At 48.8% G+C, this 57671-nt stretch carries 51 protein-coding genes, 1 pseudogene and 2 other annotated features (1 of these 54 running past the window's edge); of the genes and pseudogenes, 17 read left to right on the top strand and 35 right to left on the bottom strand.

Annotated features, from left to right (window positions below):
- A protein-coding gene (locus tag RQP52_RS21635; RefSeq protein WP_315953780.1) for a hypothetical protein crosses the window boundary here: on the bottom strand, nt 1-346 show its start. It extends 917 nt beyond the left edge of the window; the window shows 346 of its 1263 coding nt (coding positions 1-346); its start codon is at nt 344-346; its stop codon lies off the left edge, out of view.
- A gap of 111 nt (nt 347-457) precedes the next feature.
- On the bottom strand, nt 458-646 hold the full coding sequence (locus RQP52_RS21630; RefSeq protein WP_157317857.1) for a hypothetical protein: 189 nt from the start codon (nt 644-646) through the stop codon (nt 458-460).
- 424 nt (nt 647-1070) lie between these two features.
- Here RQP52_RS21630 and RQP52_RS21625 point away from each other — a divergent pair, with 424 nt between their 5' ends.
- Together RQP52_RS21625 and RQP52_RS21620 are read left to right on the top strand one after the other, a co-directional pair.
- Nucleotides 1071-5228 carry a GGDEF domain-containing protein gene (locus RQP52_RS21625; protein WP_315953779.1) on the top strand — a complete coding sequence of 1386 codons (4158 nt, stop codon included), beginning with the start codon at nt 1071-1073 and terminating at the stop codon, nt 5226-5228.
- Nucleotides 5229-5232: 4 nt separating this feature from the next.
- Nucleotides 5233-5427: a hypothetical protein gene (locus tag RQP52_RS21620; protein ID WP_315953778.1), complete on the top strand. Its 195-nt coding sequence runs from the start codon at nt 5233-5235 to the stop codon at nt 5425-5427.
- A gap of 282 nt (nt 5428-5709) precedes the next feature.
- Here RQP52_RS21620 and groL read toward each other — a convergent pair whose 3' ends face one another.
- The 9 genes from groL to RQP52_RS21575 all read right to left on the bottom strand — a co-directional run bounded on the left by groL (nt 5710) and on the right by RQP52_RS21575 (nt 13170).
- Nucleotides 5710-7338, bottom strand: coding sequence for a chaperonin GroEL (groL, locus tag RQP52_RS21615; RefSeq protein WP_127457281.1), 1629 nt, complete (start codon nt 7336-7338; stop codon nt 5710-5712).
- A gap of 93 nt (nt 7339-7431) precedes the next feature.
- On the bottom strand, nt 7432-7713 hold the full coding sequence (groES, locus tag RQP52_RS21610; protein WP_028553854.1) for a co-chaperone GroES: 282 nt from the start codon (nt 7711-7713) through the stop codon (nt 7432-7434).
- Nucleotides 7714-7944: 231 nt separating this feature from the next.
- A complete protein-coding gene (gene tatC / locus RQP52_RS21605; protein ID WP_315953777.1) occupies nt 7945-8703 on the bottom strand; it encodes a twin-arginine translocase subunit TatC in 759 nt (252 codons plus the stop codon).
- A 72-nt stretch (nt 8704-8775) separates the two neighbouring features.
- Nucleotides 8776-9255, bottom strand: a complete 480-nt coding sequence (locus RQP52_RS21600; RefSeq protein ID WP_315953776.1) for a twin-arginine translocase TatA/TatE family subunit — start codon at nt 9253-9255, stop codon at nt 8776-8778.
- 277 nt (nt 9256-9532) lie between these two features.
- The gene (locus tag RQP52_RS21595) at nt 9533-10546 is read right to left on the bottom strand and encodes a molybdopterin-binding protein (RefSeq protein ID WP_315953775.1); all 1014 of its coding nucleotides are present in this window, start codon (nt 10544-10546) and stop codon (nt 9533-9535) included.
- The gene (locus tag RQP52_RS21590) at nt 10543-11034 is read right to left on the bottom strand and encodes a MogA/MoaB family molybdenum cofactor biosynthesis protein (protein WP_029197035.1); all 492 of its coding nucleotides are present in this window, start codon (nt 11032-11034) and stop codon (nt 10543-10545) included. Before RQP52_RS21590 ends, RQP52_RS21595 begins: the two co-directional genes overlap by 4 nt.
- 104 nt (nt 11035-11138) lie before the next feature.
- Nucleotides 11139-11627, bottom strand: coding sequence for a cyclic pyranopterin monophosphate synthase MoaC (gene moaC, locus RQP52_RS21585; protein WP_258567637.1), 489 nt, complete (start codon nt 11625-11627; stop codon nt 11139-11141).
- 16 nt (nt 11628-11643) lie between these two features.
- A complete protein-coding gene (locus tag RQP52_RS21580) occupies nt 11644-12273 on the bottom strand; it encodes a 5-formyltetrahydrofolate cyclo-ligase (RefSeq protein WP_315953774.1) in 630 nt (209 codons plus the stop codon).
- Between the two features lie 63 nt (nt 12274-12336).
- Entirely contained in the window at nt 12337-13170 is an 834-nt protein-coding gene (locus RQP52_RS21575; protein ID WP_315953773.1) for an endonuclease/exonuclease/phosphatase family protein, read from the bottom strand.
- A 145-nt stretch (nt 13171-13315) separates the two neighbouring features.
- On the opposite strand from RQP52_RS21575, the gene RQP52_RS21570 reads away from it, so the two are divergent.
- Nucleotides 13316-15259, top strand: coding sequence for an ABC-F family ATP-binding cassette domain-containing protein (locus tag RQP52_RS21570; protein WP_315953772.1), 1944 nt, complete (start codon nt 13316-13318; stop codon nt 15257-15259).
- A gap of 27 nt (nt 15260-15286) precedes the next feature.
- Here RQP52_RS21570 and RQP52_RS21565 read toward each other — a convergent pair whose 3' ends face one another.
- The 9 genes from RQP52_RS21565 to RQP52_RS21525 form a co-directional block, all read right to left on the bottom strand.
- Nucleotides 15287-17659 (bottom strand): hypothetical protein, encoded by a 2373-nt coding sequence (locus tag RQP52_RS21565; protein ID WP_315953771.1) that lies wholly within the window; start codon nt 17657-17659, stop codon nt 15287-15289.
- On the bottom strand, nt 17620-17862 hold the full coding sequence (locus RQP52_RS21560) for a hypothetical protein (protein WP_315953770.1): 243 nt from the start codon (nt 17860-17862) through the stop codon (nt 17620-17622). The genes RQP52_RS21565 and RQP52_RS21560 overlap by 40 nt, the downstream gene beginning before the upstream one ends.
- Nucleotides 17863-18024: 162 nt before the next feature.
- Nucleotides 18025-19593, bottom strand: coding sequence for a 2-isopropylmalate synthase (locus RQP52_RS21555; RefSeq protein WP_315953769.1), 1569 nt, complete (start codon nt 19591-19593; stop codon nt 18025-18027).
- 372 nt (nt 19594-19965) lie between these two features.
- Nucleotides 19966-20220, bottom strand: a binding site (T-box leader).
- 38 nt (nt 20221-20258) lie between these two features.
- Nucleotides 20259-20509 (bottom strand) — a binding site (T-box leader).
- 74 nt (nt 20510-20583) lie between these two features.
- Nucleotides 20584-21645 carry a tRNA (adenosine(37)-N6)-threonylcarbamoyltransferase complex transferase subunit TsaD gene (gene tsaD / locus RQP52_RS21550; protein ID WP_315954018.1) on the bottom strand — a complete coding sequence of 354 codons (1062 nt, stop codon included), beginning with the start codon at nt 21643-21645 and terminating at the stop codon, nt 20584-20586.
- 30 nt (nt 21646-21675) lie between these two features.
- Nucleotides 21676-22128 carry a ribosomal protein S18-alanine N-acetyltransferase gene (gene rimI, locus RQP52_RS21545; RefSeq protein ID WP_315954017.1) on the bottom strand — a complete coding sequence of 151 codons (453 nt, stop codon included), beginning with the start codon at nt 22126-22128 and terminating at the stop codon, nt 21676-21678.
- A gap of 53 nt (nt 22129-22181) precedes the next feature.
- A complete protein-coding gene (tsaB, locus tag RQP52_RS21540) occupies nt 22182-23006 on the bottom strand; it encodes a tRNA (adenosine(37)-N6)-threonylcarbamoyltransferase complex dimerization subunit type 1 TsaB (RefSeq protein WP_315953768.1) in 825 nt (274 codons plus the stop codon).
- Entirely contained in the window at nt 23003-23494 is a 492-nt protein-coding gene (gene tsaE, locus RQP52_RS21535; protein ID WP_315953767.1) for a tRNA (adenosine(37)-N6)-threonylcarbamoyltransferase complex ATPase subunit type 1 TsaE, read from the bottom strand. Before tsaE ends, tsaB begins: the two co-directional genes overlap by 4 nt.
- 115 nt (nt 23495-23609) lie before the next feature.
- Nucleotides 23610-23792: an H-type small acid-soluble spore protein gene (locus RQP52_RS21530; protein ID WP_315953766.1), complete on the bottom strand. Its 183-nt coding sequence runs from the start codon at nt 23790-23792 to the stop codon at nt 23610-23612.
- On the bottom strand, nt 23789-23974 hold the full coding sequence (locus RQP52_RS21525; protein ID WP_315953765.1) for a hypothetical protein: 186 nt from the start codon (nt 23972-23974) through the stop codon (nt 23789-23791). The genes RQP52_RS21530 and RQP52_RS21525 overlap by 4 nt, the downstream gene beginning before the upstream one ends.
- Before the next feature lie 174 nt (nt 23975-24148).
- Here RQP52_RS21525 and ku point away from each other — a divergent pair, with 174 nt between their 5' ends.
- On the top strand, nt 24149-25021 hold the full coding sequence (gene ku, locus RQP52_RS21520; protein ID WP_315953764.1) for a non-homologous end joining protein Ku: 873 nt from the start codon (nt 24149-24151) through the stop codon (nt 25019-25021).
- A 59-nt stretch (nt 25022-25080) separates the two neighbouring features.
- Here ku and RQP52_RS21515 read toward each other — a convergent pair whose 3' ends face one another.
- The 3 genes from RQP52_RS21515 to modA form a co-directional block, all read right to left on the bottom strand.
- Entirely contained in the window at nt 25081-26025 is a 945-nt protein-coding gene (locus RQP52_RS21515) for an ATP-dependent DNA ligase (protein WP_315953763.1), read from the bottom strand.
- Nucleotides 26026-26159: 134 nt separating this feature from the next.
- The gene (gene modB / locus RQP52_RS21510; RefSeq protein ID WP_315953762.1) at nt 26160-26831 is read right to left on the bottom strand and encodes a molybdate ABC transporter permease subunit; all 672 of its coding nucleotides are present in this window, start codon (nt 26829-26831) and stop codon (nt 26160-26162) included.
- Nucleotides 26831-27703, bottom strand: a complete 873-nt coding sequence (modA, locus tag RQP52_RS21505; RefSeq protein ID WP_394358171.1) for a molybdate ABC transporter substrate-binding protein — start codon at nt 27701-27703, stop codon at nt 26831-26833. Before modA ends, modB begins: the two co-directional genes overlap by 1 nt.
- A gap of 170 nt (nt 27704-27873) precedes the next feature.
- On the opposite strand from modA, the gene RQP52_RS21500 reads away from it, so the two are divergent.
- Nucleotides 27874-28845 carry a helix-turn-helix transcriptional regulator gene (locus tag RQP52_RS21500; RefSeq protein WP_315953761.1) on the top strand — a complete coding sequence of 324 codons (972 nt, stop codon included), beginning with the start codon at nt 27874-27876 and terminating at the stop codon, nt 28843-28845.
- Here the strand turns inward: RQP52_RS21500 and RQP52_RS21495 are convergent.
- Nucleotides 28842-32918, bottom strand: a complete 4077-nt coding sequence (locus RQP52_RS21495) for a sulfite reductase subunit alpha (protein WP_315953760.1) — start codon at nt 32916-32918, stop codon at nt 28842-28844. The genes RQP52_RS21500 and RQP52_RS21495 overlap by 4 nt on opposite strands.
- 219 nt (nt 32919-33137) lie before the next feature.
- Nucleotides 33138-33539: a MarR family winged helix-turn-helix transcriptional regulator gene (locus RQP52_RS21490; RefSeq protein WP_315953759.1), complete on the bottom strand. Its 402-nt coding sequence runs from the start codon at nt 33537-33539 to the stop codon at nt 33138-33140.
- A gap of 152 nt (nt 33540-33691) precedes the next feature.
- On the opposite strand from RQP52_RS21490, the gene RQP52_RS21485 reads away from it, so the two are divergent.
- Both RQP52_RS21485 and RQP52_RS21480 read left to right on the top strand, forming a co-directional pair.
- On the top strand, nt 33692-34984 hold the full coding sequence (locus RQP52_RS21485; protein ID WP_315953758.1) for an arsenic transporter: 1293 nt from the start codon (nt 33692-33694) through the stop codon (nt 34982-34984).
- A 93-nt stretch (nt 34985-35077) separates the two neighbouring features.
- The gene (locus RQP52_RS21480) at nt 35078-35689 is read left to right on the top strand and encodes a DUF2238 domain-containing protein (protein ID WP_315953757.1); all 612 of its coding nucleotides are present in this window, start codon (nt 35078-35080) and stop codon (nt 35687-35689) included.
- A gap of 13 nt (nt 35690-35702) precedes the next feature.
- Here the strand turns inward: RQP52_RS21480 and RQP52_RS21475 are convergent, their stop codons facing one another.
- The 5 genes from RQP52_RS21475 to RQP52_RS21455 all read right to left on the bottom strand — a co-directional run bounded on the left by RQP52_RS21475 (nt 35703) and on the right by RQP52_RS21455 (nt 40416).
- Nucleotides 35703-36029, bottom strand: a complete 327-nt coding sequence (locus tag RQP52_RS21475; protein WP_315953756.1) for a YnfA family protein — start codon at nt 36027-36029, stop codon at nt 35703-35705.
- Between the two features lie 508 nt (nt 36030-36537).
- Entirely contained in the window at nt 36538-37266 is a 729-nt protein-coding gene (locus tag RQP52_RS21470; protein WP_315953755.1) for an anti-sigma factor, read from the bottom strand.
- A gap of 4 nt (nt 37267-37270) precedes the next feature.
- The gene (locus RQP52_RS21465) at nt 37271-37837 is read right to left on the bottom strand and encodes a sigma-70 family RNA polymerase sigma factor (protein ID WP_127453570.1); all 567 of its coding nucleotides are present in this window, start codon (nt 37835-37837) and stop codon (nt 37271-37273) included.
- A gap of 143 nt (nt 37838-37980) precedes the next feature.
- Nucleotides 37981-39663, bottom strand: a complete 1683-nt coding sequence (locus tag RQP52_RS21460; protein WP_315953754.1) for a hypothetical protein — start codon at nt 39661-39663, stop codon at nt 37981-37983.
- Nucleotides 39664-39798: 135 nt separating this feature from the next.
- Complete coding sequence (locus RQP52_RS21455; protein WP_315953753.1) at nt 39799-40416, bottom strand: nitroreductase family protein; 618 nt, start codon at nt 40414-40416, stop codon at nt 39799-39801.
- Nucleotides 40417-40650: 234 nt separating this feature from the next.
- On the opposite strand from RQP52_RS21455, the gene ligD reads away from it, so the two are divergent.
- Nucleotides 40651-41535 (top strand): non-homologous end-joining DNA ligase, encoded by an 885-nt coding sequence (gene ligD, locus RQP52_RS21450; RefSeq protein WP_315953752.1) that lies wholly within the window; start codon nt 40651-40653, stop codon nt 41533-41535.
- A 23-nt stretch (nt 41536-41558) separates the two neighbouring features.
- Here the strand turns inward: ligD and cls are convergent, their stop codons facing one another.
- Nucleotides 41559-42989: a cardiolipin synthase gene (gene cls / locus RQP52_RS21445; protein ID WP_315954015.1), complete on the bottom strand. Its 1431-nt coding sequence runs from the start codon at nt 42987-42989 to the stop codon at nt 41559-41561.
- Nucleotides 42990-43216: 227 nt separating this feature from the next.
- On the opposite strand from cls, the gene RQP52_RS21440 reads away from it, so the two are divergent.
- The 3 genes from RQP52_RS21440 (at nt 43217) to RQP52_RS21430 (ending at nt 47684) form a co-directional block, all read left to right on the top strand.
- Nucleotides 43217-44872, top strand: a complete 1656-nt coding sequence (locus RQP52_RS21440) for a spore germination protein (protein WP_315954014.1) — start codon at nt 43217-43219, stop codon at nt 44870-44872.
- Nucleotides 44859-46034: a Ger(x)C family spore germination protein gene (locus RQP52_RS21435; protein WP_315953751.1), complete on the top strand. Its 1176-nt coding sequence runs from the start codon at nt 44859-44861 to the stop codon at nt 46032-46034. Before RQP52_RS21440 ends, RQP52_RS21435 begins: the two co-directional genes overlap by 14 nt.
- 270 nt (nt 46035-46304) lie before the next feature.
- Nucleotides 46305-47684: a GerAB/ArcD/ProY family transporter gene (locus RQP52_RS21430; protein ID WP_315953750.1), complete on the top strand. Its 1380-nt coding sequence runs from the start codon at nt 46305-46307 to the stop codon at nt 47682-47684.
- A 46-nt stretch (nt 47685-47730) separates the two neighbouring features.
- Here RQP52_RS21430 and RQP52_RS21425 read toward each other — a convergent pair whose 3' ends face one another.
- Nucleotides 47731-48822, bottom strand: coding sequence for a ParM/StbA family protein (locus RQP52_RS21425; protein ID WP_315953749.1), 1092 nt, complete (start codon nt 48820-48822; stop codon nt 47731-47733).
- A 201-nt stretch (nt 48823-49023) separates the two neighbouring features.
- On the opposite strand from RQP52_RS21425, the gene RQP52_RS21420 reads away from it, so the two are divergent.
- The 3 genes from RQP52_RS21420 to RQP52_RS21410 all read left to right on the top strand — a co-directional run bounded on the left by RQP52_RS21420 (nt 49024) and on the right by RQP52_RS21410 (nt 51346).
- Nucleotides 49024-50052, top strand: a complete 1029-nt coding sequence (locus tag RQP52_RS21420) for a peptidoglycan DD-metalloendopeptidase family protein (protein ID WP_315953748.1) — start codon at nt 49024-49026, stop codon at nt 50050-50052.
- 5 nt (nt 50053-50057) lie between these two features.
- Nucleotides 50058-50519, top strand: a complete 462-nt coding sequence (locus RQP52_RS21415) for a bactofilin family protein (protein ID WP_315953747.1) — start codon at nt 50058-50060, stop codon at nt 50517-50519.
- A 92-nt stretch (nt 50520-50611) separates the two neighbouring features.
- Nucleotides 50612-51346, top strand: a complete 735-nt coding sequence (locus RQP52_RS21410) for an HAD family hydrolase (RefSeq protein WP_315953746.1) — start codon at nt 50612-50614, stop codon at nt 51344-51346.
- Nucleotides 51347-51430: 84 nt separating this feature from the next.
- On the opposite strand, the gene RQP52_RS21405 is transcribed toward RQP52_RS21410, so the two are convergent.
- A complete protein-coding gene (locus RQP52_RS21405) occupies nt 51431-52375 on the bottom strand; it encodes an ABC transporter permease (RefSeq protein WP_315953745.1) in 945 nt (314 codons plus the stop codon).
- Entirely contained in the window at nt 52368-53303 is a 936-nt protein-coding gene (locus RQP52_RS21400) for an ABC transporter ATP-binding protein (protein WP_315953744.1), read from the bottom strand. The genes RQP52_RS21405 and RQP52_RS21400 overlap by 8 nt, the downstream gene beginning before the upstream one ends.
- Before the next feature lie 137 nt (nt 53304-53440).
- Here RQP52_RS21400 and RQP52_RS21395 point away from each other — a divergent pair, with 137 nt between their 5' ends.
- Together RQP52_RS21395 and RQP52_RS21390 are read left to right on the top strand one after the other, a co-directional pair.
- The gene (locus RQP52_RS21395) at nt 53441-54649 is read left to right on the top strand and encodes a sensor histidine kinase (protein ID WP_315953743.1); all 1209 of its coding nucleotides are present in this window, start codon (nt 53441-53443) and stop codon (nt 54647-54649) included.
- Nucleotides 54650-54731: 82 nt separating this feature from the next.
- Nucleotides 54732-55424, top strand: coding sequence for a response regulator transcription factor (locus RQP52_RS21390; RefSeq protein ID WP_315953742.1), 693 nt, complete (start codon nt 54732-54734; stop codon nt 55422-55424).
- Between the two features lie 162 nt (nt 55425-55586).
- On the opposite strand, the gene RQP52_RS21385 is transcribed toward RQP52_RS21390, so the two are convergent.
- Nucleotides 55587-56057 carry a hypothetical protein gene (locus tag RQP52_RS21385; protein ID WP_315953741.1) on the bottom strand — a complete coding sequence of 157 codons (471 nt, stop codon included), beginning with the start codon at nt 56055-56057 and terminating at the stop codon, nt 55587-55589.
- A gap of 153 nt (nt 56058-56210) precedes the next feature.
- Between RQP52_RS21385 and RQP52_RS21380 the strand changes: the two are divergent.
- Nucleotides 56211-57488 (top strand): annotated as a pseudogene (locus RQP52_RS21380) (MFS transporter).
- Nucleotides 57489-57671 lie beyond the last annotated feature (183 nt).

Here is a 57671-nt window from a genome sequence, read left to right as displayed (position 1 = left end):
GACTGTGCTTCGTAATTTTAGAAAAAAAGTAACCTGCATTATAAAAGAAATCATACATGCCTGACTTCGCATCCGCCAAAGCATCACAGAGCTGAGTTAAGTACAGTACAACTTGAATATCATAGATACCCCTGATCGTTAACTCCCAATCGTCCGCAAACTGATTGAGCTGACCCCACGCTCGCATATATAATTCCTCGACGCTAAAAGCGTTATATACTTTGGCATTCGCATATTGCTTATCGAAGTAAAGGATCCATTCCGCGCACGTTCCTGTCTCCTTCGGAGTGCTTACCGGACCCCGGGCCGTTAAATCAAATTGTGGTTTAGCATCTAATTCTTGCATGCCCGACCCTCCCTCGCTCAAAAAAGCTATCTATTCATTATACAGGAAAAGGGGCCATCGATAAAAAAACCCTAGCTGGAATCTTCTCAGATTCCTACTAGGGAGTCACCACTATTTGTCGCGCAACATGCCTTGGTGCGGATGCGGGTGAGTACCGCAATACTCATCTGTCTCTTCATACGTACACACATGCTCATAAACAGGTACACAATGATGTCTATTTACGATTTGAATCGGGTGAATAACTTGAACTTTTTGCGGGTGATAGAAATCTCTAACGATTCTTTCTGGACTTGTCATTATAGGGTCAGCTGGGGGACACTGAAATTGTTTTCCTTGGCTAGTTTGATTCGGTTGATACGCCATTGATTAAGTCAACTCCTCTTTAGGTTTGAGATAGTATACGTCCATGCCTAGTCCAAAGAATGTACCAATGCCTAGTTTTTCAATAATTAGGCTCATTTTCTGCAGGCCAAGCAGGTAGATGTCCAATCAGAACGAAAAATGACAGGCTCTCTGCCGTTTTCACCATTTCCTTCTCCCATTTGGCGCTTATTTTTGTTACAATTAAGAAATCAGTCCTATTCGATGGAAACATCCCCATCCCGTGCATACAGGAATCCTATACTTTAGAAGGAGAGGGAGTAAGATGAATACTACAACTTTTAGAAATTTCTCGGAAACTCGACATCTAACTTACTCTCACACCTTTGACTATTCAGAAATGAATTTTAATCATAAGCTATGGTCTTACTTCCCTTATAAACAAATTGAGAGCCGCCTACTCTCCTGGGCGGAAGCAGCTCAAGGAGAATATTTCCGTCAACCCACAAGTTGGAAGCTCACGGGCGGAGATCTGATTGTACAGTTGCCTTCTTTACCGGATGGCTTTGTGCCTTTTTCGCAATTGGAGCATGAGCAGCTAAGCGATGAATCCAAAGCGAAACTTCTTATCCCCCTTTGTAGAGCGCTTTCAATTTTACACAATAAACAGTTTTATATGGGCTTTCTCTCGCAGGACATGCTATTTTTTCACCCAAAAACACTAACCATTCTAGTTGATGTCCAACCATTCCCCTCCGCCATTGAGTTTATCAATCACTTGCTGACGGACTATCCTTACAGATTGTTTCCACGTTATGCGAGAAGGTTTCTTTTATCACGCGTTGCTGATTTTGAATCTATCCATCTGCTGCTGGAGTCGATGTACAACGGCCTTGTACCTGCAGCTTTGCAACCTCTTTCTGAACGGCTTCATACTAAGCCTGAATCCTTTCTATTCGCTGATGAGATTGCTGCAGCCTTGCTTGATTATTTACAGCTTCCAGCAGAGCCGCAACCTGATACAACTATCCAAATCAGCTCAAAATTGCTGCATCCAGCCGCTTCTCCCATCACACTTGACCAGCAGGAGCGTTTTCGTGATTTTTTGAAATCAAATGAGGATCGACTGCTAGGTCTCATCTGCGAAGATGAGGCTATTCGTTTCGATTTGTACGCCCATCACATTAATGAAGTCATTGAAAAGGGATATTATTTCAAAATCGTTTCGCAAGAGCTTCCCTATTCCACCTTGCGTGAAGTGGTTTCCAGAACGCTGCACAGAGCTTACGATATTCTGCCGGAGTCCATTACGATGCTGCGAAACTTGGCGCGGAAATTTGACCAACTGCTCAAAAAACACTATGAAGGCGACGACATCCTTTATCTGCTGACAGAGTGGCTGCATCAATTTTTCATGTCGGTTATTCCGCTATTTCCCATTCAAAACTTTGTGTTCACCTTTGAAAACTGCGAGCACTTTGATGAAGATTCCCAGCTTATTCTTCTGAACTTCTGGAGAGAGCATGGCCATGAGATGAATTGCCTGAACTTCATTTTCAGCGGTAGCCGTGTTCCTGCCCAGTTTACAGAAGTGCCTTTCCAAGTCCTTAACATCCATCTTTCGGACCCTGCCATCTATGAGCAGTTGCTCGCTTCGCAGTTTGGACGTGCAGATGAAACTTTAGTCAACCAGCTAAAAAACTGGCTATACGAATATAGAATAAACGCAAGCCACTGCCGCATTATTTTGGAAGAGCTTGCGCAGTCTCACAGCATTCAGATCACTCGAAACGGTTGGAAACCAACGACCCGATTTCATTTGGATTATGAGCAATTGAATCCTCTCCGCCTTATTGCGAAGCGTATCGCTGTTCTGGATCAGAAGGACTTAGAGCTTATGAGGCTGCTATGCTGTCTGCCTATGCCGGTCCATGCTGCTTCCCTCTTTACCGCAAATCGACTGGATGCAGGCAATATTCTACTTTCGGTGACCAGGCTTGCAGAGCTCGGACTTATGCATGTTAGCCGCAATGACAGTCTTTTTATTTCGAATGATATTATCGGGCTGGTCCTGCAACAGCTACCTGAGGACAAGCTTGCGTCCTATTACCAAACAGCACTGAAATATCTATACAGGTACCGGCCATTCGCATTGCCTCAGTTGATCACGCTGTCATGTCAAGCAGGAGAATACAAGGTCGAATATTATTTGCTTTTAAAATATTACAGACAGATTCGCACCTTGCTCTCTTACAGCCAAAAGGTCGAAATCTTAGAGCGTATCAAATATTTATATGAAAAACTGGAAAGGCCTTACCTTGTTTTCCTGGATCGATTGCTCAGCCGCATGTATCATCTGCTCAACCAGTTCGCGCTATCCGAACAGTTGGCTTTAACCGTCTATGAACGAACAGGAACTATATCCGATCGCTTTGGTTGGTTGTCTATTCGCATCATTCAAAATAATGTGGACGTTTATCAGCTGCGCGAGGAGCTCTTCCCTTTCATTTTCGATGAGAAACAGCCGCTTACGGATCGGGTACGGGCAGCATTTTTGCTCAATACGAGTAATCTTTGCTTTCCGCTGCAGGATGAAGAAATGCATACCTTGCATAAATTCTATACTGAAGTTGTTTATCCACAACGTCATCTGCTTGCCCTGAGGCATTTTGCGGAGATTACGAATTACTATACGATTAATATGTTGATCCATTTTCCAGAAACGGAAGAATGGGCCTTATCGATTGCAGCCAAGCTTGAACCGTTACTGGATTCCTCACCGCATACGGATTTGATGCTGCGTCTTTATGATCTTTATTCGTATCAAAGCAACAATAAGATTATCAATACGTATGTCTATCGCGGAATTGAAGGCGCCAAGCGCTCAGGATACACGATTAAGGAGCAAGTTGGCCATCTGAATGCGATGGAGCTTTCTTTGAATCAAGGCGATATCGCCAGTTATTTGTACCATAAGGAACGTGTTCTGCAGGTCGACAAGCTGCGTCGCAAGGATTTGGCCGAAAATTATTTGACCAATCAACTTTTATTCGCTCTGGAGTGGGAAGAATGGGCGTTATTCCATCAGTTGGAGACAAGCCTCATTGAGCAGCAAATTACCGATTGGGGCCAGTCCCTGCTGGCCGTTTATCAGGGCTACGCCGCCTTTCGTCAGCATCTACCGGTTCACGTTCCCGACTCTCTTGAGAATGAGAATCACTCCGTTTTCCTTGAAGCACTGCATCAAACAGGATTGGGTAACACCTTGAGTGCTTGCCAGCTTTTTGAGCAGTTTATCTCTAAAAACAACGCTGGCCTTTACGCCGGCTGGGCTTATCGGGAAATGATTACGCTTCTGCTCAAACTGCATTCGGAAAGAGTGGACCACTGGTTTGACCAATTTGAAACCTACTTGAAACGATACGCCTATGATGTCTTTTGGCCTGATTATTACAGGCTTTCAGCGGAGAGGTCTATGGCCGAGGGCGACATTCAACCCGCCATGCTGTATTTGCGGCGCGCATTAAACGGCTATCAGATGATTCAAAAGGAAACGTGGCGCCCGTATCTGACAGCCTGCATGGAGCAAGCGATTGCCCCTTCATATGCACCAGCATCTCCGGCTATTTTGCAGGATGATTATGTGCAGAAAATGATGGCCGACCGCGAACAATGGCTGCTTCTTTCATTGGATTTGCAAATTATTATTGAACTGAGCGAGCAAGTAACGGAAACGCTGGATCTGTCCACAACCATGCAGAGACTGACAAAGGCCTTATTCGACTATTTCCCGGTCATTCAACTTTCAATTACGTACAAGCTGCTGCATTATAAGCAAAAGGTTTTCGTCACTGCCTCGGGATTGCGTGATCACGACGAATTGATCGCCTACCAAACGCGAAGCGAAGATCACTGCGTGCTCGTCTTCACCCTGTTTCAGCGTGGCGATCAGGCTATCACCTTGCAAGTTCATGTCGATGGCATGACCAAAACCAAACAGCAGCACATGGAACACTTCCTGTCCTTCATCAAACCGCACATCATTAACGTGCTTCTGCATCGCGAAATGGTCATTGATAACTTGACCGGCTTTTACTTGCGAGGTTATTTCATGGAGAAGCTGCGAGAAGAGTTTGAGCTTGCCAGCCGTTATCAGCTGGATCTCTCCGTGATCATGATCGATGTCGATAATTTCCGGAGAGTCAACGAATTCGGTCATCCGGAAGGGGACCGAGTGCTGCGGGAGATCGCTGATATTTTCCGGTTCAATTTAAGGAAAAGCGACATTGCCGGCCGATATGGCGGCGAGGAGCTTATTCTTATTTTACCGAAAACGGACGGCAAAGAAGCCCTCAAAATTGCCCATCAGCTGCGTGGCGAAATTGAGAAAGAGTTCGCCTACGGGCGTCCGTACACGATCACCGTCAGTGTCGGTGTCTCTTCCTTGGAGCTGTGCCAACCTAGCTCTATCGAGCAGCTTATTGAGCAGGCGGATACCGCTGAGATTACGGCGAAGCGGACGGGGAAGAACAAGGTGATTGCGGCTTGGGAGTTGTGAGCGGGTGGTGAGCTGTGGTGCGGTGATTGTAAGGCAGGGATTGCGGTACCACGCGGGTCGGTGCAGGAAGAAGTGGAGCGGTGTGGGGATTGCAGTGCGAGAGCACAATGCAGGGACTGCGGTACCGCGCGGAACGATGCAGGACGGAGCGGTGCGATGTTGTGCAGCACGGCTTGATACGGTGAGGCTAACGGACTGAGATGCCGCTATTCGCCACTTTTTGGCTCAATTTAGCATTTAACGGACTCAGCTGCCGCTATCGGGCATGTGATGCCCGTTTTCGCTCCAATCATCAGCGAATAACGTCTCTCCTGTCCGTTAACTCCTGAAAAACAGCCCAAAATGCACAAATTGCGGCCACTGTGTCCGTTAAAAAATGATCGACACTGCAAATGAGTGCCGATCATAAAAAAAGAGGCTCCTCAGATTCATCTGAGGAGCCTCTTCGAGCTAGCTTTGATGCAGAAGGGCTTCGCCCTTCTTACATCATGCCGCCCATTCCACCCATGCCGCCCATATCAGGCATGCCTGGTTTGTCTTTTTCTGGTTTATCAGCGATAACCGCTTCAGTTGTCAAGAACATAGCTGCTACGGAAGCTGCGTTTTGAAGTGCGGAACGCGTTACTTTCGCAGGGTCAACGATACCAGCTTCGAACATGTTTACCCATTGTCCGGATGCTGCGTTGTAGCCGATGCCTACTTTTTCGTTTTTCAAGCGCTCAACGATAACGGAGCCTTCTTGACCAGCGTTAGCTGCGATTGTGCGAACTGGTTCTTCCAGGGAGCGCAGGATGATGTTAACACCTGTTTGCTCGTCGCCGGAAGCTACTACTTTCGCTACTGCGTTGTATACGTTCACGAGAGCTGTACCACCACCGGAAACGATACCTTCTTCAACAGCTGCGCGAGTCGCGTTCAGAGCATCTTCAATGCGAAGTTTGCGCTCTTTCAGTTCTGTTTCAGTCGCTGCGCCAACTTTGATTACTGCTACACCGCCGGAAAGCTTAGCCAAACGCTCTTGCAGTTTTTCTTTATCGAAATCGGAAGTTGTTTCTTCCAGTTGGGAACGAATTTGCGTTACGCGTGCTGCGATGTCTTTTGCGTCGCCGGCACCGTCAACGATGATTGTGTTTTCTTTGGTTACGCGGATTTGACGCGCGCTACCCAATTGCTCAGGACGTGTGGATTTCAGATCCAAACCAAGCTCTTCTGTAATCACTTGTCCACCAGTCAAAGCAGCGATATCGCCAAGCATAGCTTTACGACGGTCACCGAAGCCAGGAGCTTTAACAGCTACGCAAGTGAATGTTCCACGAAGTCTGTTCACAACAAGCGTTGCTTGTGCTTCACCTTCAACATCTTCAGCGATGATCAGAAGTTGTTTACCGGATTGAACCACTTTTTCAAGAACAGGCAAGATCTCTTGGATGTTCGAGATTTTTTTGTCCGTGATCAGGATATATGGGTTGTCAAGGACAGCTTCCATTTTATCCGTATCAGTGATCATGTAAGGGGAAGTGTAGCCACGGTCGAATTGCATACCTTCTACAACTTCAAGCTCCGTCAAGAAACCTTTGGATTCTTCAACGGTGATAACGCCATCTTTACCTACTTTTTCCATAGCTTCAGCGATCAGCTCGCCTACTTCTTCGTCAGCAGCAGAGATTGCCGCAACTTGTGCGATGGATTGTTTGCCTTCGATAGGCTTAGCGATGGATTGAAGCTCTTCCACAGCCGCTTTAACAGCTTTCTCGATACCTTTGCGGATAACCATTGGGTTAGCGCCTGCAGTAACGTTTTTCAGACCTTCACGGATCATAGCTTGAGCAAGAACCGTTGCTGTTGTTGTACCGTCACCGGCAACATCGTTTGTTTTGGTAGCAACTTCTTTAACAAGTTGAGCTCCCATGTTTTCGAAAGCATCTTCAAGCTCGATTTCTTTCGCGATCGTTACACCGTCATTCGTGATCAACGGGCTACCGAATTTTTTCTCAAGTACAACGTTACGGCCTTTTGGACCTAGGGTTACTTTTACAGCGTTAGCCAAAGCATCTACCCCGCGAAGCATCGCGCGGCGTGCGTCTTCACTGAACTTAATATCTTTTGCCATGAATAGGAAACCTCCTCTTATTTAAACGATACATAGTAAGTAATAAAACGGAAAACCTAAGTAAAACGTAATGCCGATCTATATCCTGCTAAATTAGGCTAATACAGCGAGAATGTCGCTTTCGCGCAAGATCAACAGTTCGCGGCCTTCGTATTTCACTTCAGTTCCTGCGTATTTGGAGAAAATGATACGGTCGCCTTCGCTTACTTCAAGCGGAACACGAACGCCATCTTTCAACGCGCCTGCGCCTACGGCTACAACTTTACCTTCTTGTGGTTTTTCTTTCGCTGTATCTGGCAGCACGATACCACTTGCTGTAGTCTCCTCTTTCGCAACGGCTTCAATGATAACTCGATCACCTAACGGTCTGATCATGGAAAAATAGCCTCCTTTAGAAAATTGGTAATGGTGTGTTTCAAGGTTATTAGCACTCGAATGTGTTTAGTGCTAACAACAACTCTTATGATACTCATTCTGGGAGTAATTTGCAAGTCCTTTTACACATTTTTCGTACTTTCGAACACCCCCCTCATTCTACCCAAATGAAAAACAAATATTCCCTATCGAAAAGAAAAACAGCCTGCACAAAAGTGACAGACTGTTTTCTTATTTAGGACCGAATTCCCGTTCCCATTCTGCATCTTTCACAAGCTGTTTGCGGTAAATAAAACCTGACATAAATACGCTGAACTCATATAAAACAATAAGCGGCAATGCCACCAGAATAGCCGAAATAGCATCAGGAGGCGTAATGACTGTAGCTAAAATAACGAGCAGCATATAGGCATACCGTCTGAATTTATGCAACCGTTTCGGGTTAAGAAGCCTGATTTTCGTCAAAAACATGACGACTATCGGCATCTCAAACACAAGCGCCAATGGCAGAATGATATTGAACATAAATGTAAAATATTCGGCCGCACCATACATCTCGGTAATATCGAGACTTTTGCTAATGGAAGAAGTAAAGTAAAAAGCCATCGGAAAAACAACCCAATAACCGAACGAAAGACCTGCTAAAAAAAGCACAAATGCATAAGGAATATAAATGATCGAAGCTTTCTGCTCCGTCTCGCGCAGCCCCGGCTTAACAAAGGCCCATATATGATAAAGCGTAACCGGCAAGGTAATAAGGATACCCACGGCTAAGCCAAAATTCATATATAATCGCAAAGCATCCCATGGAGAAAAAACATTCCAGCTAATCGAATCGGCCGGTGGAATATTTTTGAGGTATCGAATGATGGGCTTGGCGGAAATTAAACCGGCCACCATCCCAATGACCAACACAAGCAATATCCACATGATCCGTTTACGCAGCTCACCAAGGTGCTCCACGAGTGACATTTCTTCGTTCGTTGACATATTTCACCAACCTGATCTAGTGAATCGAGCCTGAAAGACTGAACCACTTGTTATGCTAAAAAGAAAAATGGACTAGTCCGGTAAGCGGCGCGGATGACTTGGTTGAACAGCCGCCGGTGTTGCAGGTGCTGCTGGCGTAGATGTGGCACGCGGTGCGTCGGAATCCTCCACCAAGTCAGTCAACTCAGATCCGGGCGCGCTCGAGATAAACGCCACAGCCGCTTTCTCAGCAGGCTGTACGGCTGAAGGCGCCGCCTGGACTGAAGGCAGTGCGACAGCCTTATCTAAGGCTGGAGCGCTTGTCGCGAAAGCGACCGCAGCTGGCGCTTGCTCCTCGGCAGTAGCGCTAGCCTCCGGAGCCGGCTGAACCGCCGCAGGTGCAGGTGGAGCCGCTTTCGGCTCATCGTTCATGAGCTCGTAGGCACCCTTCTTGAAATCCCTGAGCGTACGTCCCAGCACACGGCCAATCTCGGGCAGTTTGTTAGGTCCGAACAACACTAACGCAACGACCGCTATCAATAATAACTCGGTAAAACCGATGTTTTGAAACATGTCTTTCATCTCCATCATGTATTGCTTTACGAACAAAAGTGCTCAGCTGAAAACGACACGACATTTAAACGGAAAATATCCCGTTATTTTGTTCTCAAATACCAGATTAACGCTATTAACTGCAATTTTCTCCAGTTATTTTCGGACAATTATGCGAAAGTAGTCCATATCATATAAATTAACTGTAGCTTTTCCCTCTAACTCGCATTAATCGTGACTAGAGGCTTCAATTAGCAGGAATAATTCCAGTTAATTGACCGTCAACCAGCAAACACATCTAACACTGATAAAACCCGCCATATCCCATCTCCGTAATGTCGCTGCGCACAATCGTCTCGCCCGCGCAAATACGCGGCAGCAGCACATCAAAGGACGTATACGGGTCATGCATGACGCAACCCGGCAAGCCCATGATCGGCACATCGCCCAAATAGGCGATCATCAGCATCGAGCCCGGCAGCATCGGCGTGCCGTAGCTGACCACGCGGGCGCCGGCTTGCTTGATCGCGCCCGGCGTGCGGTCGTCCGGGTCCACGGACATGCCGCCCGTGACCAAAACCAGATCCACGTTCTGCGCAAGCAGCGCGTGGATCTCACCAACAATCGCTTCGCTATCGTCGAGCGCGAAGCGTTGGTCTACCACCTCGGAGCCAAGCTGCGCGACTTTCTCTTTCACCACCGGGCCGAATTTATCCTGGATTCGGCCCTTGAACACCTCGCTGCCCGTCGTCACGACGCCAACGCGCAGCTTACGAAACGGCTTCACCTCAAGCAAGGTGAAGCCCTCCGCACGGCGAGCGGCGGCAATCCGCTCGACCTCCACGACCTTCGCTTCGTCCACAATCAGCGGGATCACCCGCGTGCCGACCAACGAAGCGCCTGCCTCCACGACCACGCCGCTGCGGATGGTCGACATCACAACCTCGTCAATCGCGTTCACGCTGTCGACGAAAGCTTTATCGATTCGGACCAAGCCGCGAATCGGCGATTTCACATTCACTTTGCCCTCATGCGGCTCCGTGAGAATGAGCTCGTCGCCGGCTATCGCTCTCGCCATCCGCTGCGCGGCTTCATCCTCATGCAGATAGCCCGGCTGCAGCTCCATCACGTAAATATGCTCTTTGCCAATGCTGAGCAGTGCAGGAATGTCGGACTCCGTCACTTGGTGGCCTTTGCGGAACAGGCGACCTTTGAACTCGCCCGGCAAAATCTGCGTTAGATCATGGGGCAGGATCATCCCAACGGCATCCTCCACCTTCACTTCGCGCAGCATGGACTCCTGTCTGCTCATCCGTGATCACCTTCTTTGCCTGTCAGAATCCCCAACGCATGCGGCAGTTGATCGATGATCGCCATCAGATTCTCCTGCACGCCTTTGGGACTGCCTGGCAAATTAATAATCAACGTGCGGCCGCGAATACCCGATACCGCTCTGGAAAGCATCGCTTTCCTCGTTTTCTGCATGGAAATCATCCGCATAGCTTCAGCAAAGCCCGGAGCAACCCGGTCAATGACATTCAGCGTTGCTTCCGGCGTCACATCGCGAGGCGCCAGCCCCGTTCCGCCTGTCGTTAAAATCAGATCAGCCTGATAATAGTCCGTCATTTCTATTAATGAAGCCATAATTTCGTCCATCTCGTCCGGTACAACACGGTACTCGATGATCTCACCTTGAATTTCCTCTTCAATGAGCTCGCGGATTACCTGAGCGCTGGTGTCTTCTCGTTCTCCTCGGTAACCGCGGTCACTGGCTGTCAAAATCGCAACTTTCCAGTGCATCCTTCGTCACCTCTCCCTTGTTAACTGAATGAGATAACCCCTACTACGGAATGATCGTCGACTTCATCTATGCGCAAACCCTAGTGGTCTAAGTCGCGTCTCAATCAACTATCTTGTCTGTGAAAATCCCCATTTTTACCGCCCGTTTTCGTGACTAGCATCGTGGAGCTAATAATCATATCTTTCTCTGCGGCTTTGCACATGTCATAGACGGTTAACGCGGCGGCGGATACGGCTGTTAAAGCCTCCATCTCCACGCCTGTCGGTCCCGTCGTCCGAACAGTTGCTTCTATGTAGAGTTCGTTGCTGCCATTATCGGCAAATTGAATATCTATGCCGGATAAAGCAATCGGGTGGCACATAGGAATCCAATCTGACGTTTTTTTCGCGGCCATGATGCCAGCCACCTGTGCGACAGCGAGGACGTCGCCTTTTTTCATTTTACCCTGTTTAATTAAGGAAAGTGTCTCGCTTTTCATAAGCAAAGTCGAACGGGCTGTCGCGGTTCGCTTCGTCTCCGGTTTGTCCGAAATATCAACCATGCGAGCTCGTCCCTGTTCGTTAAAATGGGTTAATGGAGAGGAATCGGGCAAATTACTTACCTCCCTTTTAGGTTTCTGTTTTAAAGACCATTTTGCTTTCGGTGACAATGCCATCTACCCGGAAATCATGCCAGGAGGAGGGCACTGCAGGAATCAACTGCTTATCAAAAGCAGCAGCAACCGCAAAAGGTCTCTTCAGACCTCGCGCAGCAAATAGCTGCATGAATCTGTCATAAAAACCTCCGCCATACCCCAGCCTTCCGAAATCCATGTCAAAGGCAAGCCCTGGCACCAGGATCATCGAAATGGTGGATAAATCTTGCTCGATCGGCACATTGCTATGAGGCTCTCTAATGCCCCAGGCGCCGCTCTCCAGATCGTCGTAGGCGTGTATGATATGCAAATTCATTGTTTTCGTATCTGCTACAACTTTCGGCACCAGCACACGAATTCCCTGCTGCCAACACCATTCCATTAGTGGAGCAACATCCAGCTCCGACCGGAATGGCATATAAGTCATTATCGTAGGGGGAACGGACGCCTCCTGCTGCCCAGCACCAAGAAGTCTATCTGAACAAAGCTTCGTCATTCGCTCATGAATGCGCTGCTGCTTCTCTTCTCGTTCTTCCGCTGTAATGGATGAGCGTAGTTCTTCCATATCCTTACGTAGTTCAATTTTCCGTTCACGAATGTTCATACTGGCTCAGCCCTTCCTAACAAGGAGTGGTTTCCCCCATTTTAACATAAACAAAGAAAAAAACTATACTCGTGCTGCAGAGCCCACTCTAAACCGTGCTATAACAGGTAAATGGTCCGAAAATATCGTCGGAACCGTCCATGCTGAACCGGTATTTTTCACATTCGCGAAAACATAATCGATCCTTTGGCCACCTGCAAAAGTGCTCTGAGAGTTTTTGCTTAATGGGACGTCCAAGAGCGACATCCTGTTCATTTTGACTGGAAATGCATCCTCTTCCATATTAAAATCGCCGGCAACGACAAGCTGTTCTTGTTTATCTGCCAAAAGCTCCGATATACGTGTAAGCTGAAGCCTTCGGTCCTCCCCGGAAAGTCCCAAATGGGTCGTGGCAACATGGACGGGCTCGGAGCCAATCTGTACAGTGGCCATTAGCAGGCTTCTCGTTTCCAAATTTCCAGGAAGAAGCGCCCAACTGCTGTCGACAATCGGATAGCGACTCAAAAGGGCAATGCCATATTGACCTACCTTATAGGTTAGACTAGGACTATAAACCATATGCATGCCGAGCATTTCGGAAAGCTCTCGGGCCTGGTCCACGAATCCGCTGCGCACGCGGTAACGGTCTACTTCTTGAAGAGCGATAATATCGGCATTTCCATGCCGCAGAAGATCGGCAATCCGAATGATATCCACTTTACCATCCATGCCTTCTCCGTGATGCATATTAAAAGACATAACAGTGAAGGAAGCAGGCGTTTCGATACTAGCTGCAGGCATAACGGGAATATTGGATAATAAGCCTTTATCCCAGCTCTGGATTGGCGACGCAAGCACAACAACAAGCAGCGCAAAAAAACCTATATATCTAGCAAGCCGCAAAGACACGTACGCCATCCCTCTATCCCCCTTCAGCCTCTATGCAAAATTAAGCATACGACGTACTCACGCATGGTGTATACTAGTGAATTGATGGGATTATAGGCAGTTTGGTTCACGACTTGCACAGATTCTTTCATTAATAAGCAGGAGGCAGCAGAAGATGTTATTACAGGTTTCTAACATTTCCAAAAGCTACGGGGTACGTTCTGTACTCTCCAATATAACGCTTCAAATCGAGGACAAGGAACGGATTGGTCTAGTTGGTGTGAACGGTGCCGGGAAGTCAACCCTGCTCCAGATTATTGCCGGCGAAATGTCCTATGACAGCGGCGATCTTTTCAAAGCGAAAGAAACGAAAATCGGTTATTTAAAACAAAACAGCGGTTTGCAAACGGACAAGTCCATTTGGAATGAGCTGCTCAGCGTTTTCAGCTCCTTGCTGGAAACAGAGAGAGAGCTGCGCGAGCTGGAAGCCCAGATGGCTGACCCCTCCCTCATTGAGGATGAGAAAAAGTACGAAACGACGATGAATCGTTACGCGGGGCGTTCCGAATATTTTCGTGAGCAAGGCGGATACGAAATCGAGGCCAAAATTCGCGGGATCCTTCACGGGATGGGCTTCGGCCAGTTTTCTCCCGACACCCTTGTTCAAACGCTAAGCGGCGGCCAGAAAACTAGATTGGCATTGGCGAAAATGCTGCTCGAAGAGCCCGATCTGCTCATGCTCGATGAGCCTACGAACCATTTGGATATTCAGACGCTCACTTGGCTGGAAGGATATCTGCGGGGTTATCCGGGTGCGATTCTGGTCGTATCCCATGACCGCTTTTTCCTGGATGCTTTAGCCACGTCCATTTATGAAATTGAACGCCATGCTTCCAAGCGATACACGGGCAACTATTCCCGTTTTATCGAGATCAAAGAAGCCAACTACGAAATTGAAATGAAGCAATTTGAAAAGCAGCAGGAGGAGATTGCTAAGCTGGAGGACTTTGTACAGCGTAACATCGTGCGTGCTTCTACGACCAAAAGAGCGCAAAGCCGCCGCAAGCAGCTCGAGAAAATGGATCGTCTGGATAAGCCTTTGGGCGATTTGAAGCGCGCTTCGTTTTCATTTGAAATCGAGCAGACATCCGGTAAAGAAGTCCTTCAGGTCGATCGTTTGGCGCTTTCCTATGACGGGAAAAACCGTCTGCTCGATGGTGTCTCCTTCCAGCTGCGCCGCTCGGAAACGGCTGCTCTCATCGGCCCCAACGGGGTCGGCAAATCGACGCTGCTCAAGACATTAATCGGTCAGCACAAACAAGACGCCGGCACCTTCAAATGGGGAACAGGCGTCACAATTGGCTATTACGATCAAGAGCAGACAGGCCTAACTCCTTCCAACAGCGTGCTCGAGGAAGTGTGGAACACCTATCCGCATCTGGAGGAAGCCCGGATTCGCACCGTGCTCGGCAATTTCTTGTTCAGCGGAGAAGAAGTCTTCAAGAAAGTCTCTGCCTTAAGCGGCGGCGAAAAAGCCCGTGTAGCTTTGGCCAAGCTTATGCTGCAAAAAGCGAATGTGCTCATCCTCGATGAGCCTACCAACCATTTGGATCTATACAGTAAAGAAGTGCTGGAATCCGCGTTGATGGATTATGAGGGCACCCTCCTTTTCATCTCTCACGACCGCTACTTCCTGAATAAAATGGCCGAGAGCATGCTCGATCTGCAAAAGGACGGGCTCACCACTTACCTTGGCAACTATGACGATTATTTGGAGAAAAAAGCGGAGCTCGCCGAAATGGAAGCGAAGCGAATTGCCAAAGAAGCAGAGAAGAAATCCGCTAGCAGCGTAGGTAAAAATGAACCCGCCGTCAGCGGCGGCGGGTATGAAGCGGACAAGCTGGCTAAACGCGAAGAACGCAGCCGCCAGCGTAAGCTGGAGCAGCTTGAGCTCGACATCGCGCGCTTGGAGGACGAAGTCTCGGCCTTGGAGGCGGAGCTCGCCGATCCGGACGTGTACAACAACTACGTCCTCGTTCAGGAGAAGACGGCTGAGGTGGACAAGCGGAAGAGCGCGCTTGCGGCTTGTTATGAAGAGTGGGAGACTTTGCTCGCTTAATTGTTGCTGGATGACATCCGCTGCACGTTAAGCGTCCGGCTGAGCCGCAAGCTCCCGCAGGCGCAGCAGCAGCAAAGGAACGGCGACGAAAACGATCATCGTCGCGGCAGCAACAATGCCGGAGTCATTCAGCAGCAGCGCTGCGATGGCTCCGATCATATTGGCCGAAAACCCGTACATCCAGTACGGGTTTTTGTGCTGCCACACGCGCAGGCGGCCGCGAGGGCGAAGCACCAACACAGCCATCACGAAAAGGCTCGTGATGAGCACTTTGCTCCAGACGGATGCACGAAGCAAATGCACGTTCATCCGCAGCTTCCGCACGATCAGATGTCCGATCTGATCGAACTGCCCGGTGCGCAGCGCGTGAAACGCGCGCCCGACATGGCTCTCCCGCGCGAACGCCGCGGGAGAATCGGCGCTGTTGAGCAGCCACAGCGCCCCAACCCCCAGCGCGAGCAGCGCTGCCAGCAGGGCCGAAGCCCTGCCTAGGCGCAGCTCGCGCCAGCGTTCGCCGGCGAAGCACTGCGCGCCGGCTACGCCGAAGGCGACCGCGGCGCTCAGGGCGCCGCCCGCGTTCGCGCCAAGTGACGGTGCCGTCAGGCACACCGTCACGAGCAAGAACGCAGCGCATGCGGCGAGCGCCGCCGCGCGCGAAGCTCGCGTGCCGCGAGCGGCATAACGGCGCTGCAAGGCCGCCGTTACGCCGAGAACGAGGGCGCCGATCAGGACGCCCATGTACTCGTTGCCGATGCCGTAGTAACGTGCGCCGATCATCGGATCATAGCCGAGCACGGAATATTTCATCGCGTGCGCCCCTGTACAGGCGTCCAGCACGATGAGTGACGCGGTTCCTACACCTAGCCAAATCATCGTTGTTATTTCGCTGTATGCTGACAGAATCATGGCCAGTAACAAACTCCCCACGATAAAGCTAATAACAAGGACGACGATTGCTCCATCGATCCCGAGTTGCGTTACAGCTGGCACAGCGATCCATCCCAGTAACAACATAACGGCAGGCGCAGTCAAAAGTGACAGCAGCACCGTCCGCAGAACGTCATGAGCAGGAACGGCCTCTTTTCTTCCTCCCCTTTTTATCCACACAATATAGATCAAACTGATCAAGAGGACAATCATCTCAAAAGTCGCAAAAGGATACAGCAGCGAGGGTCTGCTGCGATAAACCATCTGCATGCTGCTTTGATCCTTCACAAGCTGATCTAGTGCATGGCTCACGCCAGTGGAAGCCAAAGGGATCCCCATTAACCCAATAGGAACCGGGATTTTGAACTCGCTCAGCAGCGTACTTGTGAAATCCTGTGAAGTAACAACCCCCTGCCTACGGGTAGATTCCGAAATAAACATCCCTGCTACACCGTCTGTTGTGTATTGAAGAATTGGAGATAAGTACAGTTTACTTTTGGCTGCTTCCGCATTAACCTCTGGCGAGAACAACCATAGGCTGTCTATGCCAGGCTGCATCGCCTCCATCAATTGCCCCAACCATTGGTCCATGTCACGCAGCACCCATTTTTTGAGCTCATTAAACCGATCCTGATCGTAATGCGTTTTCTCATTATACAATCTGTACAAATCACCTAATTCAATTAGCGTAATGCTTGGCTGCTGCCTATTTTTCCACAACGAAAACAGATGTGCATAATTGGTACTCACACCGCTTGCTCTATCCACAGAAGCTATCGCCGCATCCTCACTAAGTGTCCCCTTATCCACAATTCCATTAGAATCCATAAGCATAAGAGGAGCAAAACGACGTAATTGCTTTTGTCCCAGGTGCAACCCTCTTCCCAAATCACTGCTTCCTAGTACAGAACGTTGAACACCATACGATTTCAGCAAATCTCCCAATGCGCCTACGCCAAAGGCTTGCTCCTTGTTAAGCCGCTTGAGCGTGGCCAGCTCAGGAACGATCAGGGAGTCTTCCTTTAGAAGACTGGCTTGATTACCTTCCAATTGACCTGTATACCGGTTCATAAGGTCTGATACACGAACACCATGTCTGGACTCTTTCGCTTCAAAAGCGAGCGCCTCCACATGGCCTGCAGCGGGTTCACCTGCTCCCAAAGAGGTATACACATCCCGCATTGAGCGATTTGCCGTGCGAATATTCATAGCGCCTACTGAGCCTAACTCTGTCATTTTCTTAAAATAAGGCAAGTCCGACAGCTGGTCGGGTTGAAGCTCCTGAAAAGAAAGGCCCGGTATCGAAACCACGGTCACTTGTTTAGCTCTTTCTGCTCTGTCGGCCCTTTCATTTCGGTCAGCACTATTGTGGATGGTTGTGTCTTCACGAGCCTCTACCGTCCCCAAAATTGTGGACAACTGCAAAACAAAACCTAAGATACCCACAATTCGGACCATTTTTCTAAATTCCATGGAGATTCTCCTGCTGTTTTAGCATTTAGCATTTTCATCCATAGGCGAAAGTATCCACTGCTTGATTGTTCCGAAAATTTAAAATGAGGCTCAAAACGTCTATTTTCTGCATACACAGCGTTATCCACAAAAAAAAGAAGGGCGAAATCCGCCCCTCCTAAAGGTTTTCTACTGTTTTCCACAATCTTATCCACATTATCCACAAAAACTTGTTAAAAAGTTATTCGACAAATTCCGCCTTTATCATCCTTGATCTATGGGGAAATTTTGAAGTTATACACATTATCCACAAGCCATGTGCATAACTTTGTTCACAAGTCGTGTATATAACTAAGTTTTCTCACAATTCGAGTAGCCGGAACCCATTAAGAAGCTGTCGTCACTTCCGTGGAATCTGCCGCAGGATGACCTTGCATGCGAATCGCTTGGTTACACGCGGAAATAAATGCTTTTGCCACAGCTACCAGCACATCCTGGTCGATACCTGTATTCTTATAGGTTTGACCTTCTACCGTGATCGTGACCTCCGCTTCTCCGGTTGCTTTTTCACCTGTGGACAAGGAATGCAGCTCCAGATCGGAGAAGTCCACATCCATCGGAATCGCTTGTCGCAGGCTTTGCACGATTGCTTCGATTGGACCTTCGCCAGTGCCTGAGTAGACACTTTCAACACCTGTCTGATTGTCTCGAACCGAGACGGAAGCCACACGATTGCGATCACTGCTGGAAACAACCTGCATATGCGTCAGTGTGAATGGCTCCATTTGTCCATCGACCGTTGAACCAACAAGCTCCAGAAGCTGATCGTCGGTTACCATTTTCTGTTCATCGGCTTTTTCTTTGAACTTGGTGTACAGTGTATCCAGTTCTTCTCCTGAAAGTTCAATGCCAAATTGGCCTACGCGATGCTTCAGCGCGTGTCTTCCGGAATGCTTGCCAAGAATGATCATGGAGCGTGGAATGCCCAGCTTTTCCGGGTCCATAATTTCGTAAGTATTGCGGTTTTTCAGCAAACCGTCCTGATGAATGCCCGCTTCGTGCTGGAAGGCATTTCTTCCAACAATCGGCTTGTTGTAAGCAATCGGGAAGCCCATGATGCGGCTGACCATTTTGGATGTGTTGAAAATCTCGCTGGACACAATCCCAGTTTCCACACCCATCGTTTGCTTGCGCGTCTCTATCGCCATCACGAGTTCTTCGAGGGAACAGTTTCCTGCGCGCTCTCCTACCCCGTTCACCGTTACCTCAACGTGTGTGACCCCAGCTGCAATTGCCGCAAGGCTATTTGCTACAGCAAGCCCAAGATCGTTGTGGCAATGCGCACTGTACTCGACCGTATCGCCGCCTCTTACACTTTGGCGCACTCTGCGGAACATTGCCCCGTATTCTTCCGGCAGCGCATAGCCGACTGTGTCCGGAATATTGAGAATCGTAGCGCCCTCTGCAATGACCGCCTCGAGCACTTCAAACAGGAATTCGTCCCCGGTCCGTGTAGCATCCATCGGCGAGAATTCAATGTTGTTCACGAACTGCTTCGCGTATGCGACCATGGATCGAGCCATCTCGACGACCTGCTGACGGGATTTTCGAAGCTGGAAATCCAGGTGGATGTCCGAGGAGGACAAGAACATGTGGATACGGCGCGAAGCCGCGTCTTGAGTAGCTTTGATTGCCGAATCAATATCGGCCTTCATCGCACGGGCAAATCCGCAAATTTCCACACCTTGCAGTTCGCGCGAAATTTGCTGCACCGCATGAAAGTCACCAGGGCTCGATATAGGGAAGCCGGGCTCGATTGTATCAACGCCCATTTTGGCTAGCTGTCTTGCGATGCGAATTTTTTCTTCCGGGTAAAGTGAAGCGCCTGGCGCTTGCTCTCCGTCTCTAAGTGTCGTATCAAAAATGCGAATGCGGCGGTTTGTGTTATTTTCCATGGTTCAATTCCTCCTTGAATTAGAGCCAATCTTTGTTGACTGTGGTTTGTTGGTGGTGATGCTTGATACTTGCCAGTTGTCGGCTGGAAGATTAGTTGTTTGTGTTGGTGGTGAGTGTTTTAAGGGAACCTCATTCCTCTATTCATACGGAATGATGAAGTTCCACTCACGAAGCGGAACTACAGGGCCTTATTCTCTCTCCGCGGACCATATTTTCACCAAATACGCTGAAATAGCGGACCATAGTTCCCCTCCCAAAACTTTTAAAGGCTTTTTCGACGAAATAGCGCCCTGGAATTCCCTTTCCGCCGCCGATCGAGGCAGAGCTCCCGTCCGGGAGACGGAGACGACAAAAAGACCCGTCATCTCCACATAAGAGACGACGGGTCTTCACCCAGCGCGGTACCACTCTTGTTGGCTCCGCATGACGAAGCCCACCTCAGACATAGCGGCTGCTATGTCACCTGATCACGGAGGTCATCCGTTCATCCCTAACAGCAGGTGAAACTGCCGATCAGGATGACCGCTTCCAAGCGAGTTCGGGGCGTTCACGGTCTGCGTCGCATCAACCCGCAGCTTTCTGTACCGTAGAAGTGAGCCCTTACTACTCTTGTTCATTGCGTTTGTTCTATATTCGAAAACCAAAAAGACCTGCCATCTCTATAATAAGAGACGACAGGTCTGAACCTTCCGCGGTACCACTCTAATTGATCCGAGCTGTTACACTCGAAACCACTCATGTACCCGATCACGGGGGTCAACCGTCAAGACCTACTTGGGTGCTGGATCCTTGGCATCCATATCAGCCTTACCGCTCCCGGGCGAGTTCTGGTCACGTTTCGTCTGTGCTTTCACCAAGCGCACAGCTCTCTGAGCGAAACTGAGGTTCCGTACTAATCCCGTTCGATGCGTTTTAAAGTATTGATTGTGATTATAATATGCACATTTGGCAAAGTCAATACCGTTATCTGAACATTTATTTTTTTCAGACTACCATTCTTCCAGCTTAAGCTGCGGCTCCGCTTTGAGCTCCATGGAGTCGAACTCCTGCTTGTCCCACTTCAGGAAAGCGGCTGCGCCTATCATCGCAGCGTTGTCCGTACATAGGGCGTGCGGAGGCACCAGCAGCGGCACGTCCAACTCGCCGCAGCGCTCAGCCAGCGCGCTGCGCAGCCCTTTGTTCGCGGCGACTCCGCCCGCGAGCAGGAGCTGTTTGGCGCCGTATTCGCGGACGGCGCGCGCCGCTTTTTCGACAAGCACGTCGATGACGGATGCTTGGAAGCCTTTGGCGATTTGCGCGGTTTGGACGGCTTCGCCGCGCATTTTGCTTTGGTTGACGACGTTCAGCACAGCGGATTTCAATCCGCTGAAGCTGAAGTCGTAAGAATCTGCCTCAAGCCACGAGCGCGGCAGCTTGATCTCGGATTCGGCTTCCTGTGCAAGCCGATCCACGTGAGGGCCGCCAGGGTATGGCAGCCCCATGGCTCTGGCGATTTTGTCGTAGGCTTCGCCAGCTGCATCATCGCGTGTTCGCCCGATGATGCGGAATTTGCCCGGCGCCTCGAGCAGCACAAGCTCGGTATGCCCGCCGGACACGACGAGGGAAATCAGCGGATATTCCAGCTCATGCACGAGCTGATTCGCATAAATATGTCCCGCGATATGGTGGACACCGATAAGCGGCAGATCCAGTGCGCAGGCCAGCGCTTTGCCTGCAACGACGCCAACCAGCAAAGCCCCGATCAGACCGGGACCCTCTGTGACGGCAATCGCTGACAGCTCTTGAAGCGATACCCCGGCTTTTTCAACGGCTTCCTCCAGCATCCACGTGATCGACTCCACGTGCTTCCGGGAAGCCACCTCAGGCACGACGCCACCAAAACGTTGATGCGTCTCAATCTGGCTCGAAATCACATTCGAGCGTATGATTTTACCATTTTCGACAATGGCGACAGAGGTTTCATCACAGCTTGTTTCGATAGCCAAAATATAGACGGGTTTACTAGATTTATCTGTACTTGCTTCCGCAACTTCTCGTTGTTGTTGATCCAATTTACTCACATTCTTCACCTGCCGAAAGCCTCAATCCCCGAGACTATCCTTTCTTCTCTTAGGCAAATCCGCCCACATAATGACCGCATCTTCACGATTATCGGTATAGTAACCTCTGCGTACACCAACGGAGCGGAAGCCGACTTTTTCATACAAATTTTGCGCCACGTAGTTCGATGCCCGCACCTCAAGCGTCATACGAATCGCCCCGAGAAAAGCGGCTGTTTTCATCAACTCACGCATAAGACGCTCTCCGAGCTTACGGCCTCTGTAAGAGTCTCGGACAGCAATATTCGTTACATGCGCCTCTTCCATAATGAGCCACATGCCGCCGTATCCAGCGACGTCGCCGCCAATATCCATGATCATATAATGAGCGAACTGATTGTTCGTTAATTCATTTTCAAAAGCGCCTTTGGTCCAAGGTGTCGTAAAGGCCTCCTGCTCAATTTCACAAATAAAGGGAATATCATCCATCTGCATGGAGCGAAAAACCAACGTTTCTTCCGTTGTCTGCGGTTGATGTTGTTCCACAATCAATTCCCTCCCTTCTTCACTTGGATGCCGGCCAGCAAATTCGCTTCTGCTTCCGGCAGTCTTGTGTAATTTGGCACAAATGTATGCACATCCGCCTTCTCACCCTTCGCTAATCGAGGGTAGGCAAGCGCGCCAATATACTGGGCTTCGATCCCGTAGGAAAGCTGCTCAGAGCTCCCTTTCCAATCTTGCGCAAATTGTGCAAGTTCTTCGCTGAAGCCCTCCGTTTCGCCTACAAAAAGGATCTTATGCGGCACTTGTTCAGGCTCTGTACTTGCCGCCTGCTCGAGCAGCTGCGTCAACCAGGCTCCAATGACTCGAATACCATCCGGCAGCACTTCATGCCAATCTGCAGTTAGCGCCACTTGATCTGACATCGGCGAAACACCCGAATACGCGTAAACGGCAGTAAACGCCTGCTTGCGCCTTCCATCCAAAAGCGGCACGACCCACGTGAGCCTCTTATTGCTTTTGTCCTCCTGCTTCATCGCTCCACCAAGCGCCATGGCTTCCAAGCTGGATACCCCGATAAGATCAAGTCCCAGCGACCAGGCAAATGTCTTGGCAACGGAAACAGCAATACGCACCCCAGTGTACGAGCCCGGGCCTTGTCCCACTGCAACAGATTGCAGGTCTTTCGGTTTCAGCTGCAGCGCAGCCAGCAAATCTTGAATATGGGGAAGCAATCCGATAGAGTGATTCCGCTCAGCATGCGAACTTACCTCGCCCAGCATCTTTCCGTTTTCTAGAATCGCAACTGTCATCGCTGAAGATGAGGTATCGATGGCTAAGCATCGTCCTGAATAATTGGTCCGGTCTGTCATTGTAAATGTCCGTTCTCCTTCATCTGCACACACCAACTCACATACGGATCTCCGTGCGGAGTCAGGTGAAACACTCTGGTTTGATCCCCCTGAAGGGATATCGTAATGGCAAGTCGCTCCTGCGGCAGAAGATCTTCAATCAAGCTTGACCATTCAATCAAGGTCACGCCGGTTCCATAGAAGTAATCCTCCAACCCCAGCTCGTCCGCCTCCTCTTGGGAAATGCGGTACATATCCATATGGTAGAAAGGAAGCCTAGCTCCCTCATATTCTTTTATAATTGTAAATGTGGGGGAATTAACGTGTTCTTGAATGCCTATCGCCCTTGCAAAACCTTGCGAAAATCTCGTCTTGCCTGCTCCCAAATCACCGTCTAACGTTAGGACGGAGCCGGGGATCAAATAAGCTGCCAGCAATTTCCCAAGTAGATCCGTGTCATCCTCATGTTGGGAGTAGTACGTAAATGTGGATTGAGCCAGTGATCTCATCCCTTTCTTCCGATTGCGCTTGCTGCTCCTATTATAGACTTCGCCAGTAGGCCACAGCAACCTGAAATGAAAAAAAGCCGGCCCCGAATTACATCGGGGCCGGCTTGCCATTTCCTCAGTGAACCTCTTCAAGTTCTTGAACGGTCACTAATCGGGAATCGGCCGGGTTTTCCTCGGCATGAACCTTAGCGAGCGCTTTGTTGGAGTCGACACTGTCGATCCAGACGGGAACGCCGTTAAGTTCAACCGTAATCTTTTCATCAGCGGCTAAAATTTCCTGAGCGCGATGAAGGTTCATGGCTCATCCAATACGGATTCTGGATGATCCATCGTATCCGTTGACGTGGACTCGATTAATCCGTTATGCATGGTGACGTTGCCGCCTCCCAAGCCCTCATTAATCATACGGTCAATATCCATAAAATGATCTTCTTGACCCTGATTACTTGTATCTTGGGATGCATTTGAATCTTGTGCCATCCGTGAATCCCTCCTTAGCATTAGCTTTGCCTATGACAAGCTAGTTAGCATTAAACTTGCATCATTAACGTACCCACTCAGGTAGCAAACCATTCTCTCAAATTGCATCCGTATAAAGGAAAGAAATCAAGAGAATACTAGTACAATGAAGCTCATTTGGGGAGGAATCAAGCGATGCATACGGTTTGGAAAGGCGCTATCTCTTTCGGACTTGTACATGTGCCTGTGAAAATGTTTTCGGCTACGGAAGATAAGGACATCTCCATGCGATATATACATAAAACCTGCATAACCCCGCTTGCTTATGTACGCAAATGCCAGACTTGCGACAAAGAAGTAGAGTGGGATGAAATTACGAAAGGTTATGAATATGAACCAGGGCGATTCGTCCTTTTTGAAAAGGAAGAGTTGGAAACGATCTCAGGAGAAGCAAATAAAGAGATCAAAATTTTGGACTTCGTCAACTTGACGGATATCGACCCTGTATATTTTCAAAAAACGTATTATTTAGGGCCTGGGGATACGGGTGCTGGCGCCTATAATTTGCTGCTCGATTCGATGCGCCAAACCGGCAAAATCGGCATCGCCAAAGTTTCTATCCGCTCCAAGAGCTCTTTGGCCGCGATTCGTGTCATTGAGAACTGCTTGGCGCTCGAGACTATTTTCTACCCCGACGAAATTCGTCCCATCTCGCAAGTTCCTAACTTGCCGGAGAAGGTTACCGTGAACGAACGTGAGCTGGATATGGCCAAAATGCTGATCAGCCAGTTATCTTCTCCTTTTGAACCGGAAAAATATAAAGATGAATATCGGGGACGATTGCTGGAAGCTATCGAGCACAAAATTGCAGGGGAAGAAGTACAAGCCGCGCCTGCTCTGCAAAAAACGAGCGTTATCGATCTTATGGCTGCTCTGCAAGCGAGCCTTGATGCTACCAAATCCTCCGATGACGGCAAAGTGACTTTGGAGTCTGATGCGACCGTTACGGAGGAAAAGAAACCAAAAGCTAAGCCGCGCGCCAAAAAAGCGAAGGAACCTGTTACGTAAAATAAATAAGCGCTGATCCTTGGATTAAGGATGAGCGCTTTTGTTTGTTGAGCTGGCAGCTAAAGTTGGCTGAAATTGCATTCCTCAGGCGATACGGAAACAATAGCTTGAATACTGGGCTGGCGTAAATTTCGTTCTCGCGTCCAGGCCATATAATTGATTTTGACCGTAATGAGAGGCTGAATCCAGATGGCTTCTTTGGACCTTTCGGGCGTGTTAAAAAACGGCTTTTTGTCCAAAACCATTTTATCCGTGACTTCCGTTAACGATCTCCAATCACTTTGCGTCAGCTTTCCGGTTCCTGCATGGCCTATGTACCAAAGCTGCCCGGCATCGTCATAAAGCCCCAGCATAACAGCATTTACTAACTTCCCTCTCTTCGTTACCCCGCCTACGACAGCGACAAGATCATGAATGATTTTCTTTTTCATCCATCGCTTATCTTTGCCATTAAGTTGGTATTTGCTGTTTAAGTCTTTGAGCACAATCCCTTCCATGTCATGCTGCTCCATCACGGCATATAGCGAGGCAGGATCAGAATGGTTAGGAACAACCTGGATCATTTCACTCGTCGAGACCACTTTAGATAAAAGTTGCTGCCGCTGTTGCAGTGGTTGCTCAACCACCCATTGTCCATCATGAAACAGGATGTCAAAAATCATATAAACGACGGGGACTGTTTTTAGGAGCTGTGGAATGTTCTTCGAGTTTCTTACACCGTCTCTTCGCATGATTTCATGAAAGGATGGCTTCCCGTCTTTGAGTGCAATAATTTCCCCGTCTAAAATAACGGATTTGGCTTTGCAGTAGGTTGAAATATTAGCTATCTCCGGGTATTGCATCGTTCGATCGTTTAATCTTCGGTTGATGAGACGGACTTCGTTGCCATCGAAATACGTGAGCATTCGGACGCCATCCCATTTGATTTGCGCCACCCAATCGCCAGACTCGGGCAGTGCCTCTGTGCTAATCGGCTCGAAAGGAATTACAGGCGTTAGTTCCATACATTCCTCCACTTGTTTAATCGGTATTCTTTATTATTGCCATCCTTGGAAAATTAACGCCGCCAGCATATAAAAAAAGAAACTAGAGCGTGCTATTTCGTCAAAATTGACGAGCTAAACACGCTTTCGTTTCTTTAATTGGCACTTTTGCGATTAACGAACAACACCAAAGCAAATGAGATCACAATAATCGTTCCTGCCCAGCACCACGCGAGGGTCTGGTTCCCCGACTCTACTGCGATATAGATCGCTGTAGGCAGCGTCTGCGTCTTATGCGGTATGTTGCCCGCAATCATGAGCGTTGCACCGAATTCACCCAACCCCCGGGCAAACCCAAGGATGTAAGCGGCCGTTATCGAGTGCCACGCAAGTGGCAGCGTGATGTAACGCAGCACCTGCCACTCCTTGGCTCCCGATGATCTTCCTGCATCCTCCACATCTCTGCTAACGGAGGCAAAGCCTGTTTTCATCGTTTGATAGACTAGGGGAAAAGCTACCACAATCGAAGCGATGACGGCAGCACCCCATGTAAAAATAATAGACTGATTGAATAACATCTCCATCCCTGCACCGATCCAGCTCTTTTTGCCGAGAACCACCAGCAGGATGAAGCCAACAACGGTCGGCGGCAGCACCAAAGGCAGCAAGATCGCCGTTTCGACGAAGGACTTCCCCCGGAAGCTTCGCCGCGACATTCCCCAGGCCGCCAAGCCGCCAAGGACAAGAACGAATACACTGGATATCGCCGCTACTTTCAGCGAAAGCAGAATGGGATCAAAGAATTCACGCCAAGCGATTTGTTCCATCATTTCGGAATTGTGAAACCGTATTTCACAAAGACATCCTGCGCTTCTTTCGTTTGAAGGTACGCATAGAAATCCGCAGCTTCTTTGCTATGTTTTGTTGCTTTGACAATACCTGCCGGATATTCGATCGGCGTGTAGGTTTTGGAGTCGACACTTAACGCAACTTTCACTTTTTGCGAAGTCAGCGCATCGGTTTTATAGACGAAACCAGCTTCAGCGTTTCCTGATTCTACATAAGTCAGTACCTGACGAACGTCTTTCCCCTGTACGATTTTGGCTTGCAGCCCATCCCAAAGCTTTGTTTGTGTCAGCGCTTCTTTGGCATAACTTCCTGCCGGAACGGTTTGCGGCTCGCCAATCGCAACGTGTTTAACTCCATCCGACGTTAGATCTTCCACTTTCTGAACAGCTACTTTGCCATCTGCCGGCACAACAAGCACCAATTCGTTGATCAGCAGGTTCTTTTGCTGTGCGGCATCAATCAACTGCTTGTCAACGAGTGCTTTCATATTTTTGGTCGCTGCCGATAAAAATACGTCGGCTGGAGCTCCTTGCTCAATTTGCTGCCCAAGCGCTCCAGAAGCGCCAAAGTTATAGTTCAGCTTAATTTGTTTATTTTTAGCTTCGTAGCTCGTTTGAATTTCTTTCAAGGCATCCGTTAAGCTGGCAGCAGCAGAAATGGTCAATTCCACTTTCTCCGCCGGTGTTGACGCTGTTGCGGCCGGTGCTGGCGATGGTGTAGCTTGCGTCGTTTGCGCAGTCGCTGCTGGAGCAGTGGCCGATGGCTCTTTCGTACTAGCGCACCCTGTAAATACCATTGAAGTAATAACTAGAAGTAATAAAACATAACTAAATAGTCCTTTTTTAAACAAAACAACCCCTCCATCATTATTATTGTATCTATTTAATTATAAATAGCATGGTTTATTTTCATTCTATTATATAATCATTCTTTTTTCTAGAACTGATTGAGATTGTCTTACACCATAGATCCGCTTATGATAGAGGATAACGAATAACCAGAGCGCCACGGAGGGTGACCATGACAGCCGATATATCCTATACCACGGAAGAGATCGCGAAGCTTTTAAAAATCTCCAAACTAACGGTCTATGACCTCATTAAAAAGGGGGATTTACCCGCCTATCGGGTAGGTAAGCAAATGCGTGTAGACGCCTCGGACTTGGAGGCTTATAAAACGCGCGCCAAAGGTGATATGCCTACTACGCTCAAAGTGAACTCTGCGGAATTAGCGCCGCCGTCAAATACATCGTTAGCCACTTCATCCGGCTTGTCATCAGTCCCCAAAAACACGCTTGTCATCACCGGACAGGATGTTAGCTTGGACATTTTGGCCAAGCATATCGAGAAAAAAGTCCCTGACAGATGGCCCCTACGGTCTTATGTCGGAAGTTTGGACAGCCTAATCGCCATGTACAGAGGGGAAACCGACATCGTCAGCACACACCTCTTGGACGGTGACACCGGAGAATACAACATTCCTTATGTACGCAAAATACTGATCGGCTCCTCTTATGTTGTCATCAATCTTGTCTCAAGATCGGCAGGTCTCTATGTCCAGCAAGGAAATCCCAAAAAGATTCAGGGCTGGGCTGATCTCAAGCAGAAAGGCCTTCGGCTGATTAACCGCGAAAAGGGCTCCGGCGCCCGCGTTTTGCTCGATGAGCAGCTCCGTCTGCATGGCATTTCCTATCGGGATCTTATCGGCTATGAACGTGAGGAATCGAATCATATGGGCGTGGCAGGCAAAGTGGCTCTTGGGGAAGGAGATTTCGGTGTAGGGATCGAAAAAGCGGCTTCTATGGTCGGTGGCGTCGATTTCATTCCGCTCATTCAAGAGCGCGTTGATCTTGTTATGCTGAAGAAACCAGAGAATCTGTCATGGATCGAGCGGGTAAAAGAAGTGCTGCAATCGGAGGTTTTCCATAATGAAATACGCCCTATTCAAGGATATAATCTATCCCAAACAGGGCGCGTTCTCTTTGAAACTTAATAGACATCTTTCGCATATCGTTTGGTACGCGACATTTCTTTCACATAACTCTCCGTTTCACTTGCACTCATGCCGCTATGCTGCTGAATAATTTGTTTCAGCGTGGCATCTACCTCTTTGGCCATTGAACTGGCGTCTCCGCAAATATAGAAGTGAGCGCCAGCCTTCAGCCATGCCCACAGCTCTGCCCCATGCTCCAGCATGCGGTGCTGAACGTAGATTTTTTCCTCTTGGTCACGGGAAAAAGCGGTATCCAGACGGTGCAGCGTCCCCTCTTGCAGCATGGTCTCCAGCTCCTCTTTGAAGTAGAAATCACATGCTGCACGCTGTTCCCCGAAAATGAGCCAGTTCTTCCCTTTGGCGCGAGTCGCCTGACGCTCTTGAAGAAAGCCCCGGAAAGGCCCGATTCCGGTACCCGGTCCGATCATGATCATGCCAGCGTCCGGATTGGCCGGAGGTCTGAAGTGAGCGGTCTTTTGGATAAAGAGTCCCACCTCGCCCTCGCCTTGGACGCGATCTGCCAGGAATCCGGAACAAACACCGGTCCGCGGTTTGCCCTCGATTTCATAACGAACGGTTGATACGGTAATGTGGACTTCATCAGCTTCCGCTTTGGGACTAGAGGAAATGGAATACAGGCGAGGCTGCAGCGGTTTTAACACTTGTAGAAGTTCCTCCGCAGAGACAGCTTTACTCATCGGGTAAGCTTGCAGCACATCAACCAATTGGCGGCCCCAAAGCCACTTTTTCAATTCCGCTTTATTTTTCAATAAGTTACCTAGCATTTCGCTGTGGACACGCTCCTGGATGAACTCCAAAATCCCCGGTGTGACCCTGGCAAGTTCGAAGTGACGGCGAAGCGCCTCGGTGACGGTCATTTGACCTTTGTCTTTTACCGTCACCTGTGTCGATGGATCTACTTTAACGGTTTCCAATATGTCCGAGACCATCTTCGGATCATTGGTTGGCCATACGCCAAGCGTATCCCCGGCCTCGTAAGACATCCCACTGCCCGCCAGATCGAAAACATAGTGACGGGTTTCTTTTTCGGAACCTTCTCCGTTTAAAAGCCTACTCTTTACAACTCGTGTAGTTAATGGATGATTGCGGTCATAGGTGACTTGGGCTTCGGTTGTAACTGCAGCAGTCGGTTCACTTAACTTCATCACAACGGCTTTCATCCACGCTGCGGCTTGTTCCTCATAATCCGTGTCACAGTCGACCCGCCCGTTAATGCGTTTAGCCCCCAACTGCTCCAAACGCGCATCCAAATTGCGCCCAAAGCCGCAAAACAAATCATAGTTGGAATCCCCGAAAGCCAGAACAGAGTAATTCAGCTCAGGCAAACGCGTCATTGCTTCTCCTTTTAGCGCGTTCCAGAAGCTCTCACCGTTATCGGGCGGATCTCCAGCACCGAACGTGCTAACCAAGAAGAAAACGTAACGTTCCGCGCTTAAATCTGCCATTGCATAGGCGTTCATATTCATGAGACGCACGTTGTAGCCCGCTTCTTGCAATTTCTGCGCACTTTGGATCGCTGCCCCTTCTGCATTCCCAGTTTGTGAGGCCCACAGTATCGTCACCGATGCTTTATCAGACTGCGTTGTTACTGCTGCTTTCACTTCTGGCTGGGTCTCCGGCGTTATCACAGGCAGCGTTATGGCTTCCGGAAGGTAAGTGCGAGAGAACATACCAGCCAGCATACCGTCCAGCCAATACCGTTTGGATGCCTCCAAAGGCGCTGTAGGAGGCAGAACAGGAATACCTGGCACCTGACGGGAATCTTCCGCTCGGAGACTTGTCAAAAATCCGGAAAGATACATCTTCTCATGATTATCCAGCGTCATTGGCGGTGCGGATTGAATGCCCAACATCGTTGCAAGCGTATCTATAGGTGCCATCGTAGCCATCTTCACTTCCTCCTTCTGTTTAGCTAGTGAAACCGCACAATACTTGAGTTCCGGTTGAAAGGAGATACCATCAACCGCATCACTTGTCACCTCGTTAATGGCCAGCTTCTCTCCGAACACATCATTCCAATGAAAAGGAGCGAAGCAGTTCCCCGGCCTCACGCGATCGGTTATGACCGCAGGCAGGATTGCAAGTCCGCGACGCGAACGAATTTCTATTTTGTCCTGCTCCTTGACGCCAAGCGACTCGGCATCCTCCGGGTGAATTTCGAGAAAGGGACCGGGGTTCAGCTTGTTCAGCGTCGGTATTTTCCCCGTCTTCGTCATGGTATGCCATTGATGCTGCAACCGGCCTGTATTCAACACAAAGTTGAAATCGGAGTCCGGCATCTCCGCCGGCGGCAAATATGGCCGGGCCAAAAATATTCCTTTCCCACTCTCCGTCGCAAAAACGATGCGCGGACGTTTTCCGTCCGCAAGTTCCTTCAAATGCTGGCTGACCCCATCATTCAAGTAACGAATCGGATTGCGATCATTCCGGCTGTCTGGCGCAACTGGCCACTGCATCGATGTTTCGCGCAGCCTTTCATAGGAGGCTCCCCGAATATCGTAGCCGGTCTTAGGATTCCACGCCCGCTGAATCTCCAGATACACTTCCGCCGAGGACGTGTAAGTGAACGCGTCGGAATACCCCATCTCGCAAGCCACCTTGGCGATGATTTGCCAATCCGGCATCGCTTCGCCGGGCGGCTCGACCGCTTTCTCCATTAGCGTCAAATTCCGCTCGGAGTTGATCATAACGCCTTCGGCCTCCGCCCATAAGGCGCCGGGAAGCAGGATGTCCGCATACGCATTCGTCTCTGTCTCATAGAAAGCATCCTGCGTGATAACGAGCTCAGCGGCCTCAAGACCTGCCATCACATTCTTGCGGTTAGGCACCGTCGCGACCGGATTCGTACAAATAATCCAGCAGGCTTTGATATCTCCGGCCTGCATGCTTTCGAACATCGACACCGTTCCTGTGCCTACTTCGGTTTTCAACGTTCCCCGCGGTACGTCCCACATGTCTTCAATAAAATCCCTGTCAGCCGGCGCCAGCACGGATCGCTGCCCTGGCAAGCCAGGGCCCATGTACCCCATCTCCCGGCCCCCCATGGCATTGGGTTGGCCCGTAAGGGAGAAGGGCCCGCTTCCAGGTCGGCAGATGGCGCCTGTTGCCAGATGCAGGTTGCAGATGGCATTGGTATGCCAAGTTCCGTGAGTGCTCTGGTTCAGCCCCATCGTCCAGCACGTCATCCATTCCGGCGACTCGCCAATCCATAATGCCGCTTGACGAATGTCGGCTTCGGGGATGCCGGTTAGTTCAGAAACTTTATCCGGCGTGTAGTCTTCCAGGAATGCCGGCATACCTTCCCATCCTGACGTGAACTCCGCTATAAAAGCCGGGTCCGTATGGCCATTCTTCACAAGCAAGTGCAGCAGGCCATTCAGAAGCGCAAGATCAGTCCCAGGCTTAATTTGCATGTAAAGCCCTGCTTTGTCTGCAGTCGCGTTACGGCGGGGGTCCACCACAATCAGCTTAGCTCCCGCTTTCACCCGATCCATCATTCGCAGGAAGAGAATGGGATGGCAATCCGCCATATTGGCTCCAATGACGAAAAATAAATCCGTGCGGTCCATGTCCTGATACGAGCCCGGCGGACCATCCGCCCCAAGCGACAGCTTGTAGCCACTGCCTGCGCTAGCCATACATAAGCGGGAGTTGGATTCAATGTTATTGGTTCGGATGAAGCCTTTCGCCAGCTTATTAACCAGATATTGCGCCTCCAGCGACATTTGACCCGACACATAGAAAGACATGGCATCCGGCCCGTACTTGTCAACGATAGAACGCAACCGCTTCGCCGTCTCCCTGATGGCATCGGCCATCCCGGTTTTGACAGGTTCTTTCTTACGCGCTAGACGTTTATATGCGTATTCCATCCGCCCAGACTCTGCGATAGCTTGCGCACAGGTGTTGCCCTTGGTGCACAGACGGCCAAAATTAGTCGGATGCTCTTTATCACCCGTCACTTTGAGCACGCGGTTTCCTGATACCTCAAGCACAATTCCGCATCCAACACCGCAATAGGGACAGACGCTTTTCACTTTGTTTGTTGTCATGTTGATTCACCAGCGCTAACGTGCAAGATGCACGTGATTAATTTTTGTATAAATGTAAGAAAAGCGACATCTTCGCAAACGAATTATACTTACTTACAACAAAATATATATCGTACTGCGATAAAAATCAAGGGGTTATGTTAATTTATATAACATTAAAACACCTAATTTTTAGATATTGTTTTGATTATCACATTATATACGTTAAGTTTTATAACATTAATCCTCTTCCGGGAATTCCAAAAGCCCGATATTTTTCAATTCATTCATATGAATTTCCGAAAGGTCCTCCAATAGGCGCATGCCGGACTCCGACAAACGGATGAATATGCTCCGCCCGTCATCCGGATTAGGCATACGATACACCAATTGTAGCTGTTCACAACGGTTAATTAATTCCACACAGGCGTGCGGTGTAACTTGCAAGCGCTCGGCAAGCTCTTTTGGCGTTGCATAATCCCGCCCCGGAAACCCCATGATCGCCAGCATCAGCTGATGATTCTGCGGGGTGAGCCCATGCGCTCTCGCCGCTGACTCACTGAAATGTATAAACTTTCGGATCTGATATCGAAATAAAGCTAGCTGCTCGTAGACCGCTTTGGGTAATCGTTCTTTGGACATATCTGCACCTCGAAAATAAGATACATCATTTTAACACACTACTTCGATTTAAAGGTACGGTTTGACCCCCTTTATCAAATCTTTGATTTAAGCATTGACAAATGATAGAGGAACTATGAAAATGTTGAAGAAATCCGAGTCGGGAGGAATACATGATTTATTTGGCTGTCTTTATTTTTTTACTTACCATTACATTCGTCATCTGGCAGCCACGGGGACTTAATATCGGCTACTCCGCTTCGGCAGGCGCCTTATTGGCACTGATTTTTCAAGTTGTTTCACTGCAGGACGTCGCCACCGTAACAGGGATCGTTTGGAATGCGACCTTGGCTTTTGTCGGCATTATTCTGATCTCCCTCATCCTCGATAATATAGGTTTCTTCGAGTGGGCAGCCCTGCATATGGCGCGTATGGCAAAGGGCAATGGCAAACGCATGTTCATCTACGTCATCCTGCTGGGAGCCGCAGTTTCGGCCTTCTTCGCCAATGACGGTGCTGCGCTCATCTTGACGCCTATTGTGCTCGCCATGGTTCGGGCTTTAAAATTTCCGGATAAAATGATTCTCCCCTTCATCATGGCCAGCGGGTTTATCGCGGATACAACTTCCATCCCGTTCGTTGTCAGCAATTTGGTGAATATTGTTTCGGCCGACTTTTTCAATATTGATTTTACGACCTATGCCAGCCGGATGTTCGTCACCAGCCTTTTTTCATTAGGAGCAAGTCTACTGGTGCTGTATCTATACTTCAGGAAAGATATTCCTGCGGATTATGACGGGACTCATCTCAAAGATCCATCTGCCGCCATTCGAGATCCTCGGCTTTTTCGACTGTCCTGGGTCATTCTAGGTGTCCTGCTAGCGGCATATTTGGCCAGCGGATTCGTTAAAATCCCTGTTTCCTTCATTGTAGGAATCGCTACGCTCGTCTTCATCCTGCTTGCCCGCAGCAGCAAGGCCATCCAAACGAAGCAGATCGTCAAAGACGCTCCATGGGCTATCGTTATTTTTTCAATTGGCATGTATGTCGTCGTATATGGCTTAAAAAATGCCGGCTTAACCGATGCATTAGGAAAAGTAATTGAAGTTATTTCGGGGTATGGTTTGTTGGCTGCCTCTGTCGGCATGGGGTTCCTGTCAGCTATTCTCTCTTCGATTATGAATAATTTACCGACCATACTGATTGGCGCACTGGCGGTGAATGGCACGGGGACTGACGGCGTGATTCGAGAAGCTCTCATTTATGCCAATGTGATCGGGTCGGATTTGGGGCCTAAAATGACACCGATCGGGTCACTGGCGACACTGCTCTGGCTCCACGTTCTTTCGAAAAAAGGGGTAACGATCACCTGGGGGACTTATTTTAGAATCGGCGTCGTGCTTACTATCCCTACGCTGCTCATCACTTTACTTGGTCTATATCTGTGGTTGAAGGTTATTACCTAGGGGCTGCATGACGTTTGTATTTATGTCCACACTATAAGAATAAGCAGATTTGTTATTCAAAATAGTCATCTAGAGAAGGTGGGCTTGATGGGGATGGGTAAAAAGCAATGGCCTTTGTACGTGATGATCACCGTTTTTGCGGCGTACTGGGTATTCATGGCGATTTCACCAACGGATCGCATGCAGTGGCTGATGGAAAATATACTGCTTGTCTCTGTCGTTCTTGTCCTTCTTTTCACTTATAAAAGATTTCGGTTCTCTCAATTGTCCTATTTGTTCATCTTTATCTTCTTGTGCTTTCATACCTATGGAGCTCATTATACTTATCAAGGTACCCCTTTCGACGTTTGGCTAAAAGAAGCCTTCCATACCCATCGCAGCTATTATGATCGGGTTGTGCATCTCCTGTTCGGGCTGCTTTGGGCATATCCTGCCCGAGAATGGCTGACCCGCGCCGGCGGCATGCGAGGCTTCTGGTCTTATGCGATGCCCGTGGCGGTCGTTTTCGGTTTCAGCTCCTTCTTCGAAATCATAGAAATGGGTGCTGCTTATGTGGCAGGTCAAGCTGGCCAGGAGTATGTCGGTATGCAAGGAGATGTCTTTGACTCGGAAAAAGATATGGGACTCGGTCTAATCGGAGCGCTTATTGCGATGATGTTGCTGGGTTGGAAACGCAAACACGGAGAAACAAAGCTCGCCCGTTGAAAATAAGTCTCCCCTATCCCCGGGGCGCCCATAACATAATTGAAACACCGATGACACAGACAACCGCTCCGGTCCAGTCGTAAAGGTCCGGTGTTTTTTTGTCGATGACCCATCCCCATAATACGGCTAGTATGATAAAGACTCCGCCATAAGCTGCGTACACCCGACCAAATGAGGGGAAGCTCTGCAAGGTTGGAATAATCCCATATAAGATGAGGATGATACTTCCCATGATGCCGTACCACAAAGGCTTGGACTCCCGCAGCCATAGCCAAACCAGATAACCCCCGCCGATTTCCGCTAGCCCTGCGACAACAAAGATCAATATGGATAACAACACAATCTCATTCTCCTCACTGATAAAGATTCCGCCAAATCACACCTTGGCATTTGAAGCCATCATCTGAAATTTGCCCTGTCTTGTCAAGGAATCCTGATTTTCTACTCATTCCCGGTATCGCCGGGGCAGACCAACAACAACAGGTGCCGTGCATTGGACGGAGACAATCCTCATGTAAGGAACTACAGGGCGCTATTTAGCTAAAAAGCGCGGTTTTTCGCATCTGGAGGGAACTGTAGGCTCTTATTTCAGCGAAATAAGCTCAAATCGCGCCTAAATTACGAAATAAGAGACCACAGTTCCCCTTCGCAGGCTCATACGGTTATTTCCCGTGAAATAACGCCCCATGGTTCCCACTCCTTTCGCCCCCAGGGACGCATTCACCAAGATAAATGATTTCGTCGTGCTTCTAGGACGAGCGAGTTTGCCAAGTTAGAGCAAAGCAAACAAGCTGCTTTATGAACCCAATCGTTCATAAAGCGGCTTGTTCATTCTCATAGGCAGCGTTCTAGGAGGTGCCCAATATCTTCTTCCCGCGCGGCTGCAGCCCGTTAGGATCGGGCTCAAGCGTAACGCCGAAGGAGTCAATCTGAAAATCCTTGCCTTTCACCGGAATACTGTAAGTCAACACCCCTGTGCCTTTCTCATCAACGCGGAGCGTTCCGCAGTTATACCGCTTTCCGTTCCGATTGAACCAAACTTGGTACGCCGTATCTCCCTTTGTCTCTTGGAGGCCTTGCAAATTAATAACCACATTGTGAACATCGCCGTTCTGAAGCACCCATGCCGTTCCTGAAGCTGTTGGCATTGTGCTTTCAACGGACTTTAATTGGAACGTATGCATGATTTCTGCCGGTTCACTTAAACCCGGATTCGCGGATAGGGCTGAATTCTTCGGTTGGCTGCTCCACCAAATACCTACTGCCAATCCTAAGATAATCGCAGCGGACAACCCGTAAATCCATTTGTATGACCGATTTTTCTTGCTTATTATCGCCTCGATCTTAGCTGGTGGCAGGATGGACTGCATGACCTGCTGCTTTAAGTCCGGCGGCAGCTCCACTTCTTCCATTTCAAAAGGCAAAGCCTGCCAAACATCCTGCAGGTCTCTTAATTCTTCGCGGCAGCTGGCACAAGTTCGCAGATGCCGCTCGAAAGCCGCGCGTTCTAGCTCTGTGCAATCGCCGGTCAAATAGTTGACCAAATCATTGCAATCCACAGTTTCATGTTCTTTCATGACGTCATCCCTCCCTCAGTGATGTCAGATGCTTACGAAGTATTTTTAAACATTGATGCAAGCGGCTTTTGATCGTGCCCACCGGTTCGTTGGTTTGAGAGGCTATCTCACTTAAGGAATAACCTTGCCAATACATCATATCGATCAATTGAATCTGGCTCTCTGACAAATGTACGTACGCCTCGTGAATTTGCTCCCCGATCCATTTGCGTGAGATCACGGACTCCGGATCCGGAGCGTCAGACACAAGGGAATGTTCCCATTCTCTAGGTTCAAAACGGACCACTTGCTCAAGTCTTCGTTTCTTCCTTAAATAATCAATCGTTATATTCCTCGTAACGGTAATAATCCAATTTACAAAGCCGCCTTTGCTTGCGTCATAGCCCTTCTCCGTCGTCCAGAGCCGTGTAAAAACAAGCTGAACAATTTCTCTGGCGGCCTGTTCCTCCTTCAAAGACTTCAGGGCAAAGGAATACACAAGCTTCGCATAACGATCGTAAAGCTCTTCCAGTGCAGGATGGTGCTTACCCAAGACCAACTTCATGAGTTCGGCATCCGTTCGATTTCGCATATTCGGCACACTCCGAGTGGAAATAAAGTTAATACTACTACCTTATCTCCCCGCATGTTGTCTTGGCAATAGATTTATAGAAAAAGAAAACCCCGGCATCGCTGAGCTTGCCAGCATGCCGGAGCGTTTGAAAGCTGTCTTGTTTATCTCGCTTCTGTCTTGGCCGGATCGAGAACGAACCAGACTTTGCCTACATTTTGTCCCGTCGTTTCACCAGGGAGATGATCTTTCACCCAGTAGTAAAGCGGCCAGCCTTTGTAAGTGCTTTGCTTTTTACCGTCAGCTCGCGTCAGCACACCGAAATCACTTGCCGCAAGATCCGTGGAAACCGTCAGGTTCTCGTCGTAGAAGATCGGCCAATTTACCAAACAAGGACCTACACAGGAATTAGGATCAGCCTTATCTTTGGTAAACAAGTACAGGGCCATGCCGTTTTGATCAACTAAATAGGTACCTAGCGCATCGGATTTACTTGTTTTTACAGAGGAATTTACAGCTTTTGTTCCACTGAACTTCACAGGATCAATCACGTACCAAACATGGCCAACGTCCTGTCCCGTTGTGTCTCCCATTTTCTTGTCATCCACCCAGTAATATAACGGAAATCCTTGGTACGTCGTTTGCAGGCTGCCATCTGCGCGGACCAAGGTGCCGAAATCAGCCGAGTTCACTCCCGTAGGCGCGGATATTGCACTTGAGTAGAATACTGGCCATTTCTCCAAACATTTGCCCGAGCAGTTGCTAACGCCTTTCGTGTCTTTATCATAGTAATACAACGCCATGCCGCGAGCATCGGTCAGATAATTGCCAAGATCGGGTTTCGTGCCCATTGCGATTCCGCCATTCGAAGGCTTAATAACGAACCAGACCTTGCCTACGTTATCGCCAACCGTGTCTCCCGGTTTCTGATCCTTCGCGAAGTAATACAGCGGCCACCCTTTGTAAGTGATCTGATCCTTGCCGTCAGCACGCGTGAAAACTCCGAAGTCTGCCGCGCTGAATTCAGCGGGAACCGTAAAATTATTGGCATTGTAAATCGGCCAGTTCGCCAAACAAGCGTCTACGCAAGAATTAACATTCGCTACATCTTTAGTAAAATAGTATAAAGTCATCCCTTTGGCATCTGTTAAATAACTTCCCAAAGCATCGCTCATCTTCAAGCCAAGCGCCGGAGTTTCGAGCACACTAAGTTTACTCGCACTAATTTTGCCCTTTTGGCTTAAGTCTACCGCCAGTGTCTTGGATGACCCTTTGATTGGCGCTTTTAACGCCTCGAGCGTAGCAGTCGCGATATGTAGGTTCTTGAATGATTTCACACCAGCAATCTTGGACAAACCATTTTTGGCTGCAAACGTAATGACATCGTCGTACTGGAAATCAGTTCCTTGCCCATAGCCAAGGGATTCCAGCAAAACTTTGTAATACTGCTGCGCAGTAATACCAGCCATAGGTTCGAAAGTATCGGAACCCGTTCCTTGCCAACCAAGAGCAGGATTCGCTTTCAAATAGCCAAGAATCGCTTGATTCTCCTTGGAAACGCCGCTTGCATCCTTAAAGTTCTCAGTCCCCTTATAAGCCAGCGCCTCGGATTCCAAACCTTTTAACCTCAAAGACATAACCGCCGCTTGCAGCCTTGTCGTCGATTTGTTCAAATATTCCGCGGTCAAGCCGCTGCCGTCTCCTTGCAGAATACCCAAGTCTCCCGCAATATCCGTTTCGGATTTCACGTTCAGCGGTTCCGCCGCCGCGGCTGATAAAGCCGTAGCGCCTGCTGCTAACCCTAATAATACGAGGGAAGATACGATTACTTTTTTCACATTAACCATGCGCGATGACTCCTCCTTATTTTTGCTACTTAAGGTAACGAAGCTTAGGCATAGGCGGTTTGCTTATTTTAAAAAATAAATAAAAAACCCCCTTCACTGTCGTCTGACAATGAAAGGGGCATTCTCTCAATTCGATTAGATGAATCTTACGCGATCTTCAAGCGGTTGAAACTCTTTGTCGCCAGGAACAAAAGTTGGTTTACCGAAAGGCATTTGGGCAATCAGCTTCCACTCGCTTGGAATATTCCATGTTTGAGCAACTTCATCATTAATCAGCGGGTTATAGTGCTGCAAGGATGCACCAAGACCTTCTTGCTCAAGCGCCGTCCAAATAACGAGCTGCAGCATGCCTGAAGATTGGTTGGACCAAATCGGGAAGTTATCGGCATAAGAGGCGAACTGAGCTTGAAGTCCTTCCACAACAGTTTGATCTTCGAAGAAAAGAACAGTACCGGAACCGTTGCTGAAGCCGTTAATTCTTTCTTCTGTTGGCGCGAAGCTGCCTGCAGGCACGACTTTTCTCAACGTTTCTTTGGTGATGCTCCATAATTTATCGGATTGATCGCCGAACAAGACAACAACTCTGGCACTTTGTGAGTTAAAAGCGGATGGCGTGTATTTCACAGCCTCGTTCACAATCTCTTGAATGCGTTCGTTAGAAATAACAGTTCCTTTGCTTAGTCCATAGTACGTACGTCTTTCTTTAACAGCTTTCAGGAAAGCATTGCTTTTCTCTACCGCATTGTTACTCATATAAAATCTCCTCCATCACATGTGATTTAGTGTAATATATAAAATAAATTTAATAACAAAACAGCATCTTCTTCTACTTCATATGTTACTTACTATTTGTTATTTACTTTTATTATTATGATTTATTCTTCGAATTTTGTCAACCACTTTGAACACGGAAATCTCCTCGAAAGTTTGAGAACTCGTCCAGGAGGGAATAATCAGAACTAAACAAAGTGCAGGAGGGATATTCCCATGGCGGTCACAACCAAAGGAACACTGCTCGTGGAAGGTCATGAGCTGACCATCACCAACCCCAATAAGCTTCTATGGCCTGAAGCAGGCATAACGAAAGGAGATTATCTCTCCAAATTATCCGAGCTGTCACCCTACCTGCTGCGTTACTGCCGCAACCGGCACTTAACGACCATCCGCTTCCCAAACGGGTATGATCAAAAGTCCTTTTACCAAAAAAATGCCCCCGATCCGGTACCTAACTTCGTGAAGCTGGCTCCGCTCGATGGCATTCAGTACGTTAACTTGGACTCCTTATCTACGCTTCTTTGGCTGGGAAATCTGGCTTGTTTGGAGTTCCATCCCTCTTTTCACCATATCGGGGACACGCTGCCGGCAGAGTGGGTGATTGATATCGACCCAACTTTGGAGGAAGAGCCGCGCATTATGGAAGCCGCGCATATCATCGGTGAGGTGCTGGACTCTCTGCGCATTCAGTCCATTGCCAAAACCTCCGGCGCCACAGGTGTTCAAATTTATATTCCAATTCAGCCTGGCTACACGTTCGAGCAGCTGCGGAAAATCGGCTATTTTATCGCCTCGTATGTCGTCAAGATTTACCCGAATCTATTTACGATCGAACGGTTCAAGAAGAACCGCGGGGATAAAATCTATATCGACTACCTTCAGCATTGGTACGGGAAAACACTCTCTGCCCCCTATACGCCGCGCGCCAAAAAAGACGCATCCGTCTCCACTCCCCTGTTATGGAAAGAGGTTGAACTGCGTCCTAGCCCTCGTGAATTCAATTTACATACGGTCCTCGACCGGTTAAAGAAATACGGCGACTTGATTGAAGGGGTTCCTCTCCAAAACCTGGACGCGATTTTAGCCCGACTCAGCTAGTAGTAGTTCTGTATAGAACTCCTTTAAAACAAAGGTGACAGCAGTCGGGCAATCACTTCTTTCCCCTTCTCCAATCGCGATCTTTGCTCAAATTCGGCTAATTTCAATTCATCGCTATCTTTTAAATCCATCCAAAAGTCATCTTCCAGACGATCAATCACGTCCTGATTAAACATAACCGCATTCAATTCAAAATTGCTAAAGAAGCTGCGCATATCCACATTGGCGGTTCCTACGGTTGCCATCATATGATCGATGATCATGACCTTGGCATGCATGAATCCTTTCCGATAGAGGTAGAACTGAACCCCGGCCTGCATGAGTTCTAATAAATAGGAGCGGGAGGCATATTGAACAATACGGGAATCTGCTTTGTAAGGAAGGATAATGCGGACATCCACACCGCTGAGAACGGCCGTTTTGAGCGCCATCGTTATGCTTGCATCCGGAATAAAGTAGGGTGTCGTCATATACACCCGCTTCTTGGCCGCAACAATTCCTGCAAAAAACATCTCCTGTATCGCATCCCAGTAAGCGTCCGGGCCGCTTGAAATCACTTGAACCAAGGAAGTCTCCGATTCGTGATGCTCCGGATACATGGAATCATCAGCCAAACGCTCCCCGCTTACGAACAGCCAATCCGTCATAAAAGTCGTCTGCAAGTAATACACTGAGTCCCCGTTCAGCATAAGATGCGTATCGCGCCAAAAGCCAAGCTTGGGGTCACCCCCCAGATATTCGTCTCCGATGTTAATACCCCCGACAAAACCAACCAACCCATCGATGACGATGATTTTGCGATGATTACGGTAATTCATTCGTTTATCGAAAAACGCAATAAGTGGTCTCAAAAAGGGATAAACCTCAATCCCCGCCTGTTTAAATCTATCGATATAAGCTGACGAAAGCGAGTAGGAACCGATTCCGTCATAAATGACGCGAACCTTCACCCCCTGCAACGCTTTGCGAATGAGGGCTTCTTGAAATCTGGTACCTATGGCATCATGCCGAATCGTATAAAATTCAAAATGAATATGCTTCTCGGCCTTCTCGATGGCTTCCAGCATCGCCTCATATGTGACATCCGCATTGGTCAGCACTTCCACTCGGTTGTTCGGCGAAATGGCCGAGCCCGGAATGTTGTGAAGCAGCCCGCATAGCCGTGAATCCTCGAAGAGTTGATAGTGCTGCTCTTCGATTCTCTCCTGGTTGTGGCTTCCCCTGCCCAGCCACTGGTGTCTGGCTTCGGAACTTCTACGGCGCCCTTTACGTCGAACCGTTTTGCGCTGGGTGTATTCCTTGGCTAAGAAATAGTACATGAGGAAGCCGATGATCGGGAGAATAAATAAAACGAACAGCCATGCCACCGTCTTGGCGGGCCTTTTGTACTCACCAATCAATATCGTAGCTGTCTGAAAAATGAAAAGAAGCAGTACACCAACCATCCAAATCACGAGCTTCACCCCTCTTCGTAGCGCGAAAAACTTCCTTCTAATTCCTTGTCACGTTAGCTTTTGCCAAGGGCTTTCCCTCTATACTGATCTGCCTTTAAGTCATGGAAACAATAAAATTTTCCAACTTTCGTAATAAAATCCTTCATTTCGCAGAGAATAATAAACGCATTCCTATGATCATTCTGGCGGGAGGTGCCATTCGCATGGTCAAAACATCCAATCCATTGATGAAAAGTATCCTGCGCAAGCGCACATCAAACAAGCAGGAGGATTCTAGTGGCGAGCAAAAAGAACTACATGATTCGCTGGACTATCAATTCATCGAAGAGTTGAAGAAAACACCACTCTCTTTGCTATTGGATGATAATCACGCCTTCATTAAAGCCATTTTCCAGGACTGCTCCGATGTCGTCGTTCGCCAATTCGACATTGAGCCGAACATTCCCGCACTTCTGTTATTCGTTGACGGGCTCACGAACACCCAACTGCTGAATGACACGATGAAATCGCTCATGCTGATTGGCGGCGGAGAAACGTCCGTCCAGCGCATCGCAGACGCCATTCTCCCCGTCTCCCAAACACAGATCTCCGATAATTACGGAGACCTGCTCGTTTCCGTGCTGGGCGGGGACGCCGCCCTGCTCGTTGAAGGAAACGCGAAGGCGATCCTGCTCGGCATCCGCGGAACAGAAAAGCGCTCCGTTGCAGAGCCGGAGACGGAGACCGTCGTGCGCGGACCGAAGGAGGGGTTCGTGGAGAGCATTCGCACGAACACCTCGATGATCCGCCGCAAGCTGAAGACGCCCAGGCTGAAAATGAAGTCCATGTGCGTCGGCAAAGAGAGCAACACCAATCTCGTCATCTGTTACATGGATGACTTGGCGATGCCCTCCCTTGTCGAAGAAGTGGTCAAACGGCTGGAGCTCATCAAGATCGACGCGATTCTGGAGTCCGGCATGATTGAAGAGCTGATTCAAGACAATGCATACTCCCCCTTTCCGCAGATGCAGTATACGGAGCGGCCTGATGTTGTGGCCGGGGCCTTGATGCAGGGACGGGTGGCCATTCTCACGGACGGCACGCCGTTTGCGCTCATCGTGCCTTTTGTTTTCATCCAAACGATGCAGACGTCCGAGGATTACTATGAGCGGTTCCAAATCGGCTCTCTCCTAAGGATGCTTCGTTATGTTTTCGTCTTTTTATCGCTGACGACGCCCGCTTTGTATGTCGCGATAACGACGTTCCATCAAGAACTACTACCAACGACATTAATGCTAAGCGTTGCGGCATCCAGAGAAGCCATACCGTTTCCCGCGGCCGTAGAGGCCTTCATCATGGAGATAACGTTCGAGGCGCTGCGCGAAGCCGGCATCCGACTCCCCAAAGCGGTTGGTTCTGCGGTTTCCATCTTGGGGGCGCTGGTCGTAGGTCAGGCAGCCGTGCAAGCAGGGATTGTCTCTGCGCCAATGGTTATCGTTGTTTCCATTACCGGGATTGCTTCTTTCACAATCCCGCGCTTTAACGGCGCCATCGCCATTCGTATGCTGCGTTTCCCCATCCTTTTGGCGGGAGCGGTCTTCGGCTTCTATGGCATCTTCTTCTCGTTGATGATTTTAATCGGACATATGGCGAACCTCCGCTCTTTTGGCGTGCCTTACTTGTCACCTATCGGACCTCTATCCTCGGGCGATATCAAGGATGTATTCGTTCGTGCCCCTTGGTGGGATCTTAACAAACGTCCGGAATTCATGCCCGTTCAAGATGCTCACCGAATGGATGACAAACTCAGTCAACAGATCATGCAGGACGGAGGCCTAGACGGTAGCTCGATCCAGCATAAGCATCACTCCAGTGAGGAGGGCAATCAGAATGGTTCATCCTAGACGGCTATGCCAGCTCTTACCGCTCCCCCTCCTGATTGTCTGCCTGACAGGCTGCTGGGATCGAACTGAAACCAACGACATCGCGTTTGTTCTCACGTCTGCCGTCGACTTGGAGGATGACGGCAAATTTCGTGTCTCCTACATGCTGCCTCTCCCCGGTTCCATGGGCGGTGCAAGCGGCGGAGGCGGAGGCACCGCTGGCGGCAAGAGCTACTACATCGACTCCGATGTAGGCAATACGTTTCACGAAGCCAACACAAGGCTCCAGATGCGCATGTCGCGCCGTTTGTTTCTCTCCCATCGGAGGACGATCGTGATTGGAGAGAAGTTGGCCAAGAAGGGCATCGGTGTCATCTTTGACACCGTTCCACGCTCACCTGAAAGCCGGATGACATCCTTCCTCGTCATAACCAAAGGCAAGGGCTATGACCTGCTGAACACCGAGCCGAAATTCGAACGATTCCCGGCTGAAGTCATTCGGGAGCTGACGAAATCCAGGCAGTCCTTGGGTACTTCCACCAAGGATATTGGCATTACGTTGAGCTTCAACAGCGATCCAATCCTGACTTATTTGGAACCAAAGCAATCGCAAGCCTCCAAGGAACCTTCCCATGAAATTCAAATGATTGGGTATGGACAATTTAAAGGCGACCGCTTGGTTGGCATTTACAAGAACCACGAAGCAGAAGGGCTCATGTGGCTGAGGAATCATGTGAAAGAATATCTCGTTTCCTTCCCGCCAGAGGAGGGAAACGCCAACGAGATTTCCATTACAGTGACGAAAGGGCAGACGCAAATTAAACCTAGGCTTCAACAAGACAAGGTCATCTTTGATATCCTCATCGACGCGAACGGCTCTGTGAAAGAAGATCTATCGAATCTGGATCTGAACAAGGCCAAAGTGATGCGGAGAGTTGAGAAGCAACTTGCGGAACAAATTATCAAGTCTATTCAGGCGGCGGTTAAGCAGATGCAAAAAGAAGGAACGGACTCTGCTCATCTTGGTTTGACTCTTTGGCGAAGCCATCCGTATGAGTGGAACAATGGTATAGAAGCGAAATGGGAAGCTTATTTCAAGGATGCGGAGTTCCGCATTCACGTCAGTGCTACCATTGAAGAAACCGGTCTGATCAACAAAAATGTTATCAAAGAGGGGATGTAACCTATTGGATCGCATATTCATGATATGTTTTCTGATTACTATGGCAGGTTCGCTTCTCATCGATCGCAGGATGCTAAGGCAAGAGAAGGGCTCGATCAAGATCACCTATGGTTTTTTTACTTTTCTCACCCTAGGCCTCTTCTTCAGCAAGTACTTGCACTGGAAAGTCCCTATGCCTTCGCGTTTCTTTATTCATACCGTTTCCCCTTGGTTTGCAAGAATACTGGGCATCTAAGGGATAAGCATTAAGGGAAAAGGGTGGGATTCACCATGGATCGAAAACAAGTGATCAATCAGCGGCAACTCTCCTGGTTAGCGTCTTCTGTCATCACAAGCGGAGGGATTCTCACCTTGCAAAATGTGCTGATCCGTATCTCACAGATGGATGCTTGGTACAGCTATTTACCTTCTGTGTTCTATGTTTTTGGGGTGGCCAGCTTCTTTGGCTACATCACGAAACATTATCCGCAAAAACATATTTTTGAAATTACACAAGAATTGCTGGGCCGTGTTGGCGGTACCATCGTTAATCTAATTATGATATTTCATTTCTGGCAAATTGTGATGCGCGATATTTCTTCCGTATCCAGGTTTAGTACTACGCTGCTGCTTCACAATACACCACTTGAAATACTAACGCTGTTGCCTTGCCTGCTGCTGATTTATTTCGGCAAAAGCAGCGTGGAAGTGATCGCCCGGGTGAATGATTTATTCTACCCTCTCTTTGTCGTAACCGTGCTGAGTATGCCGCTCTTGTTGTCGAACGAGTTATATCTTCAGCTTATTACTCCTGCCATGACCATGCCGCTGCAGCATGTTGCCGCAGGCTCTATACTCACGATCGGCAATGCAGGAGATATCTTCATTCTCGGGGCTTTTCTTCATATGATGAGCAATTCCAACCAAGTCAGGTCTTCCATCCGACATGGCTCCCTGCTTGGCATTTTCCTGCTCACCATGGCGGTTTTCCTGATCTTGGTTGTTCTTGGACCCAAGATGCCCGGAAATTTCTTGTATCCCATATACAATTTGGTTCAAACGATTCATGTCACGGACTTTCTCGATCGTGTTGATCTCATCATCTTGATGATCTGGTATCCAACGGTGACTTGTAAAATGATTACGATCTATATGGCGCTTCTGCTAGGTATCTCTGCCATCCTGGATAAACGCAACTACCCGACGATTAACAAACCTGTTGCACTGTGCATTGTGATGACCACGTTATTGTCCTTCAGAAACACAACAGATCTATTAGCGTTCTCTAACTACAGCGCTCCAGTTTTCGCGCTGACCTATCAGCCTCTGGTGATGGCTATTCTCGTCGTAGCCATCGCTCGGAAAAAACGCAAGTCGGGCAATCCAGCCTATATGAAAGACAGCTCGCCAAGCAGTCAGAATTCCAGCGTGCAAGCGTCTCAAAAAATTGGAAAACTTAGTCAACGTGTATCCTACAAGCACTGGCTTTGGGGAGGCAATGCCTTGATGATCCTTGCGGCTCTATGCTTGATGGTAGGACTTATGTTCAGTAAATACCATTCGGCCATCGGGAGCGTCTGCGCCATCATTTTCGCCATCTGCATGCTGCTGGCCTCGTTGACGACTTATATGGAGGTGAGCCAACTGAAACAATTGGAAGCCGGCAAATGATAGCGGGCATAAAAAAAAGCACCCGATTCACAGGTGCTTGCTCGGTTTAGACAGGAGCTGCCTGGTTTAACCGACTTTTGGCCACCTTCAGGTAGCCATGCATATTGAGGAATTCGCTATCGTTCGCGAAACGTAATTTAAGTGAACCTGCCGCCTCTTGGATGTAGGGTCTCAAGGCTGAAGCGCCACCGCCAATGACATAGAAGCATTGAATGTCAGGATATTTGCGCCAGCGTTTCTTGATCATCTCGATCATGCGCAAAGCTGCGCGCCGGAAGTGCTGATCCACGATCGGGCGGATGTCAACTTGACCTTCGCCAAGCAATTGAATCGTGAAATCACGTTGCTTAATACGCTGCACGAGCTTGGCTCGGCTTGGAAACACGTAGCTGTAAGCATCTTCCACATCGCGAATGATCGCATCCAGATACGTAGCGATGCCAATTTGCTCGCCATGGCTGAAATGATTATCAATCGCCATCCGTTTAATAACAGGGAAATCCGTCGTCAATGCGCCAATTTCACAAACGCCGATACAACCGTTGTAAATTTCTTCGTCCTTCACCATTAAACTGTCGTGGGTGGCCAGATGAAAAATAGCTGCGGCTCCTTCAATTGAAACAGCGACTTTGCGAATGGATACTTTAATTTTGCGGTTATGGAATTGCGGCGTGGATAGGAACGTAACTTCATGCTCGCCAAGTAACCTCTGTTCGAATTGTTGACTGTACTTCGCAAATGCACGAACGGGCAACCCCGTTCCCAGCGTGTACTCCACTTCATCCACGGCGCCGTAACCGCTGTTGAAGGCTTGAGTGGCGAGACCTTGGTAGGCCAACGCAGTAAGCGCGACAATAAGGGATTGATCCGAAACCGCTTTATTATCGGTGTCTTCCAGCTCCAGGTTGTCTTCGTGTTCCAGCGCAAGCTGACCGACGAAATAACGCTGATTTCTTTGAGAGAGAGAGGGACTGTAAATCATGACGTCTAGCGCTTTCCAAGGGGAATCCTCTTCCTGTAAAATGTGCCTTTCGTAACCCGGCGCAATAATGTTCGGGATGACTAAAGGATCCTTGGACCCATCGAGCACCAGCTTAATGCTGTCGTTACCAATATCAATACCTGCAAGCTTAATCATGCGTGCCTCCACTCCAAATCTACTGTCTTTCCTGTAATTGTTAAGAACATTCGATTATATCCGACACTATTCCTTCCTACTTTCGACTCATTTTGACTAGGACCAGTAGGTATAAGGAAGGTTTTTATCGGATCATGACGAATGATGTTGTTAGATAGACTTTACCAAATTCAACCACGATAAGGAGACAAATTAGCCTTTATGAAGCTCAAATGGAAGCCCAAAAAACTGACGCTGGTGATCATACCGGATGCCAATCAATCGGTCGTCAGGTTTCGAGTACCCCATTTATTCGCTTATATCGCAGCGGCCTGCTTTTCACTGCTGCTCCTTATAACCCTCATTACGTATGCCCTGCACGCGCAAACCACGAAAAAAGCCAACGCGCTGCAGGCTAAACTTAGCGGAGCGAGCCAGCAATGGAACGCGACTTTAACCTCGAAAGACAAAGCAATTGAACAGTTGCAAAATGAAGTCATTCAACTGTCCCAGCAAGCGGAGCAGATGAAATCGCAAGTCGAAGAAATGAAAAAATTCGAGAATGATCTCAAATCCATCGCGGGTCTCGATGCCAACGTAACCGGCAAAGCGGTCGCCAGCGCGACAGCAGCTAATGAAAACAAATCTACGGAGGAACAGACTCCCCCTGTTGCCACGAGCGGAATAGGCGGAAGTCCTAATCCAGCTTCTCAGGAAGCTATTATGCAGCTAGGCGAGCAGACATCCGCTTCTTTTACAGCGCTAAACAGCGAAGTGAAAGAACTGCAAACCAGTTTAACCGAAACGAAACAAAAGGTTGCCGATAAACAACACCAACTCGCTATAACGCCTACGCTGTATCCGACGAATGTGAGGATCGTCACGTCGACGTTTGGCTATAGAACCGACCCCTTCACACATAGCCCGAGCTTTCACTCCGGCATTGACTTCGGGGCCAGGGAGAATGATGCCGTCTACGCCACCGCTGATGGAAAAGTCGTCAGCACCGGAAAGGATATTTACCACGGCAATAACATTGTCATCGAGCATTCCAAGGGCCTACGCACTTGGTATATGCATTTAAATAAAATTCTTGTCAACAATGGAGACAACGTCACCAAAGGTAGTACTATAGGCCTAGTTGGTTCCACAGGACGCAGCACTGCCCCCCATCTTCATTATGAAGTGCTCAAAAATGGAGAAAGCATTGATCCTAAACCATATCTCAAAGCGAATCGAAAGGATGACTAGACATCATGTTTAAATCCAAGAAAAACCTTATGAATCCAAATACGACAGATACGTTGATTGGCGAAGGGACCACCTTTGAAGGACGAATTAAATCGGAAGCCAGCATTCGCATCGAAGGCGGCATCACAGGGGATATCGAATGTGCCGGGGATGTCATCATCGGGGAGCGCGGCGTCGTGAAGTCCAATGTTTCAGCCAGAGATGTCATTCTTGCAGGGAATGTCCATGGCAACATTATCACCAAAGGCAAACTGACCATAACGTCAACAGGATCGTTGCATGGCAACATTAGCGCTGCTTCTTTTATTATTGAAGAAGGTGGGCAATTCCAAGGAAACAGCAAGATGGAAACAACATCCGCTGCAGCAGCACCTCAACCTCAGCCAAAAAACGAGCCGGATAGCCATATGAATCCTCCTGCATCCACTACAAATGGCACCTACAAAGGAAATACCATTGCGATGTAAGTAAATGGAGCATCAACGCTGCCCCTAGGAGATGCGATAAGAGCATGGTATAATGGTTGGAAATTCATTTCTAACTGCAGGAGACAGCGCCTATGAAAGAACAAACGATACTTTTTGATCTTGATGATACATTAGTCCATTGTAATAAATATTTTGACGTCGTCATTGACCAGTTCGTTGATCTCATGCTGACCTGGTTTTCCGGACATGGGCTTAACGCGCAGGACATTAAACAAAAACAGCTCCAAATTGATCTCGCCGGCATTCATGTCCATGGCTTCATGCCCGAGCGTTTTCCCAAGTCATTTGTTGAAACGTATCAATGGTTTAACAGGCACTTCAACCGGAAAATGAGCGCTAAAGAAGAATCATGGCTGATGCAATTAGGTCATACCGTGTATGAATACACGGTCGAACCTTATCCGCTCATGAACGAAACACTCGATCAACTGCAGCAGGATGGCCATCGTCTCTTCCTGTACACAGGCGGCGATGCATCGATTCAAATGAAAAAGGTCAAGGACCTAAGTCTGGACACCTATTTTCATGACCGAATCTTCGTAACCGTGCATAAGACCAAGGAATTCATGGAAACGATCATGCATGAGCAAGGTTTTGATCGCAAACATACGTGGATGATTGGCAACTCCGTCAAAACGGATGTGCTGCCTGCCCTCCATGCAGGGATCCACTCCATTCACATTCCTGTTGAACAGGACTGGGCTTACAACACAGGTACGATCGATATCAAGCCTCAAGGAGCGTTCTACCAGCTCGGTTCCTTGCAAGAAGTTCCAACCACTATTCAGTCGTATATCAAGAAATAAATAAGACGCTAACGTAAAAAAGGCTGTCCCCAAGTCATGAATTGACCAAGGGGCAGCCTTATTTTTTAGGGGAACCTTACTTGTTTACGCCGCCACATCGCGTCTCCGAAATATTTCCCAGGAAAGCAGAATGAACAGCAGGAAGTAGACAACCAGAACGACAATGGAAAATCCAAGTGTCATGCCTTCCGCAAGCGGCGGCTGCCCCTTTAAGTAGGGCGTAAGATCCGTATTGGCAAATAAGAAGTATTTGCCCCAGCTGTATCTCAGGAGCAGCATGGTAATGATCTGTCCGGCGAACATGATGAAGATACTGAGACCGATGGCCAAAGAGGAACTGCGGAATACGGTCGATATCATAAATGCCAACGTTACAATCATCACGAGCTCAATCAACTTCAACCCATAAGTAGCTAGCGTAAACACCAGCATGCTCCCTTCATGCACTTGCCCTTCTGCATCCACTTTCAGTTGAGGAAGTCCAAGGTTCTGGAAGCCGTACAGGAACCCATTCACAATGAGAGCCGTAACAAACAACACAATCAACAGGGTCACAGCAAACAGGAGCGTCGTTAGATATTTGGACAGAAGAATTTTGGCCCGGCTCGCTGGACGAATAAGCAGCAGCTTGATCGTTCCCCAAGTGAATTCGCCAGCCACCATGTCCCCGGCAATAATGACGGTAAACAGCGTCACTACGATGATTATGCCAGAGGCCCTAATGGCTCCGCCCCAGAGCGTGTTATCCGTAGGAGGATAATTATGGTCCAACATGTATTGTTGAAGCGCGATTTCTTCCTTCATCTGCTGTTTGAATTTGTCCGGAAGATCGTTGTTTTCCAGCTCTTTCTTATTATGCTCAATCGTTTCTGCAGCGCTAACCTTCCATTTATCGCTTGCGTCTTCATCCGTACCCGGATGAGAAACGAGACCAGCCAAGACGACAATAGCGATCAGCAGCAGGGCCAGTATCCAAGTACGCAGCCTGCGATAAATTTTCATCTGTTCATTCTGGATTAAATTAAGCAATCGGATCACTCCCTGTCATCTCTAAGAATTGATCCTCCAGCGACTTCGTTGCCGTACGGATTCCGTAAACCGCAATGCCTGCCTCTACAAAACGTTTGTTCCATAGGGCCGTTTCTTCCTTATCCAGCATCAGGATCAGTTCATCGCCCTCCGCCTCAGCCTTCACAGAATGTGAAGCAGCCAAAGCCAATGCCTTATCCGGCGTCGACACTTCAAAAGCCACATGGAGCTTGCCGTCCGTCCTAGCGTACTCTTTGATCAATCTAACATCGACTAACTTCCCATTCTGTATAATGGCAACCCGGTCGCACATGAGTTCCATCTCGGCCAGCAGGTGACTGGATACAATAACCGAGATGCCATCCTCGCGCGTCAACTTGCGCAAATGATCGCGCAGCTCACGAATACCGGCTGGATCCAGGCCGTTCGTAGGCTCGTCCAGAATCAGCACATCCGGCTTATGCAGCAAGGCTTGCGCAATACCGAGTCTTTGGCGCATGCCCAAAGAGTAGGTTTTCACCTTATCATGAATCCGGTTTTCCATGCCTACAAGCTCAATGACCTCTTCAATGCGGTCCTCTCCTATTCCCGGAAACATTCTGGCGTAATGGACCAAATTGTGGTAGCCACTCAGAAACTTATACATTTCCGGATTTTCAACAATCGCGCCGACATGGCGAATCGCTTGTTCGAAATGGGTCCGAATCGAATAACCGCCAATCCGGATATCTCCTTCCGTGATCGACATGAGTCCAACCATCATTCGTATCGTTGTTGTTTTACCGGCCCCATTCGGGCCTAGAAATCCAAAAACTTCCCCCCGTGGGACGTCGAACGTTAATTGATCAATAATCGTCTTCGTACCGATTCGTTTGGTTATCCGCTCAATTTGTACAATCGGTGACTGATCTTGCACTGCTGCTGCCATGTTTTATCGCTCCCTACCGCTATAAGTCATAAGAGTCATACCTGATTACTGCTGACAATATGACTGCGCTCACTATGGATTTTTCCAACAATTATGTACAATGATCTTATACGATTTTACCTAGAAGGAGTTCCTCTATGATTCAAAGAAGACAGTGGCATGGCGTGGAGTGGTCCTTATTTATCGTTTTGACCGGCTCTGTACTGCTAGGCCTGCTTTACGCGCTGCTCCATATGAACGAAAACGAGCACGGTAATATCTTTTTAACCATATTTGCCCTGCTTCTATCCTATGGTATTCCTTTTTTATTTTGGAGGCCTACCTACATTAACACAACACTGTACCCGATTTCCGTAATCCTCACAGGTATTCCTCTACAAATCTATCTATCATGGATGCAAGAAGATGCCTACCTTACTATTAATTGCCCATTAATGGTCATTGGATTCCTTACCGATCGAAAAAACGCTTGGTGGGCCGCTCCAATCTCGCTTGTCGCGATGCCTGTTGCCTATTTCCTGATCCTTCATCGGGATATGGGTATGGGTGTTAGCGAGCTGTTCAGCATCATCCTGAATGCGGTGTTGTTTTTCGCGATCGGCCTTAGCTTGCAAAGAGTTGTAACTTCTAACGAAAAAACGGAAAAGCTTTTAGCGGAAAATCAACGACAATACTATCTTATTCATGAGCAAAATAATGCCTTAGAGCAGTACGCCAACCAAATCGAGCAGTTGACCCTGCTGGAGGAGCGCAATCGGATGGCTCGGGAGCTGCACGATACCGTCGGGCACACCTTTACTTCCGTCATCATGGGCATGGACGCTGTTTCCTATTTAATAGAGGCAGCGCCTGATAAAGCCAAAGAAAAGCTGGACGTCCTGCGGGGCGTAACCCGCAACGGATTGGAAGAAGTGCGGCGCAGCATTCATCAAATGGTGCCCAAAGAAGGCGATATGCTGCTCTCGCAGCAATTAACGAGGCTGGCTAACGAGTTTGCCCTCCATACCGGCACCCAGATCCGGTTCACGACTATCGGGGAGGAATTTGAGATTCCGAAACAAACCAAGCTCTCGCTCATTCGCTGCTTGCAGGAGTCCTTAACCAATGCCAAACGGCATGGCCGCGCAACTACGGTCGAAATCAAGCTCAACTATGTGGATGATGGGGTCGGTATCCGCATTGAAGATGATGGCGTCGGCACCGAGCAGCTCAAAGTCGGTTTCGGGATTAATGCCATGCAGGAACGGATCTTTGCGCTGCAAGGAACGTTACAGGTAAGTTCAACCGTCGGTCAAGGAACCGTTGTCGAATGTTTCATTCCTGCTAAGCGTTTGTCTTCTTTTTAAAAGCTTTCTTCCAAGCTGCTAGCCGTGAATGATACAATATGCCTAACAACACACAAGCAAGTTAAGCTAGGAGGAGTCCCGTATGAACCCTGCCCCACTGAAACTGCTCCTGGTCGACGACCAGGATTTAATACGAGAAAGCCTTCACATTGTGCTGGGCATGGACCCGGACATTGAAGTCGTAGGCTTAGCCGAGAATGGCCATATCGCCATCCAGCAGTGCGAAGAGCATCAGCCTGATGTTGTCCTGATGGATATTCATATGCCCGTCATGGATGGAGTTGAAGCGACACGCAAAATTAAGGAGACATGGCCGCAAATCCGTGTCATTATCCTGACCACCTTCCAGGAGATCTCCTATGTCGTTGACGCCTTGGGAGCGGGAGCTGAAGGCTATCTGCTCAAGGCCATTCATCCGAAGGATTTGGCCGCCGGCATCAAATGGGTGCATCAAGGCGGCACCCTCATCCCGCAGGATATCGCGAGAATGCTCGTCCAGCAAGCCAAAGGCGCTGCCGAGCCAACCGTTCGTGATACGGAGGTTTCAAGACCGGCCAGAGAGGAGCCGGCTCGCACTGACGCTTACGGACTGAGCGAGCGCGAAGTGCAGGTGCTGCACTGCATCGCTGACGGGCTGAACAACCGGGAGATTGCCGAGAAGCTTTTCCTGTCCGAAGGTACAGTGAAAAATTACATTTCCAGCATCTACTCCAAAATGGACGTGCGAGATCGCGTGCAGGCTTCTAAAAAGGCGCATGAGGAAGGTATGATTTAGGCTGCTTAAAAGCGAACAACAGCGATACAAGAGTAGATCTTGTATCGCTGTTGTGTTTGTTTGGAGCGGGACCAGCGGGACCGGTTGCTGAGATTCGTCGTTCGAGCTAACCGCGAGCACCGCAACCGACTGATTCATAAGCGGTCCACAAACCGCTTTTCACTATTCAAACAGCCTCTCCAGAAATCCCTTTTTTCTCTTGCGGATTTTCCGGTAACTTTTCACACGAGAATAAGTAGGCTGCTGCTCCACCGGTGGCTGCTCTTCCGAAAATAGAGCCAATGCCGTTGACGGCGTTGCTTCAATGTTCTGCAGCTCTGTCCGTTCCCCATCCACCGGGGCGTCCTGTCTTCCGGCAACCCGGTGAATGATCTGCTCATAGAGCTTATGCTCCATCTGGTGATTCATTTGCCGAAGCAGCTGTTCCTGCTGCTTGTTATGGAGCTCAAGGTGCTCATGAAGCTGAGATTGAAGATCGGCAACCTGCCGGGAGAGCAGCAAGACTGCTTTTTGAAGAGCAATTACATGCTGCGTTCCTATAGGTTCATCCGCATCAAAATCGAGAGTGCCCTCGCCATTCTCGGCCAGAAGCGCATAAAGTTCTGCCGCCTTTATGAGATCCTCTTTCTTCATGTGCTTCCTCCAATTCCGGTTCGATTCTAGGCGTCCGTGCTCGTCCGACGTTAACCTGTCCCCTCTATTGTACATGATGCTCACGAATTGTTCACCTTTTTGATTGTCTGCAATCTACTCAACCTAAGAAATTAACAGAAGGGGCATGTTCCTATGCACATTGATGCACCACTCAAAAAGAAACCACGCGTTCTGGACTCCTTCCTACTTCCTTTTATCCAATCGCGTTCCTTTCCTTATTTTTATGGCTAAGTCAACTCATTTCTATGCTTGGCGGTTCCGTTACAACCGTTATTTTACCGATGGTCGTTTATTCGCTCACGGGGTCAACGACGATGATGGGCTTGGTCATGAGCGCCTACATGCTGCCTTATGTCCTCATGCTCCCCCTTTCGGGATGGATTGTCGACCGTTATGATCGCGTGAGAATTATGATGCTTTCCGATATCGTCCGCTTCATCGTCATGTTGGCTATAGCCGTACTTATTTTCTCAGACGTCTTCCGTCCCTATGCTTTTTGGCTTGGTAAGCCTTTATGGCCTTATGGAAGGGCTTTTTCAACCTGCATATTCCGCCGTACGCGCGACCGTCTTCACGCCAGACATTCGCAATGCCGCCAATGCGCTGACACAAGTGAGCAATCAAGGGGTCAGACTCATTGGACCTGTCCTAGGCGGGCTTATCGTTTCCTCCATGTCCGCCAGTTACGGGTTCGGCCTGGACGCGCTGACCTACCTAATTTCCTATCTGTGTCTGCTGGTATTAGTAAAAAAATCGCTAATTTCGCATCAAAATAAGCCGGAAACTTCAACAAGCAATTCTACCTTCACTTGGAAGCGCGAATTCCTTGAAGGTATCACCATCCTCAAAGGTCATCCCTGGCTCTGGATCACGATCCTCGCCTTTTGTTTCATTAATATTTGCTATACGGGCATCATTGTCATTCTCATCCCATGGTTGTTCAAGGTTCATCTTGGGCTCGATCCACTCGCGTATGGGATAGGCATCACATGCTCCGGAGTTGGAGCTATTGCAGCAGCACTTCTCTTTGGGTCTAAAAGGCAGTGGCATCACCGGGGCATAATCGCCTATGGCGCAGTGATCTTAAGTGGCGTTGCACTGCTGACGATGACTTTCATAACGTCACCTATTGCGCTCTCGCTGCTCATGGCCGTCGAAGGCTTCGGGCTGATGATCTTCGGTCTCATCTGGGAGACCAGCCTTCAGGAGCTAGTGCCACCCGAAGCTTTCGGGCGGGTGGTCAGTTTGGATTTGTTAGGCTCTTTCGCCTTACTGCCGCTGAGCTATTTCCTTGTCGGCTGGATTGCTGATCAAATTGGAGGCGTGATCACCATCACGATATTTGCTTCGATCGGCCTGGCCATTGTCGCCAGTGTGCTTTGTGTGCCGGCTATTCGGCGGTTTCAGTAGACGATTCGGACTCAGAAGCCGTTAGAAATTCGGCGTCCTATTTGGAACTAACGGACTGGGTGGGGCTAGAATTAGAAGTGGACACATCGTTAAGTGACCCCAATAATAGACTTAACGAATAGGAGGGGTCCGCCCATGGGAGAGCAACGCCAACGATATAATGAAGATTTTAAGAAACAAGCA

This window comes from Paenibacillus violae, from assembly GCF_032461945.1.
GTDB classification, from domain to species: Bacteria; Bacillota; Bacilli; order Paenibacillales; family NBRC-103111; genus Paenibacillus_E; species Paenibacillus_E violae.
This window is presented reverse-complemented; position numbering and strand designations above follow the sequence as displayed.

Excerpts from the sequence above, each read along its gene's own strand:
- RQP52_RS21430 (WP_315953750.1), top strand. The coding sequence starts at position 46,305 with ATGGATCGAAAACAAGTGATCAATCAGCGGCAACTCTCCTGGTTAGCG.
- RQP52_RS21485 (WP_315953758.1), top strand. The coding sequence starts at position 33,692 with ATGATTTATTTGGCTGTCTTTATTTTTTTACTTACCATTACATTCGTC.
- ku (WP_315953764.1), top strand. The coding sequence starts at position 24,149 with ATGCATACGGTTTGGAAAGGCGCTATCTCTTTCGGACTTGTACATGTG.
- RQP52_RS21500 (WP_315953761.1), top strand. The coding sequence starts at position 27,874 with ATGACAGCCGATATATCCTATACCACGGAAGAGATCGCGAAGCTTTTA.
- rimI (WP_315954017.1), bottom strand. The coding sequence starts at position 22,128 with ATGCAGATGGATGATATTCCCTTTATTTGTGAAATTGAGCAGGAGGCC.
- RQP52_RS21390 (WP_315953742.1), top strand. The coding sequence starts at position 54,732 with ATGAACCCTGCCCCACTGAAACTGCTCCTGGTCGACGACCAGGATTTA.
- RQP52_RS21455 (WP_315953753.1), bottom strand. The coding sequence starts at position 40,416 with ATGAGTAACAATGCGGTAGAGAAAAGCAATGCTTTCCTGAAAGCTGTT.
- RQP52_RS21435 (WP_315953751.1), top strand. The coding sequence starts at position 44,859 with ATGGTTCATCCTAGACGGCTATGCCAGCTCTTACCGCTCCCCCTCCTG.
- RQP52_RS21575 (WP_315953773.1), bottom strand. The coding sequence starts at position 13,170 with ATGGCGTACGTGTCTTTGCGGCTTGCTAGATATATAGGTTTTTTTGCG.
- RQP52_RS21570 (WP_315953772.1), top strand. The coding sequence starts at position 13,316 with ATGTTATTACAGGTTTCTAACATTTCCAAAAGCTACGGGGTACGTTCT.
- RQP52_RS21425 (WP_315953749.1), bottom strand. The coding sequence starts at position 48,822 with ATGATTAAGCTTGCAGGTATTGATATTGGTAACGACAGCATTAAGCTG.
- RQP52_RS21630 (WP_157317857.1), bottom strand. The coding sequence starts at position 646 with ATGACAAGTCCAGAAAGAATCGTTAGAGATTTCTATCACCCGCAAAAA.
- RQP52_RS21595 (WP_315953775.1), bottom strand. The coding sequence starts at position 10,546 with ATGAGCAGACAGGAGTCCATGCTGCGCGAAGTGAAGGTGGAGGATGCC.
- RQP52_RS21460 (WP_315953754.1), bottom strand. The coding sequence starts at position 39,663 with ATGGTTAATGTGAAAAAAGTAATCGTATCTTCCCTCGTATTATTAGGG.
- RQP52_RS21395 (WP_315953743.1), top strand. The coding sequence starts at position 53,441 with ATGATTCAAAGAAGACAGTGGCATGGCGTGGAGTGGTCCTTATTTATC.
- tsaB (WP_315953768.1), bottom strand. The coding sequence starts at position 23,006 with ATGACAGACCGGACCAATTATTCAGGACGATGCTTAGCCATCGATACC.
- RQP52_RS21525 (WP_315953765.1), bottom strand. The coding sequence starts at position 23,974 with ATGGCACAAGATTCAAATGCATCCCAAGATACAAGTAATCAGGGTCAA.
- RQP52_RS21530 (WP_315953766.1), bottom strand. The coding sequence starts at position 23,792 with ATGAACCTTCATCGCGCTCAGGAAATTTTAGCCGCTGATGAAAAGATT.
- RQP52_RS21400 (WP_315953744.1), bottom strand. The coding sequence starts at position 53,303 with ATGGCAGCAGCAGTGCAAGATCAGTCACCGATTGTACAAATTGAGCGG.
- modB (WP_315953762.1), bottom strand. The coding sequence starts at position 26,831 with ATGGAACAAATCGCTTGGCGTGAATTCTTTGATCCCATTCTGCTTTCG.
- ligD (WP_315953752.1), top strand. The coding sequence starts at position 40,651 with ATGGCGGTCACAACCAAAGGAACACTGCTCGTGGAAGGTCATGAGCTG.
- RQP52_RS21590 (WP_029197035.1), bottom strand. The coding sequence starts at position 11,034 with ATGCACTGGAAAGTTGCGATTTTGACAGCCAGTGACCGCGGTTACCGA.
- RQP52_RS21555 (WP_315953769.1), bottom strand. The coding sequence starts at position 19,593 with ATGGAAAATAACACAAACCGCCGCATTCGCATTTTTGATACGACACTT.
- RQP52_RS21470 (WP_315953755.1), bottom strand. The coding sequence starts at position 37,266 with ATGAAAGAACATGAAACTGTGGATTGCAATGATTTGGTCAACTATTTG.
- RQP52_RS21495 (WP_315953760.1), bottom strand. The coding sequence starts at position 32,918 with ATGACAACAAACAAAGTGAAAAGCGTCTGTCCCTATTGCGGTGTTGGA.
- RQP52_RS21490 (WP_315953759.1), bottom strand. The coding sequence starts at position 33,539 with ATGTCCAAAGAACGATTACCCAAAGCGGTCTACGAGCAGCTAGCTTTA.
- RQP52_RS21480 (WP_315953757.1), top strand. The coding sequence starts at position 35,078 with ATGGGTAAAAAGCAATGGCCTTTGTACGTGATGATCACCGTTTTTGCG.
- RQP52_RS21625 (WP_315953779.1), top strand. The coding sequence starts at position 1,071 with ATGAATTTTAATCATAAGCTATGGTCTTACTTCCCTTATAAACAAATT.
- RQP52_RS21565 (WP_315953771.1), bottom strand. The coding sequence starts at position 17,659 with ATGGAATTTAGAAAAATGGTCCGAATTGTGGGTATCTTAGGTTTTGTT.
- RQP52_RS21600 (WP_315953776.1), bottom strand. The coding sequence starts at position 9,255 with ATGTTTCAAAACATCGGTTTTACCGAGTTATTATTGATAGCGGTCGTT.
- RQP52_RS21515 (WP_315953763.1), bottom strand. The coding sequence starts at position 26,025 with ATGGAACTAACGCCTGTAATTCCTTTCGAGCCGATTAGCACAGAGGCA.
- RQP52_RS21440 (WP_315954014.1), top strand. The coding sequence starts at position 43,217 with ATGAAAAGTATCCTGCGCAAGCGCACATCAAACAAGCAGGAGGATTCT.
- RQP52_RS21385 (WP_315953741.1), bottom strand. The coding sequence starts at position 56,057 with ATGAAGAAAGAGGATCTCATAAAGGCGGCAGAACTTTATGCGCTTCTG.
- RQP52_RS21410 (WP_315953746.1), top strand. The coding sequence starts at position 50,612 with ATGAAAGAACAAACGATACTTTTTGATCTTGATGATACATTAGTCCAT.
- RQP52_RS21420 (WP_315953748.1), top strand. The coding sequence starts at position 49,024 with ATGAAGCTCAAATGGAAGCCCAAAAAACTGACGCTGGTGATCATACCG.
- tsaE (WP_315953767.1), bottom strand. The coding sequence starts at position 23,494 with ATGAGATCACTGGCTCAATCCACATTTACGTACTACTCCCAACATGAG.
- RQP52_RS21415 (WP_315953747.1), top strand. The coding sequence starts at position 50,058 with ATGTTTAAATCCAAGAAAAACCTTATGAATCCAAATACGACAGATACG.
- RQP52_RS21465 (WP_127453570.1), bottom strand. The coding sequence starts at position 37,837 with ATGCGAAATCGAACGGATGCCGAACTCATGAAGTTGGTCTTGGGTAAG.
- groES (WP_028553854.1), bottom strand. The coding sequence starts at position 7,713 with ATGATCAGACCGTTAGGTGATCGAGTTATCATTGAAGCCGTTGCGAAA.
- RQP52_RS21580 (WP_315953774.1), bottom strand. The coding sequence starts at position 12,273 with ATGAACATTCGTGAACGGAAAATTGAACTACGTAAGGATATGGAAGAA.
- groL (WP_127457281.1), bottom strand. The coding sequence starts at position 7,338 with ATGGCAAAAGATATTAAGTTCAGTGAAGACGCACGCCGCGCGATGCTT.
- tatC (WP_315953777.1), bottom strand. The coding sequence starts at position 8,703 with ATGTCAACGAACGAAGAAATGTCACTCGTGGAGCACCTTGGTGAGCTG.